This window comes from Pelagibacterium limicola, from assembly GCF_015694405.1.
GTDB lineage: Bacteria > Pseudomonadota > Alphaproteobacteria > Rhizobiales > Devosiaceae > Pelagibacterium > Pelagibacterium limicola.
Genome location: NZ_JADQDB010000001.1, coordinates 112292 through 169962, shown reverse-complemented (window position 1 = coordinate 169962; position 57671 = coordinate 112292). Strand labels below are relative to the sequence as shown.

General features: G+C 61.8%; 53 protein-coding genes and 1 other RNA gene (2 of these 54 running past the window's edge). 40 read left to right on the top strand and 14 right to left on the bottom strand.

The annotated features are described in order from the left end of the window. A protein-coding gene (locus I2G20_RS00825) for an alpha-mannosidase (RefSeq protein ID WP_246472718.1) crosses the window boundary here: on the bottom strand, nt 1–909 show its beginning. It extends 2079 nt beyond the left edge of the window; the window shows 909 of its 2988 coding nt (coding positions 1–909); its start codon is at nt 907–909; its stop codon lies beyond the left edge, outside the window. On the opposite strand from I2G20_RS00825, the gene I2G20_RS17175 reads away from it, so the two are divergent. The 17 genes from I2G20_RS17175 (at nt 892) to ftsA (ending at nt 19616) form a co-directional block, all read left to right on the top strand. After that, nucleotides 892–1107: a hypothetical protein gene (locus I2G20_RS17175; RefSeq protein WP_246472716.1), complete on the top strand. Its 216-nt coding sequence runs from the start codon at nt 892–894 to the stop codon at nt 1105–1107. The genes I2G20_RS00825 and I2G20_RS17175 overlap by 18 nt on opposite strands. Nucleotides 1108–1229: 122 nt before the next feature. Next, a complete protein-coding gene (gene pglB / locus I2G20_RS00820; protein ID WP_196257780.1) occupies nt 1230–2624 on the top strand; it encodes a polygalacturonase PglB in 1395 nt (464 codons plus the stop codon). 217 nt (nt 2625–2841) lie between these two features. Next, nucleotides 2842–3837: a 16S rRNA (cytosine(1402)-N(4))-methyltransferase RsmH gene (rsmH, locus tag I2G20_RS00815; protein WP_196257779.1), complete on the top strand. Its 996-nt coding sequence runs from the start codon at nt 2842–2844 to the stop codon at nt 3835–3837. Beyond that, nucleotides 3834–4223, top strand: a complete 390-nt coding sequence (gene ftsL, locus I2G20_RS00810) for a cell division protein FtsL (protein ID WP_196257778.1) — start codon at nt 3834–3836, stop codon at nt 4221–4223. The genes rsmH and ftsL overlap by 4 nt, the downstream gene beginning before the upstream one ends. Beyond that, nucleotides 4220–5929 (top strand): peptidoglycan D,D-transpeptidase FtsI family protein, encoded by a 1710-nt coding sequence (locus I2G20_RS00805; RefSeq protein ID WP_246472714.1) that lies wholly within the window; start codon nt 4220–4222, stop codon nt 5927–5929. The genes ftsL and I2G20_RS00805 overlap by 4 nt, the downstream gene beginning before the upstream one ends. Nucleotides 5930–5935: 6 nt before the next feature. Continuing rightward, nucleotides 5936–7390, top strand: coding sequence for a UDP-N-acetylmuramoyl-L-alanyl-D-glutamate--2,6-diaminopimelate ligase (locus I2G20_RS00800; protein ID WP_246472712.1), 1455 nt, complete (start codon nt 5936–5938; stop codon nt 7388–7390). 67 nt (nt 7391–7457) lie between these two features. Then, entirely contained in the window at nt 7458–8882 is a 1425-nt protein-coding gene (locus tag I2G20_RS00795) for a UDP-N-acetylmuramoyl-tripeptide--D-alanyl-D-alanine ligase (protein WP_246472709.1), read from the top strand. 16 nt (nt 8883–8898) lie between these two features. Further along, entirely contained in the window at nt 8899–9984 is a 1086-nt protein-coding gene (gene mraY / locus I2G20_RS00790; RefSeq protein ID WP_196257777.1) for a phospho-N-acetylmuramoyl-pentapeptide-transferase, read from the top strand. A 150-nt stretch (nt 9985–10134) separates the two neighbouring features. Next, entirely contained in the window at nt 10135–11244 is a 1110-nt protein-coding gene (locus tag I2G20_RS00785) for a transporter substrate-binding domain-containing protein (protein WP_196257776.1), read from the top strand. A gap of 11 nt (nt 11245–11255) precedes the next feature. Beyond that, nucleotides 11256–11660 (top strand): lysozyme inhibitor LprI family protein, encoded by a 405-nt coding sequence (locus I2G20_RS00780; RefSeq protein ID WP_196257775.1) that lies wholly within the window; start codon nt 11256–11258, stop codon nt 11658–11660. A 91-nt stretch (nt 11661–11751) separates the two neighbouring features. Next, on the top strand, nt 11752–12945 hold the full coding sequence (locus tag I2G20_RS00775) for an FtsW/RodA/SpoVE family cell cycle protein (protein WP_343070285.1): 1194 nt from the start codon (nt 11752–11754) through the stop codon (nt 12943–12945). After that, complete coding sequence (gene murG / locus I2G20_RS00770; RefSeq protein ID WP_196257774.1) at nt 12942–14036, top strand: undecaprenyldiphospho-muramoylpentapeptide beta-N-acetylglucosaminyltransferase; 1095 nt, start codon at nt 12942–12944, stop codon at nt 14034–14036. The genes I2G20_RS00775 and murG overlap by 4 nt, the downstream gene beginning before the upstream one ends. Next, nucleotides 14033–15463: a UDP-N-acetylmuramate--L-alanine ligase gene (murC, locus tag I2G20_RS00765; protein ID WP_207747491.1), complete on the top strand. Its 1431-nt coding sequence runs from the start codon at nt 14033–14035 to the stop codon at nt 15461–15463. Before murG ends, murC begins: the two co-directional genes overlap by 4 nt. Beyond that, nucleotides 15460–16437: a UDP-N-acetylmuramate dehydrogenase gene (gene murB, locus I2G20_RS00760; RefSeq protein WP_196257773.1), complete on the top strand. Its 978-nt coding sequence runs from the start codon at nt 15460–15462 to the stop codon at nt 16435–16437. Before murC ends, murB begins: the two co-directional genes overlap by 4 nt. Nucleotides 16438–16455: 18 nt before the next feature. Then, the gene (locus I2G20_RS00755) at nt 16456–17376 is read left to right on the top strand and encodes a D-alanine--D-alanine ligase (RefSeq protein WP_196257772.1); all 921 of its coding nucleotides are present in this window, start codon (nt 16456–16458) and stop codon (nt 17374–17376) included. 149 nt (nt 17377–17525) lie between these two features. Next, nucleotides 17526–18299 (top strand): cell division protein FtsQ/DivIB, encoded by a 774-nt coding sequence (locus I2G20_RS00750; protein ID WP_196257771.1) that lies wholly within the window; start codon nt 17526–17528, stop codon nt 18297–18299. Next, the gene (ftsA, locus tag I2G20_RS00745) at nt 18300–19616 is read left to right on the top strand and encodes a cell division protein FtsA (RefSeq protein WP_196257770.1); all 1317 of its coding nucleotides are present in this window, start codon (nt 18300–18302) and stop codon (nt 19614–19616) included. It abuts the gene before it with no gap. 69 nt (nt 19617–19685) lie between these two features. Here the strand turns inward: ftsA and I2G20_RS00740 are convergent, their stop codons facing one another. Further along, entirely contained in the window at nt 19686–21092 is a 1407-nt protein-coding gene (locus I2G20_RS00740) for a cytochrome P450 (RefSeq protein ID WP_196257769.1), read from the bottom strand. 73 nt (nt 21093–21165) lie between these two features. Then, entirely contained in the window at nt 21166–22059 is an 894-nt protein-coding gene (locus tag I2G20_RS00735) for a LysR substrate-binding domain-containing protein (protein WP_196257768.1), read from the bottom strand. 109 nt (nt 22060–22168) lie between these two features. On the opposite strand from I2G20_RS00735, the gene I2G20_RS00730 reads away from it, so the two are divergent. After that, nucleotides 22169–22936 carry an SDR family NAD(P)-dependent oxidoreductase gene (locus I2G20_RS00730; RefSeq protein WP_196257767.1) on the top strand — a complete coding sequence of 256 codons (768 nt, stop codon included), beginning with the start codon at nt 22169–22171 and terminating at the stop codon, nt 22934–22936. Continuing rightward, on the top strand, nt 22933–23811 hold the full coding sequence (locus I2G20_RS00725) for an NAD(P)-dependent oxidoreductase (protein WP_196257766.1): 879 nt from the start codon (nt 22933–22935) through the stop codon (nt 23809–23811). Before I2G20_RS00730 ends, I2G20_RS00725 begins: the two co-directional genes overlap by 4 nt. A gap of 13 nt (nt 23812–23824) precedes the next feature. Here the strand turns inward: I2G20_RS00725 and I2G20_RS00720 are convergent, their stop codons facing one another. Beyond that, on the bottom strand, nt 23825–24766 hold the full coding sequence (locus I2G20_RS00720; RefSeq protein WP_343070284.1) for a helix-turn-helix transcriptional regulator: 942 nt from the start codon (nt 24764–24766) through the stop codon (nt 23825–23827). A gap of 126 nt (nt 24767–24892) precedes the next feature. Between I2G20_RS00720 and I2G20_RS00715 the strand changes: the two genes are divergently transcribed. The 7 genes from I2G20_RS00715 (at nt 24893) to I2G20_RS00685 (ending at nt 34495) form a co-directional block, all read left to right on the top strand. After that, nucleotides 24893–25369: a RidA family protein gene (locus I2G20_RS00715; protein ID WP_196257764.1), complete on the top strand. Its 477-nt coding sequence runs from the start codon at nt 24893–24895 to the stop codon at nt 25367–25369. A gap of 260 nt (nt 25370–25629) precedes the next feature. Beyond that, nucleotides 25630–27291, top strand: coding sequence for a cell division protein FtsZ (gene ftsZ / locus I2G20_RS00710; RefSeq protein WP_196257763.1), 1662 nt, complete (start codon nt 25630–25632; stop codon nt 27289–27291). A gap of 108 nt (nt 27292–27399) precedes the next feature. Then, complete coding sequence (gene lpxC / locus I2G20_RS00705; protein WP_196257762.1) at nt 27400–28356, top strand: UDP-3-O-acyl-N-acetylglucosamine deacetylase; 957 nt, start codon at nt 27400–27402, stop codon at nt 28354–28356. A 122-nt stretch (nt 28357–28478) separates the two neighbouring features. Continuing rightward, complete coding sequence (locus tag I2G20_RS00700; RefSeq protein WP_196257761.1) at nt 28479–29297, top strand: outer membrane protein assembly factor BamD; 819 nt, start codon at nt 28479–28481, stop codon at nt 29295–29297. A 100-nt stretch (nt 29298–29397) separates the two neighbouring features. Beyond that, entirely contained in the window at nt 29398–31071 is a 1674-nt protein-coding gene (gene recN / locus I2G20_RS00695; RefSeq protein ID WP_196258178.1) for a DNA repair protein RecN, read from the top strand. An 11-nt stretch (nt 31072–31082) separates the two neighbouring features. Continuing rightward, nucleotides 31083–33227, top strand: a complete 2145-nt coding sequence (ligA, locus tag I2G20_RS00690) for an NAD-dependent DNA ligase LigA (protein WP_196257760.1) — start codon at nt 31083–31085, stop codon at nt 33225–33227. 20 nt (nt 33228–33247) lie between these two features. Continuing rightward, a complete protein-coding gene (locus I2G20_RS00685; RefSeq protein ID WP_196257759.1) occupies nt 33248–34495 on the top strand; it encodes a hypothetical protein in 1248 nt (415 codons plus the stop codon). Here I2G20_RS00685 and I2G20_RS00680 read toward each other — a convergent pair. Further along, complete coding sequence (locus tag I2G20_RS00680; RefSeq protein ID WP_196257758.1) at nt 34488–35402, bottom strand: hydrogen peroxide-inducible genes activator; 915 nt, start codon at nt 35400–35402, stop codon at nt 34488–34490. The genes I2G20_RS00685 and I2G20_RS00680 overlap by 8 nt on opposite strands. A 241-nt stretch (nt 35403–35643) precedes the next feature. Here I2G20_RS00680 and I2G20_RS00675 point away from each other — a divergent pair, with 241 nt between their 5' ends. The 4 genes from I2G20_RS00675 (at nt 35644) to metF (ending at nt 40502) form a co-directional block, all read left to right on the top strand. Next, the gene (locus I2G20_RS00675) at nt 35644–37122 is read left to right on the top strand and encodes a catalase (protein ID WP_196257757.1); all 1479 of its coding nucleotides are present in this window, start codon (nt 35644–35646) and stop codon (nt 37120–37122) included. A 224-nt stretch (nt 37123–37346) separates the two neighbouring features. Further along, nucleotides 37347–38468, top strand: a complete 1122-nt coding sequence (locus I2G20_RS00670; RefSeq protein WP_196257756.1) for a DUF2336 domain-containing protein — start codon at nt 37347–37349, stop codon at nt 38466–38468. A gap of 144 nt (nt 38469–38612) precedes the next feature. Then, a complete protein-coding gene (locus tag I2G20_RS00665; RefSeq protein ID WP_343070283.1) occupies nt 38613–39578 on the top strand; it encodes an ArsR/SmtB family transcription factor in 966 nt (321 codons plus the stop codon). A gap of 18 nt (nt 39579–39596) precedes the next feature. Next, on the top strand, nt 39597–40502 hold the full coding sequence (metF, locus tag I2G20_RS00660; protein WP_196257755.1) for a methylenetetrahydrofolate reductase [NAD(P)H]: 906 nt from the start codon (nt 39597–39599) through the stop codon (nt 40500–40502). A 109-nt stretch (nt 40503–40611) separates the two neighbouring features. Here the strand turns inward: metF and I2G20_RS00655 are convergent, their stop codons facing one another. Next, on the bottom strand, nt 40612–42447 hold the full coding sequence (locus tag I2G20_RS00655) for an aminopeptidase P family protein (protein WP_196257754.1): 1836 nt from the start codon (nt 42445–42447) through the stop codon (nt 40612–40614). 152 nt (nt 42448–42599) lie between these two features. Here I2G20_RS00655 and I2G20_RS00650 point away from each other — a divergent pair, with 152 nt between their 5' ends. Continuing rightward, nucleotides 42600–42743, top strand: a complete 144-nt coding sequence (locus I2G20_RS00650) for a hypothetical protein (protein ID WP_196257753.1) — start codon at nt 42600–42602, stop codon at nt 42741–42743. Nucleotides 42744–42832: 89 nt separating this feature from the next. Here the strand turns inward: I2G20_RS00650 and I2G20_RS00645 are convergent, their stop codons facing one another. Next, complete coding sequence (locus I2G20_RS00645) at nt 42833–43702, bottom strand: 50S ribosomal protein L11 methyltransferase (RefSeq protein ID WP_196257752.1); 870 nt, start codon at nt 43700–43702, stop codon at nt 42833–42835. Nucleotides 43703–43832: 130 nt separating this feature from the next. Between I2G20_RS00645 and I2G20_RS00640 the strand changes: the two genes are divergently transcribed. The 3 genes from I2G20_RS00640 to I2G20_RS00630 all read left to right on the top strand — a co-directional run bounded on the left by I2G20_RS00640 (nt 43833) and on the right by I2G20_RS00630 (nt 45518). Further along, the gene (locus I2G20_RS00640; protein WP_196257751.1) at nt 43833–44294 is read left to right on the top strand and encodes a DUF5680 domain-containing protein; all 462 of its coding nucleotides are present in this window, start codon (nt 43833–43835) and stop codon (nt 44292–44294) included. 13 nt (nt 44295–44307) lie between these two features. Next, a complete protein-coding gene (locus tag I2G20_RS00635) occupies nt 44308–44598 on the top strand; it encodes a putative quinol monooxygenase (RefSeq protein WP_196257750.1) in 291 nt (96 codons plus the stop codon). Nucleotides 44599–44660: 62 nt separating this feature from the next. Beyond that, nucleotides 44661–45518, top strand: coding sequence for an AraC family transcriptional regulator (locus I2G20_RS00630; protein ID WP_343070282.1), 858 nt, complete (start codon nt 44661–44663; stop codon nt 45516–45518). Nucleotides 45519–45638: 120 nt separating this feature from the next. On the opposite strand, the gene I2G20_RS00625 is transcribed toward I2G20_RS00630, so the two are convergent. Continuing rightward, a complete protein-coding gene (locus I2G20_RS00625) occupies nt 45639–46337 on the bottom strand; it encodes an HAD family hydrolase (RefSeq protein ID WP_196257749.1) in 699 nt (232 codons plus the stop codon). Nucleotides 46338–46503: 166 nt separating this feature from the next. Between I2G20_RS00625 and I2G20_RS00620 the strand changes: the two genes are divergently transcribed. Both I2G20_RS00620 and I2G20_RS00615 read left to right on the top strand, forming a co-directional pair. Then, nucleotides 46504–46887, top strand: coding sequence for a toxin-antitoxin system YwqK family antitoxin (locus tag I2G20_RS00620; protein WP_196257748.1), 384 nt, complete (start codon nt 46504–46506; stop codon nt 46885–46887). 75 nt (nt 46888–46962) lie between these two features. Next, nucleotides 46963–47184 (top strand): hypothetical protein, encoded by a 222-nt coding sequence (locus tag I2G20_RS00615; RefSeq protein ID WP_196257747.1) that lies wholly within the window; start codon nt 46963–46965, stop codon nt 47182–47184. Here I2G20_RS00615 and I2G20_RS00610 read toward each other — a convergent pair. The 3 genes from I2G20_RS00610 to I2G20_RS00600 all read right to left on the bottom strand — a co-directional run bounded on the left by I2G20_RS00610 (nt 47181) and on the right by I2G20_RS00600 (nt 50182). Continuing rightward, nucleotides 47181–47327, bottom strand: coding sequence for a hypothetical protein (locus I2G20_RS00610; RefSeq protein WP_196257746.1), 147 nt, complete (start codon nt 47325–47327; stop codon nt 47181–47183). The genes I2G20_RS00615 and I2G20_RS00610 overlap by 4 nt on opposite strands. Nucleotides 47328–47506: 179 nt before the next feature. Beyond that, nucleotides 47507–47710 (bottom strand): DUF3072 domain-containing protein, encoded by a 204-nt coding sequence (locus I2G20_RS00605; protein ID WP_196257745.1) that lies wholly within the window; start codon nt 47708–47710, stop codon nt 47507–47509. A gap of 147 nt (nt 47711–47857) precedes the next feature. Next, nucleotides 47858–50182, bottom strand: a complete 2325-nt coding sequence (locus I2G20_RS00600) for an ATP-dependent helicase (protein ID WP_196257744.1) — start codon at nt 50180–50182, stop codon at nt 47858–47860. A 285-nt stretch (nt 50183–50467) separates the two neighbouring features. Between I2G20_RS00600 and I2G20_RS17420 the strand changes: the two genes are divergently transcribed. After that, on the top strand, nt 50468–54082 hold the full coding sequence (locus I2G20_RS17420) for an AsmA family protein (protein WP_196257743.1): 3615 nt from the start codon (nt 50468–50470) through the stop codon (nt 54080–54082). A gap of 60 nt (nt 54083–54142) precedes the next feature. On the opposite strand, the gene I2G20_RS00590 is transcribed toward I2G20_RS17420, so the two are convergent. The 3 genes from I2G20_RS00590 to ssrA all read right to left on the bottom strand — a co-directional run bounded on the left by I2G20_RS00590 (nt 54143) and on the right by ssrA (nt 55368). Beyond that, nucleotides 54143–54361: a ribbon-helix-helix domain-containing protein gene (locus I2G20_RS00590; protein WP_196257742.1), complete on the bottom strand. Its 219-nt coding sequence runs from the start codon at nt 54359–54361 to the stop codon at nt 54143–54145. 67 nt (nt 54362–54428) lie between these two features. Beyond that, nucleotides 54429–54911, bottom strand: a complete 483-nt coding sequence (locus I2G20_RS00585) for an SspB family protein (protein ID WP_196257741.1) — start codon at nt 54909–54911, stop codon at nt 54429–54431. A 100-nt stretch (nt 54912–55011) separates the two neighbouring features. Further along, nucleotides 55012–55368, bottom strand: a transfer-messenger RNA (tmRNA) gene (gene ssrA / locus I2G20_RS00580). Between the two features lie 94 nt (nt 55369–55462). On the opposite strand from ssrA, the gene I2G20_RS00575 reads away from it, so the two are divergent. The 3 genes in view from I2G20_RS00575 to I2G20_RS00565 are tightly spaced (at most 22 nt apart) and all read left to right on the top strand, a layout consistent with a single transcriptional unit that may run on beyond the window. After that, nucleotides 55463–56257, top strand: coding sequence for a thymidylate synthase (locus I2G20_RS00575; RefSeq protein WP_196257740.1), 795 nt, complete (start codon nt 55463–55465; stop codon nt 56255–56257). Beyond that, a complete protein-coding gene (locus I2G20_RS00570) occupies nt 56254–57243 on the top strand; it encodes a DUF4424 domain-containing protein (protein ID WP_196257739.1) in 990 nt (329 codons plus the stop codon). The genes I2G20_RS00575 and I2G20_RS00570 overlap by 4 nt, the downstream gene beginning before the upstream one ends. A gap of 22 nt (nt 57244–57265) precedes the next feature. Continuing rightward, nucleotides 57266–57671, top strand: partial view of a GNAT family N-acetyltransferase gene (locus tag I2G20_RS00565; RefSeq protein WP_196257738.1) — the 5' portion only. Its footprint extends 74 nt past the window's final position; 406 of the gene's 480 nt are visible here — the first part of the coding sequence; the start codon lies at nt 57266–57268; the stop codon falls past the right edge of the window.

Here is a 57671-nt window from a genome sequence, read left to right as displayed (position 1 = left end):
CACACCGAAGGTTTCTTCGTGGTAGGCAACGCCATGCAGGATATGGCGGACAAAGGATTCTCCGCTTGTGATATTGGCGTCCGGTTCGAGCCAGAGCGCGCCCTCGATCTCGAAGCGCCCCTCGTCCACGCGACCCTTTATCCGCGCGAAAAGCTCGGGATAGTCTTCCGCCAGCCACTCGAGCAGGACACCCTGATTGTACATGAAAACGTAGTCCGGATACTCCTCCATCAATCGAAGCGCCGTCGCCATGGAGCGCGCCATTTTCTGGCGGGTCTCCTTGAGCCGCCACAGCCAGGCCACGTCGATATGAGTATGGCCGGTGGCGACAATCGTGGGTTTTTTCTCGAAGTCTGGGGTGTCGTAAATCACCGACGCGCATTGCCGCGCGATGTCGAGACTGGAGGTAAAGCGGGCCGGGTCCCCAGGCCGCAGATCGATGGCTGCAAGGGCCTTGTCGACCTGGTTCAGGATCAGGTGCCGTCGTGCATCGTCCTCGGGCAGATGCCGGGCGACGTCGACCGGTACGCGCAGATCATAATATGTCTCTTCCGCGTGACGATCATGGATATGGAGCGTGACCGCAAAGCCCATCTGCCGCCGATCCTCGATCGTGCCGGCCTCGATCAGGATTTCGAAGGTCTCGCCGGCAATCGCGTCGTCGGAGAGCATGATTTCGCGGTGGTTGAAATCAGTTGCTTGGACGATCTCGCCATTGATGCGGACGAGACATTGAGGGTCCGAACGCCCCATCGTGCGCCCGAACTGCGCCTCGACGCGCATTGAAAGGCGTTTTCCAGCCGCTTGCTGAGGCGTGACCGCCGTGCCGGCAAACCAGAAATAGCTTTCCGGTTCGCCCCAGACGAGATCGGATACAACCGGTGTCCATTCGTGGCGCGCTTCCGCCAAGACGGCGGCTCGGTCATCGTATCGCGCGCGCCGGAAAAGAAGAGGTACTTCGGCATCAAGGGGCGTGAAGATCCTTTCGGCCAGTTTGGACAGAAGGTGATCTATTTTGGCGATGCGACGCATGGGCTCCCTCAACAGCTGAACGGCGACGCCGGCATGCCGACCGACGCAATAATCCACACTGAATTCTTTTCATAGTTTTTGCTGCTCATCCAGTGAAAGATCACACACAAGCCAGCTTCACAGGCGGTAATTTTCCCTCTAGGTTGATTCACACTTTCCATAAGCAATGAAAATTATTGCACAATTCGGATTTATCCATGACCCAGGCCGGAAACGAGATCGCCCTTCAGGGCGGGGGCGCCGACGCGACAGCACGCATTCAGGACGCTATCGATACGCTCAGTGCGGCCGGTGGCGGCAGGGCGGTTCTCAGCGCCGGGGTTTACCGGTGCCGCGGGCTGAGGCTGAAGTCGGGCGTGACGCTCCATATCGATGAAGGCGCCGTCCTGCGTCCGGTTCCGGACTACGCAGCCTACCAGGAAACCCGCGTCAGGATCATGGCGGAAGACAGCGACCGGGCAATGATTTTGGCAGAAGGTGCCCATGACATCGGAATCAGCGGGAAAGGCCTCATTGCCGCGGGGGGTGCGGCATTTATTGCCGGCAACGACGACGCAATGGGGACCTGGATTCCCAGCGCCATGCGTCCCCGCGTCATCGTTCTCGATCGCTGCACCAAGGTGCGGCTCGAGGATTTCACGGTACGAGAGTCGCCGATGTGGACCATTCATGCGATCTGCTGCAGCGATGTGGTGGCGCGCGGCATACGCGTATTCAACGATCTGCGCATGCCCAACACCGACGGTTTCGTCGTCGATGCGTGCCGGAATGTCGCCATCGAAGGCGTCGAACTGCGGACCGCCGACGATGGTGTGGTCCTCAAGACGACAGCCCTGCCGGACGGGAAGCCAAGCGGAGACTGCCGCCATGTTCGGGTCGCTGATAGTGTCATCGAGAGTCGGTCCTGCGCACTCAAGATCGGCACCGAAACGCACGGCGATTTCAACGATATCGTATTCGAGGACTGCCGGATCGAGAATTCAAATCGCGGGCTAGGCATCTTCTCGCGGGACGGCGGCAAGATCTCGAATGTGCGCTTTTCCCGTATTGCGGTCGATTGCCGCGAAACCCCGGACGGATTCTGGGGTTCGGGAGAGGCGCTGACAATCAATGTCGTCGACCGCAAACCACACCAGACGGCAGGTGAAATAACCAATGTTCTTGTCGAAGACATTACCGGTACGACAGAGGGGGCAATCAATATGGTTGCCCCGCAAAAGGGCCGGATCAACCAGGTGCGGCTCAGTCGCATCGCCCTGACCCAACAGCCCGGCCGAATCGGCACCGCGCTCCGTTACGATTTGCGTCCCGGTCCGGCTGATCTGGTGCCACCACCCTTGGGTTCGGGCCGCGCGAACGCCTGGGTCAAGGATGCAAGCGGTGCGGTGGTAGGGCTGGTGCCTTATCCGGACGGCATGCCTGGCCTTTATGCGCAAAATGTCGAGGACCTGGATTTGGACCGCGTCGCGATCACGCGCCCTTCTCCGATTCCCGAAGGGTGGAACGGTGCGGAGGCGGTGGTGTCCCACGCGACCGCCGAAAGCATGGACCGCGGCACACCCCAATTTGCTCGTGCGCCGCGCGCCCGTTGACGTCCGATTGCCGAAGGCAATGGCAGCGGTATATCGTCGAATGTCCGCAAACCAAAATCCCGCTCGACTTTTGCGCTTCGCGTCATCGTGGGAAACATATTCTTAAAGCCTGCCGTGCAATCTGGCTCAAAGTGGAGCAACTCGTTCCTTTTTTGTGACTAATCCCCCGGTTCGGCTGAACCGGTCAGAGGAGCGCCGGGCGCGTCGAACGGACCTGATGGCCGATAGTGAAACGGGCATTTCTGGACCCACCCCTCCCCATGATCCAGTCCTCTTGGCCGAAGTGCTCGCTGCGCTCGGGCCGGTTAACGGGGCATGCGTGCTCGATGGCACATTCGGCGCTGGGGGGTATTCGCGGGCATTGCTGGGCGCGGGGGCACGGGTGATCGGTATCGACCGCGACCCCACCGTTGCCCCTTTCGTCTCGACGCTTTCGGCTGAATTTCCCAACCGGTTCCGGTTCGTTGCTGGGCGATTTTCCGAACTCGACACATTGGCCGCCGACGGCGCTATCGACGGCGTGGTGCTCGATATCGGCGTGAGTTCGATGCAACTCGATCAGGAGACGCGCGGGTTTTCGTTCATGCGGGCAGGACCCCTCGATATGCGGATGAGCATGGAGGGGACGAGCGCTGCAGATCTGGTCAATACCCTCGACGAGACGGCGTTGGCGAACCTGATTTTCGCCTATGGCGAGGAGCGCGCTTCGCGGCGGATCGCCAAGGCCATCGTTTCGGTGCGCGCCGACGCGCCGATTACCGATACGAAGGCACTGGCCGATCTCATCGAAAAGACCATCGGGCGCAAGCCGGGCGGACCGCACCCGGCGACGCGGACCTTCCAGGCCCTGCGGATTGCGGTCAACCGGGAATTCGACGAGTTGGTCGAAGGGCTTTTCGCTGCCGAGCGGCTGCTTGGCGAGGGCGGGCGGCTGGCGGTGGTGACGTTTCACTCGCTCGAGGACCGCATCGTCAAGCGGTTCTTCGATGCGGACAAGGCTGCAGGAACGCAAAGCAGGCATATGCCCATGGCCGAGCGGGCCGAAGCGCGGTGGCATCCGGTACGCAAGCCAGTACGAGCCGGCGCCGCAGAATTGGACCGCAATCCGCGGGCGCGTTCCGCGACGCTCAGAAGCGCGGTGCGGACGGGCGCAGCGGCCCGGCCGGTGAACACGGCCGGTCTCGGTGTCCCCGGATTCAGGGGCGGGCGATGAACGCGTTTCTTTACCGGCTCAACATCTGCCTCGCGATTTTTGCAGCCGTGGCGCTGGTGGGGGTTTATGGGCAGAAACATCTGGCCGAACTCACGGCCAGCGAAATCCGGGCGATCGAGCGAGATATCGCCCGGCAACAGGCCGACCTTTCAATCCTCAAGGCGGATTGGGCCTATCTCAATCAGCCCACGCATATCCAGCCGATTGTCGACCGGCACAGCGAGGCGCTGAACCTGCAGGTCGCCGCTGCCAAGCAGTTTGGCCGGTTCGAGGACTTGCCCATGCGGCCACAGATGCGGCTCGATACCGAAGCGCTCGACAAATTGTTCGAGGCCATCGAGGCAGGCGAGGATCCAATCGGAGCGTTGCTGGAGGGTATTCTTTGAGCGCGTACACCAGCACTGAATCGACAATTTCGATCGAAGGCTCGCGCAAGGCGCGGGGAAATCTTACCCAGCGGCGTATCCGTTGGGCGATGTTTTTTGTGGCGGTCATTTTCGCGATCATGGCCGGACGGCTGGTGACCTTGGGGAATACCGAGGTCGATACGAACATCGAAGGTCAGACACGCGACGCGATCCAGGCAGCACGCCCGCCGATCCTTGATCGCAACGGGATCGAGATGGCGGTCGATATCCGGGTGCCGTCGCTTTTTGCCGAACCGCGCCGCATCATCGACGTGGACGAGGCGGCCGATGCGATCCTCTCCGTGCTGCCGCACCTCAACCGCAACTGGCTGGTGCAGCGGCTGACCGGCGACAAGGGTTTCGTATGGGTGGCGCGCGAACTCACGCCTGCGCAGGAAGCGCGGATCATGCAGTTGGGCATCCCGGGCCTCGACTTCCTCACCGAGAGCAAGCGCTTTTATCCCGGTGGGACGGTCGCCGCGCATGTGATGGGGGCGGTCAATATCGATAATGTGGGCATCGCCGGGGTGGAAAAACATCTCGACGACGACGATCTGGCCCTGCTGCAGGAACTCGGACTGGCGCGCGGCAACGCACTGACGCCGGTAAGCCTATCGCTCGACCTTCGCGTACAGCACGTGCTGCACACGGAGCTTTCCGGCGCGCTCGAACGCTATCATGCGGTGGCGGCAGCGGGCGCGATCATGGATGTGCGGACCGGCGAGATCGTCGCCATGGTCTCGCTTCCCGATTTCGACCCCAACGCGCCGGCCACGATGCTGGAAGAGGGCCGGTTCAACCGGATGACGGCGGGCAAGTTCGAGCCAGGCTCGACTTTCAAGACGATCACCTTTGCGGCGGCGCTCGATGCAGGGGCCATTTCGCTGACGGACCGGATCGACGCGCGGTTCGACATGCGGTTCGGCCGTTTCTCGATTTCCGACTACCGCGGGCAATACCGGATATTGTCGGTGCCGGAAGTGTATCGATATTCCTCCAATATCGGCACGATCCGCATCATGCAGGCGATGGGCAAGGACAATTTCCGCGCCTTCATTACGCGCATGGGCTTTGAGGGCGCGCCGCAGATCGAACTGCCCGAGCGCACGACCTCGGCCATCCCCTCGAACCTCTCGGAAGTTGGCGCGGCGACGGCATCGTTCGGGCACGGGCTGAGCATCACGCCGTTGCAGATGCTGACCGCCACCTCCGCCCTCGTCAATGGCGGGCATCTGATACCGGCCACGCTGTTCGAGCGCAGCGAAGAAGAGGCCATGGCGCTCGCGCAGCAGGTGATTTCGCCCCGGACGAGCGCGCAAATCCGGTATCTCATGCGTCTCAATGCGCTCGAAGGCTCGGGCAGCCGCGGCAACCGCATTGCCCAAGGCTATCGTTGGGGTGGCAAGACAGGCACCGCGGAAAAGGTCATCAATGGCCGGTATTCGAGCGCGAAGGTCACGAACTTTTTCGCCTCCGCGTTTCCGCTCGACAACCCCCGCTATGCGATGTTCATTCTCATCGACGAACCCGAGGCGGAAAACCCACAGTCGGGCCGGACCGCTGGCTGGAATGCGGGCGAAACCTCCGGGCGTATTGTGGCACGCGTCGCGCCGATGCTTGGCGTGCGTCCCAATAGCGATCCAAATCTCGATACCGCGCTTGTGCCGCCGGAACTCCGATTCTGAGGACCCATGACCTTGCCGTATACACTTTCCACATTGATAGAAGGGATGGCCGGAGCCGGACAGGTGCCGGCTCTCGAGGTCGAAGGGATCAATGCCGACAGCAGGCTGATCGGGGAGGGAGATGCGTTTTTCGCCCTGCCGGGTACGCGTGGACACGGCATCATATATTCGCGCGACGCCGTGGGGCGCGGAGCGAAGGTCATGGTCACCGATCAGAAACCCGAGGCCGATCCCGGGATACCGGTCGTCGTGGTGGACGACGCTCGCGCGGCTTATGCCAAGGCGGCGGCGTCGCTTTCCGGTCCGCAGCCCAAATATTGCGTCGGGGTGACCGGCACGAACGGCAAGACTTCGGTCGTGTCCTTCCTGCGTCAGATATGGAATTACGCGGGGATCCGTGGCGCGAGCATCGGCACGCTGGGTCTGGTGGTCGGGGACCGGCACGTGCCGGGCGAGTTGACGACGCCCGACCCGCTGTCCCTGCACAGGATGCTGGGCGAACTCAAGGCCGAGGGCATCGAGCACGTGGCGATGGAAGCATCGAGCCACGGGATCGACCAGCGCAGGCTGGACGGCGTTCATTTCACCGCTGCGGCCTTCACCAATCTCACGCGCGACCATCTCGACTATCACGAAACGATGGAACATTACCGCGACGCCAAGCTGCGCCTGTTTCGCGACCTGATCGGCAGCCGGGCGACGGCGGTAATCGATGCAGAAAACGAGGAAGGGTTGCCCTTCATGTTCGCTGCCCTAGATCGGGGGGCGACCGTGTTCACGGTTGGGGCCGGGGGCGCCCATATCGATGTCGAGAGCGTCACCAGCGAGGGATTTGGCCAGCGGGTCAGGGGCAAGCTGGTGGGCGAGCCGATGGAGTTTCTGCTGCCGCTGGTCGGACGGTTCCAAGTGGACAATGCCGTCGTTGCAGCGGGGCTGGCAATGGCGACAGGGGTCGAGAACAAGGTGGCCATCGCCGCGCTCGAACATTTGCAGGGCGCCAAGGGGCGATTGGAGATGGTGGCGCAACGCGAGGCACGCGCGGTGTTCGTCGATTATTCGCATACGCCCGATGCGCTGCGGAACGCGCTCGACTCCTTGCGGCCTTTCGCCAAGGGCAAGTTGTGGGTGGTGTTCGGGTGCGGGGGCGACCGCGACAAGGGCAAGCGTCCCGAAATGGGCAGGATTGCCGCGGCCCTGGCCGATGAGGTGATCGTGACGGACGACAATCCCCGCACCGAGAATGCTGCCGCTATCCGCGCGCAGATTCTGGTGGCGGCACCCGGTGCGGAAGAAATCGCCGACCGCGCAAAAGCGATCGGCCATGCAATTGCCCGAATGGGGGACGAGGACGTGGTTCTCGTCGCCGGGAAGGGGCATGAGGATTATCAGATCGTCGGCAAGACGAAGCACCACTTTTCGGACCATGAGGTGGTTCTGAAGGCTTTCGCGGACAAATTTTGAGGTTTGAAGGCGGGGCGGCAACGCCAGGTCGGATAAGGGTAGATGCGGTGCTGACTACAAGCGTGGCATGTTCGAACATGACCAGTCCAGACCTATGAACCCGCTTTACACGATTGCCGAAATCGTCGGGGCGACGGGCGGAGAGGCGCGGGGCATTGTTGCTGAAGCCGTGACTTCCATTTCCATTGATTCTCGCGAGATCGCTTCGGGCGCCTTGTTCGTTGCCATCAAGGGCGAGAATTTCGACGGGCACGATTTCGTGGCCAAGGCGGTCGAGGCCGGGGCGGTGGCGGCTCTGGTCAGTGCCGACAAGACTCATAGGCTCGATGGGCTACCGCTGATTGTCGTGCCTGACGCGCTGGAGGGACTTCGTGGGCTGGCGCGGTTTTCGCGGACACGGACCAGGGCGCGGATCGTCGCGGTAACCGGGAGTGTCGGGAAGACTTCGGTCAAAGAGGCGATCCGGGCCATTTTCTCCGCGCACGGGCCGACGCATGCCTCGATCAAGAGCTTCAACAATCACTGGGGTGTGCCCCTGACACTGGCGCGGATGCCGGCGGAAACGGCTTATGGCGTGTTCGAGATCGGCATGAGCGCTGCAGGCGAAATCACGCCGCTCTCGCAACTGGTGCGGCCGCATACGGCGCTCATCACCACGGTCGCGCCGGCGCACCTGGAATTCTTCGACTCCGAGGCAGGGATTGCGGTCGCCAAGGCGGAGATACTTGCGGGCCTGGAACCGGGCGGGCGGATCATTCTTGGAGCCGATCATGCGCATATCGGGCGTCTGCTCGCTCACGCGAAGGCCAGGGGCGCCGATGCGCTGACCTATGGTTTCGATGCGGGTGCTCGCGTGCGGATAAGCGGCTACCGGACGGAAGACGGAGGAGGCAAGGCTTCGGTCTCCGGGGATGGGCTCGATATCGAGCTCTCGGTCTCGACGCCGGGGCGGCATACGCTGGTCAACGGCGTGGGGGCGCTTCTCGCGGCGAGGGAGGTCGGTGTTCCCGTGGATGTGGCGCTCGATGTGCTGGCGACGCACGGCGCGCCAGAGGGAAGAGGGCTCGCGCACAGGTTGGGGGGTGGACCGAAACCGCTTGTCCTGATCGATGAAAGCTACAACGCCAATCCCGCCTCGATGGGGGCGGCCCTTGACGTGTTCGCGCAGATGACGGTGCCATCGGGCCAACGCGTGCTCGTGCTCGGCGATATGCGCGAACTGGGCGCCGCGGCAGATGCACTGCACGCGGCTTTGGCGCCTGCGGTACTGGCCGCTTCTCCGGATGCGGTCTGGCTGGTGGGGGAGCACATGGCAGCGCTCGGTGCGGCGTTGCCGGAGGGCCTAGTTGTCGGGCGGGCAACAGAGGCCGCGGAAATCGCTCCTGCACTGGCCGGTGCCCTTGCTTATGGCGACCTAGTTATGGTCAAAGGGTCCAACGGATTAAGGCTGGGCGCGCTTGTTGCGCATCTGCGCAGCCAGTTCGGCCACTGAAAGAACCCTAGGCCAGATGCTCTATTTTCTTCAGCAATTCGCAGACACCGTCACCGCGTTCAATGTCTTTCGCTACCTCTCGTTCCGGACGGGTGGGGCGATCATCACCGCGCTGTTCTTTGTGTTCCTGTTCGGGCCCGGCATGGTGGCGGCGTTGCGCATCCGGCAGGGCAAGGGCCAGCCAATCCGCGAGGACGGTCCGGCGAGTCATCTGATCAACAAGAAGGGCAAGCCCACGATGGGCGGGCTGATGATCCTTTCGGGGGCGCTGGTTTCGATCCTTTTGTGGTCCGATCTTTCCAACGTCTATGTGTGGGCGGTCTTGCTGGTGACGACGGGCTTCGGGCTCGTGGGGTTCTATGACGACTATCTCAAGGTCAAGCACCAGAACCATAAAGGGTTCGGCGGCAAGGCCCGGCTGGCCATCGAGACGGTGATCGCGGTGGCCGCCTGCATGATGATCGCGAGCCAGACCGGCGATCCCTACGGAACTTCGCTGCTGTTCCCCTTCGTCAAGGACCTTGCACTCAACCTCGGGCTCTTCTTTTTCATCTTCGGTGCCTTTGTCATCGTCGGTGCGGGCAATTCGGTAAACCTTACCGATGGGCTCGACGGGCTCGCCATCGTGCCGGTGATGATCGCAGCGGCGGCGTTCGGACTGATCGCCTATCTCGTCGGGAATCAGGTCTATTCCGATTATCTCTTCATCAATTTCGTGCCCGGAACGGGCGAACTGGCCATCGTTTGCGGGGCGTTGATCGGGGCGGGGCTCGGGTTCCTGTGGTTCAATGCTCCCCCGGCGCAGATCATCATGGGCGACACGGGATCGCTTTCCCTCGGCGGCGCCCTTGGGACGATTGCCGTTGCGACCAAGCACGAGATCGTCATGGCGATCATTGGCGGGCTCTTCGTGCTCGAGGCCGTTTCGGTGATCGTGCAAGTGGTTTCCTACCGGCTGACCGGCAAGCGGGTCTTCAAGATGGCGCCGATCCATCACCATTTCGAACATCTGGGCTGGACCGAAAGCCAGATTGTGATCCGGTTCTGGATCATTGCGATGGTGCTTGCGCTGATCGGGCTAAGCTCATTGAAGTTGCGCTGAAGCATTCCTCCTAACGATTGAATCTATTTTTTATAATTATGTGTGATTTGCTTCGATTCCCGGCACTTGCGTTATTCTGCATAAGTTGAATTACACTCCGGTAGCGGCTATCGTTTTCATTCGTAGGATTAGAAAAACATAGGCCGCTCCATGTTTCTTCACGCGGCGATTCAGGCGCTCCTTGTCATTGTCCTGGCATTCTCCAGCGCGGCTCCGGCTGGTGCGCAGGATGGCGGGGCATCGGCCGCCGCCCCCGTTCAGGTGCCGCTGACCGTCGGTGTTTATGTCCATCCACCCTTCGTGGTGGAGGTGGACGGTCGTTTCCGGGGCATGGCGATCGAACTTTGGGAACTGCTGGCGGGGCAACTCGCAGTCGAGAGCGAGTATGTCGAGTTCGGCAATATCGGGGCGCTCGTCGATGCTGCAGCGTCCGGCGATATCGATGTTGCCGTTACCAATTTGACTGTTACACGGGCACGCGTCGAACGTATCGACTTCACCCATCCCTGGTTCGATGCGGGCCAGCGCATAATGGTGAATGAGGGTCGCGGTTCGGGGTTCCGCGATGTCATTGAAGGGCTTAACGCATCCGGCCATTTGCGCGCTTATGCCTGGATCGCCTTTGTCATAGTGGTGGCTACGTTCCTTGTGACCCTGTTCGATCGTCGATTCGACAAGGATTTCCCGCGTCGTTGGCGCGACGGGTTTGCCGAGAGCTTTTACACGGTCATGTCGGTCGCCACTTCCGGCAAATCGCCCGCGCGCAAAAATTTGTTTGGCTGGATCGGGCGCATTTGGCAGGGGCTTTGGCTGGTCTGCGGCATCGCCGTGCTCGCCTATGTCACCTCCTCGATAACCAGCGTCATGACCATCTTGTCCCTGTCCAACCAGATCAACAGCGTGGCAGATCTCCCGGGACGGACCGTCGGGGTGCAGCCAGGTAGCGTCTCTGAGGATTTTGCACGGGAAGCGGGCTTTAACATGCTCCCATTTGATCATGTCGAGGATGCCGTGGAGGCCCTGCTGGACGGACGGATCGATGCGATTATCGGCGATGCGCCCGTACTCGAGTACCACGCCCACACCAACCCCCACCAACCTGTGACCGTGGTCGGGCCGATTTTCGCACCGGACAAGTATGCATTCGGCCTACCCCTCAACAGTGAGTTTACGCGCGCGCTTTCGGTGGAATTGATCGGGGCACATGAAAGCGGTTTGATCGAAGAGATCAGAATTGGATATTTCGGAAATGATCCATGAGGAGAATGGCCATGAATCGCTTCTTTCTGAGCGCTATGCTTATCGCACTACTGCTACCGCCGGCATACGCTAATACATGCGAGGAGGCGGACGATCAGGCGAGCATGACCGAATGTGTCGAGCAGGCCTATCAGGCATCGGATGCCGAACTCAACGAACTCTACCGGCAGATAGAGCATCGGCTGGGCGATGATGAGGACACAAAAAACCTACTGCTTGGCGCAGAGCGTGCCTGGGTCTCTTTCCGCGACGCAGAATGCACCTTTGCCTCATCTGCAGCCGCCGGTGGTAGCGCCGAGCCGATGGCAAGGGCCATGTGCCTTGGTGCCCTGACCCAAACGCGCATAGACGAACTTGAGCAATATCTCGCTTGCGAGGAAGGCGATTTAAGCTGTCCGGTACCACCGGCCGATTGAGATCCTGGCCAATTGGGCGAACCCGGCGCATGGTTGCGAAATGGTAACCAGTTCGGTGGTAATTCTCGCATTCTGCAAGAGTTCTGCATGAGTGCTGGAGTATCCCGCCTTGGCTGCGATCAACGCCTGGTTTTCTCGTGAACGCAAGACACCGGTCGCCGAATGGTGGTGGACGGTTGATCGCGAGTTGATGTTTGCGCTCGTTGCGCTGATGGCGTTCGGGGTGCTTTTGAGTTTTGCGGCCAGTCCCTCCGTGGCCGAGCGGATCGGGCTTGGCTCGTGGTACTTCGTGCAGCGCCATGTGATGTTCTGTGTTCCTGCGCTCGCCGTCATGATCGGCGCGTCATTTCTCGATGCGCGCTGGACACGAGTTGTGGCACTTCTGGTTCTGTTCGGGAGCATCGTCCTTCTGGCGCTGACGCTGCGTTACGGCAGCGAGGCCAAGGGCGCGACGCGGTGGATTTCCATCATGGGGATTTCGCTCCAGCCTTCGGAATTCGTGAAGCCGGGGTTCGCCGTAATCGCAGCCTGGCTGGTCAGCGAGAAGATGAAGCGCAAGGATGTGCCCGGGCACATACTGACGCTGATGCTCGTCGGGATCATCATCGCGCTGCTATTGCTCCAGCCGGACGTGGGGCAGACGGCGCTGGTCGCTGCGGTCTACGGGGCGCTCCTCTTCCTCTCGGGGATTTCCTGGTGGGTGATCGGCGCCCTGGGCGGGGCGGCAGCGGTGATGGGGGGAATGGCCTACCTCTTTTTCCCGCACGTGGCCCGGCGTATCGATGCTTTCATCAATCCCGAGACCGGCGATACCTATCAGGCCGAGCGCGCGCTTGAATCACTGCTCGAGGGGGGATGGTTTGGCAAGGGGCCGGGCGAGGGCATCGCCAAGCGGTACCTTCCGGACGCTCATGCAGACTTCGTGTTCGCCGCGGGCGCGTCGGAATTCGGGATTCTTTTCTCTCTGGTGCTGGTCGGATTAATCGCCTTCATCGTGCTGCGGGCGCTGGTGTTGGCCCAGCAACAGCAGAACCTTTTCAACCGTCTCGCGGCCAGCGCGCTCGCCGTGCTGTTCGGTGTGCAGTCCGCAATCAACCTGACCGTCAACCTCAATCTGGTTCCGCCCAAGGGCATGACGTTGCCATTCGTCTCCTATGGCGGCACCTCGATGATCGCGGTCGGCCTCTCAATGGGGCTATTGCTGGCGCTGACGCGCCGGAAACCGGAGGAAACCTTTGCAACGGGCTTGCCTATTCGCAGCGCCCTGCGCAAAGAGGAGTCATGAGCACATTCGTATTGATGGCCGGCGGCACGGGGGGGCATTTATTCCCCGCGCTTGCGCTCGCCCAGGAGTTGAACCGGCGCGGCCACGACATCCACCTCATCACGGACAAGCGCGTGGCGCAACATGGCGGGAGCTTTCCGGCACGCGAGGTCCATCAGGTGCCTGCGGCAACGCCCTCGATCCGCAATCCGGTCAAGTTCGTCAGGGCCGGGTTCACGATCCTTTCCGGCATATCCAGGGCAATGGGGATTTTGCGCCGGATAGATCCCGATGCGGTTGTAGGGTTTGGTGGCTATCCGTGCTTCCCCCCGTTCCTTGCTGCCGCGATGCTGGGAATTCCGGGCATATTGCACGAGCAGAACGCAGTGATGGGCCGGGCCAATCGCGCGCTGGCGCGATTTGCCGACACGCTGGCGATGAGCTTTGCCGAGACGCAACATGCGGACCGATACCGACTCAAGAAGGTGCTGACCGGGAACCCGGTGCGGGACCGCGTGCGCACCGCTGCGGATACGCCCTATCTGCCGATCGAGCCGGGAGGCGTCATACGGTTGCTGATCTTCGGCGGCAGCCAGGGAGCACGCGCGTTTGCCGACCTCGTGCCCGATGCGATCGCGGCGATCGACGAACCCCTGCGGCGGCACCTCGCGGTAACCCAGCAATGCCGTGAAGAGGATCTCGAACGGGTGACCGACCGGTACCGGGCGGCGCGGGTTAATGTCGAACTCGCGGCGTTCTTCGAGGATCTGCCCGAACGGATTGCAGCGAGCCATCTCGTTATCGGGCGGGCGGGCGCTTCGACCGTCGCGGAACTGACCGTCCTTGGACGCCCGGCGATCCTCGTGCCTCTGCCCGGCTCGCTCGACCAGGACCAGCGCGCCAATGCCGCGTTTGTCGAAAAGGCTGGGGGCGCATGGCTGGTCGACCAGGCCACGCTTTCACCGCAATCTCTTGCGACCCAGCTACACGAATTGTTGACCGCACCGGGCAGGCTTGCCGAAACGGCGGCCAAGGCCAAGTCCATAGGGATACCCGACGCGGTTTCGCGGCTGGCCGACCTTGCAGAACAGACCGCCAGGGGGAACCCATGAACACCAAGATGCCAACCGCCATCGGACCCGTCCATTTTGTAGGGATCGGGGGCATCGGCATGAGCGGGATCGCCGAAGTGCTGCACACGCAAGGCTATACCGTGCGCGGTTCGGACATGGCGATCAACCCCAACGTGCAGCGACTCCAGGCGATGGGCATTCACGTGGATATCGGCCAGCGCGCTGAAAACCTCGCGGATGCAGCGGTGGTCGTCGTTTCCTCGGCTATCCGTAAGGACAACCCGGAACTCGCAGAGGCACGCGCCCGGGGATTGCCGGTGGTGCGGCGGGCCGAGATGCTGGCAGAGATCATGCGCTTCAAGAACGCGATCGCCATTGGCGGCACCCACGGCAAGACGACGACGACCTCGATGGTCGCGGCGCTCCTCGATGCGGGACGGTTCGACCCCACGGTCATCAACGGCGGCATCATCAATGCCTATGGCACCAATGCGCGGCTCGGGCAGGGCGACTGGATGGTGGTGGAGGCCGACGAAAGCGACGGTACCTTCGTCAAGCTGCCCGCCGATGTGGCCGTGGTGACCAACATCGATCCCGAGCATCTCGACCATTATAAGGATTTCGATGGGGTCAAGAAGGCGTTCCGCCAGTTCGTCGACAATGTGCCCTTCTATGGCTTTGCCGTAATGTGCCTCGATCATCCCACCGTGCAGGCGCTGGTGGGCGAAATCGAAGACCGGCGCGTCATCACCTACGGCCAGAACCAGCAGGCTGACGTACGGCTGTTCGACGCCGAGGGCAAAAACGGGGTGTCGCGGTTCTCGGTCGCCATCCGAGACCGCGTGTCTGGGGATGAGCGGATCGTCACTGGTCTCGAACTGCCCATGCCGGGGGTCCACAATATGCTCAATGCGACCGCGGCTATCGCGGTTGCGACGCAACTGGGAATTTCCGAGGACGACATCCGGGCCGGTCTCAAGGGATTCGGCGGGGTGAAGCGGCGGTTTACCTGCACAGGCGTGGTCAATGGGGTAACCGTCATCGACGATTACGGGCATCACCCTGTGGAGATCGCCTCGGTGTTGCGCGCGGCACGGCAATCGGCCGAGCGGGACGTGATCGCCGTGGTCCAGCCCCATCGCTATTCGCGGCTTCACGACCTGTTCGATGAATTCGCCGCCTGCTTTTACGATGCCGATACGGTTCTCGTCGCGCCGGTTTATGCCGCCGGAGAAACTCCCATCGAGGGCGTCACCAATGCCGATCTCGTCGACCGCATCCGGGCGCGCGGGCATCGCGATGCGCGGGTGCTCGACGGGCCTGAGGAACTTGCGCCCATCCTTGCCGAGCGCACGGCAGGGGGCGATTACGTGGTGTGCCTGGGGGCCGGCAACATTACCTCTTGGGCTGCCGCGCTACCCGGCCAATTGCAGGATGCCGCCGCCCCCGCAAAGGCCAGCGCATGAGCTTTGCCGACCTTCTACCCGAGTTCGGGAACTGGATCGGCAATATCCGGGGCAATCTGATTGCCAATCAGCCGCTTGCCAAGGTGAGCTGGTTCCGCGTGGGCGGGCCAGCGCAGCTTTTCTTCGAGCCTGCGGACGAGGCCGACCTGGCCTTTTTTCTGAAGCATTTGCCCGAGGGGATTAAGGTCACGGTGATCGGGCTGGGCTCGAACCTCCTGATCCGGGACGGTGGCATCGAAGGCGTGGTGATCAAACTGCCAGCGAAGGCGTTTGGCGGGGCAGAGATACTTGAAGGCAACCGCATCCGGGTCGGGGCCGGGCTTCCGGACGTAAAGGTCGCGACCACGGCGGCCAATGCGGGGATCGACGGGCTGGAATTCTTCCGGGGCATCCCGGGAGCCGTCGGCGGGGCGCTCTACATGAACGCGGGATGCTACGGCACGGAGACCAACCAGCGCGTGGTATCGCTGCGCGGGGTCAACCGCCAGGGCGAGATCGTCGAACTCTCCAATGCCGACATGGCCTATCGGTACCGTCAGTCGAACGGGCCGGAGGGCGTGATATTCACGTCAGCAGTGTTTGAAGGCCTCCCCGGAGACCGCGAGGCAATTCTCGCCAAGATGAGGGACATCACCGACCGGCGCGAGAGCACGCAGCCGACCAACACGCGGACCGGCGGGTCGACATTCAAGAACCCGGAGGGACACTCCGCCTGGAAGCTGGTCGATGAGGCGGGGTGCAGGGGCTTGCGGATCGGCGATGCTCAGGTTTCCGAGATGCACGCCAATTTCCTCGTCAATCTCGATGCAGCAAGCGCGCATGATATCGAAATGCTCGGGGAGACGGTGCGCAGGCGGGTACGCGAGACTTCAGGGATCGAATTGCAATGGGAAATTCGCCGCATGGGTCGGTTCGAGCCCGGGCGCGAGGTTCAAGAGTTTTTGGATGGCGGCGTCTTTGCGGGCGTCGCTTGAGATTGTGGGATAGAATTAATGACCAAGCACGTTGCACTCCTAAAAGGCGGATGGTCCCATGAGCGGGAGGTTTCGCTCAGTTCGGGAGCGCAGTGTGCGGAAGCGTTGCGTAATTCGGGGTATGAGGTCACCGAGATCGACGTGGGCCGCGATATCGCCCAGGTGCTGACCAGGCTCAAGCCCGATGCCGTGTTCAACGCGCTGCATGGGCGGTTTGGCGAGGACGGGACGATCCAGGGCCTGCTGGAGATTCTCGGGCTTCCCTATACACATTCGGGCGTGCTGGCTTCCGCGCTGGCGATGGACAAGCATCAGGCCAAGGTGATGTTCAAGGCGGCTGGCGTGCCGGTGACCGATCACGTGATCGCCGCGCGCGCCGACATTGCCCGTCAGCACGTCATGACGCCGCCTTATGTGGTGAAGCCGTATAATGACGGGTCGAGCGTCAATGTGTTCATCGTCAAGGAGGGGCAGGAGCACCCGCCGCAGGAAATCCTGCGCTCCGACTGGGACGGCGACGAGGACCTGATGGTCGAGCGATTCATTCCCGGCCGCGAGCTAACCTGCGCAGTCATGGGTGACGTGGCGTTGGCCGTAACCGAGATCGTTACCGATCTGGCCTTCTATAATTACGAGGCAAAGTACGCTGCGGGTGGGAGCAACCACGTTATTCCTGCGCAAATTTCACCGAAAATTTACGAAAAAATTCAGAAAATGGCGCTCAAAGCGCACGCCGCGCTTGGCTGCCGGGGAGTGACTCGAACGGACTTCCGTTACGACCCGCGCGGCGGAGACGATGGCGAACTTGTCTGTCTGGAAATCAACACCCAGCCGGGCATGACCAAAACCTCCCTCGTTCCAGAACTGGCGGCGCACGCAGGACATACGTTCGAAGAGCTGGTTAGCTGGATTGTGGAGGATGCGAGTTGCAACAGGTAAGGCGTAGCGATGCCGTGTCCGCGCCTCCCGCTCCCAACAGTTCCCGTCCGCGCCTGAAACCCGCAGAGCCGATCAAGCCGATCCTTCGAGAACGTTCGCTCGCGGTGCGCTCAGGCTTGCCCGTTCCTGTCCGCCGCCGAGGCGGGCTCATGGTGCGGCTTGCAAACCTGTGGGTCCTGCACCGGCGGATGGCCTTCCGGGCAATCATCTTGCTCTGCCTCGTCGGCGCGGGGATAGCCGGCTATATGCTCCGCGATGAATTGCACGAGGGAATAACGATCGTTTCCCATCTCGTCACGGGACAGGTAGCCGAGGCCGGGTTCGGCGTGGCACAAATCGAGATTACGGGGCAGGCCTTGACCCGCGAGGCCGACGTTATCCGCGCACTCGCCATCCGGGACTTTACCAATACGCTGGGGTTGGATGCCGAAGCGGCGCGGTTGCGGATCGAGGAAATCCCGTCGGTCGAAACGGCTACAATCCGCAAGGTCTACCCGGACTCGATTATTGTCACCATTACCGAGAAAGTGCCGGTCGCACGCTGGCGCATCGATGGGCTCACCATGCTGATCGATGCCAAGGGACAGCCGATCGCGCCGGCCGGGTTCGAGAATGGCGAACTGACGCTGGTGATCGGGGAAGGCGCGGGGGACGACGCGCTGGCAATGATTACGCTCATGAACCGGTTTCCCGACCTCAATACCGATCTCGCTGCGCTGAGCAGGATCGCCGACCGGCGTTGGGATCTCATCTACTATACCGGCCTGCGCGTGCAACTGCCCGAACATGGCGTCGTGGCCGCGCTCGAAAAACTCAATCGCTATAATCGCGATCATGAGCTACTCGCACGCGATGTAGACCTGATCGATATGCGAATCCCCCAATATGTGGCTGTACGCCCAACTCCTCGAGATGAAGGCTAAATGATCACCGATGCAATGACAGCGCGGCTGAAGCCAGTACAGCCGGGGCGTTCGAGCCTTGTGACCGTGCTCGACATCGGCTCGACCAAAATGTGCTGCGTGATCGCGCGGCTGGTGCCACGATCCGAGGGCAAAGCGCTCAAGGGCCGCACCCACAAGGCAGAAATCATCGGCTTCGGCTACGGTCCATCCGCAGGCGTCAAGAGCGGCGTGGTGACCGATCTCGAAAAGGCGGAACAGGCAATCCGCTCGGTGGTCGGAATGGCCGAGCGCGCCGCGGGAATTACCGTGCAGTCGGTCATCGTCAACGTGACGGCCGGGCGGCTGGGGTCTGAAACGTTCTCGGCCAGCGTGTCGCTCGATGGGCATGAGGTGGAGGCGTCCGATATTTCCCGGGTGCTGATCGCGGTCAACCAGCGTTCGGTGCGCGACGAGCGTTCGATCGTCCATGCGCTGCCCATCGGCTATGCGCTGGACGGGCAGAAGGGGGTGCGCGATCCGCGCGGCATGGTGGGCGAGACGCTCGGGGTCAACGTCGCGGTGATCAGCGCGGAAACGCTCGCGATGCGCAACATCGAACTGGCGCTCAACCGCTGCCATCTCGAGGTCGAGGCGCTGATGGCGACGCCTTATGCCTCGGGGCTTTCAACGCTGGTCGATGATGAAGCCGATCTTGGCGTGGCCTGCATCGACATGGGCGGGGCGACCACCTCGGTTTCGGTGTTTGCGGAGGGGCATCTGGTCTATGCCGACGCCCTTGCCATCGGAGGACATCACATCACGCTCGATATCGCGCGCCAACTCTCGGTGAGCATGGCGGACGCGGAGCGGCTGAAGACCCTTTACGGATCTTGTCTTTCGGGGCAGGGGGACGAGGCGGACGTCATCACCGTCATGCCGATCGGGGCGACTTCGCACGAGGCGCCGAACTCGATCTCACGCGAAATGCTTACCCGCATCATCCGCCCACGGGTAGAGGAAGTTCTCAACGCGATCCGCGACCGGATGCAGGCGACGGGAATGATGGACATATCCGGGCGGCGGCTGGTCTTGACGGGTGGAGCGTCCGATTTGACGGGCCTGCCGGAACTGGCGCGCCGGATGCTGGCGCGCAATGTGCGTAACGGGCGCCCCTTGGGCATTTCCGGGCTGCCCGAACGCGCGCGGGGGCCTGCCTTTTCGGCGGTCGCCGGAATGCTAGTCTATCCGCAGGTGTGCGGGAACGAATATGTTCGCCCCAAGGCGGTGCGCAAACTCACGGGGTCGGATGGGTATTTTGCCCGGTTGGGAAGCTGGCTCAAGTCGGGGTTCGTTTGAGGCTTTCCCGCACTCGTTCGGCAGGCCCGGCCTCCGCATGAATGCGACGAGCTTTCCTCGTCTGGCCAATTACGAGACGTCGGGCATCCCGTTTTTACCGGACGGTTCCACAGGATCTGTCCGTCCGGCGACCGAAAACCGCAGCGTGTAGTTGTCCAATGTCCCCGGCAGGCGATCTGGCCGCAAACGGCTGGCGTCATGGAGGGCGATGACCATCCTGTTCAAGAGCTCGCGGAGCGCGAAGGATGCGATCATCGGCACAAATTGTGCCGCCGGGCAGATGACGGGGCCATGGCTGAAGGGGACCAGCGCGAGATCGGGGCGCGAGACACGGTTTATCCAGAGCTCGGGGGCGAAAACATGCGCCTGCTCAAACGTTTCGTCGTCACGATGGAAAAACGGAGCATAGATCAGGATGTGGGTGCCGCGATCGATCTGTCCCTCTGCCCATTGCACAGGTTGTGTGGTTTCCCGGAGAATTGCCGGCGTTGTCGGCCACAGGCGCAGGGATTCCAGATAGCAGGCGCGAGTCAAATCGAGCGGAGGAGTGGAGCTTTGTCCCGCTTGGGCGAGTTCCGCACGTACGTCCCGCTCCACGTGCGGGTGGGCCGAGAGCAGCGCAAGGGCGCGAAAACTGGCCATCGCTCCAGGGTCGAAGGCAAAGAGGTATTGCGGCAGTTGATGGTGTGGTTTCTGCTCGGGATCGGTACACGCCCGGGCCATGCGTCCCGCCAGGCTTTCGGGGTCGCCGTGTTCGACATAACGGCTTAGGCGCTTCAGGAGCGCATCGCGCCCGCTGTGATCCTTGGGTCGCAGAAACGCGTAATTGGCGCGATAGCGGAGTTTTTCCAGAAGGTCCGTCAGTTCTGCATCGTCCCTCGCTTCGCGGCCAAGCACAATCCGGCGGACCATACGGTACCACCCGGAAAAGAAGGTGTCCCAATCGAGGGTGCCGCTGGCGAGGGCCTTATTTGAAATCGCTTCCATTTCCTCGGCGACAATGGCGGCAAAACCGGAGGCCATTGGATGCACCGGGCACTGGGGCTCAAGCGTATCGACATTCAGGCGTCGCCGCTTGTCGCGGTCTTCACCTTGCGAGGCGAGGGCAACGTCCGGCTCAAAATGACTAAGTGCCGCGCGCTTTTCGAGAGTTGCCGCCGCGAACGGCTCGGGCGAGCCATCGAGGATGGCGGTTGCATCCTCCGCCGAAAGCACCACCGCTTGCCGCCGGAACGGAATGGGGAGGATCAAGGGGCCCGGTCCGTATTTGCGGCGCAGCTTTTGCATGCGCCGGACCGCCTTGTCGTTGAGCCCGTGTCGTTCGGAATACCCCACCATTTTTCTGCGTCGGACAAGTGGCCCTTTCCCTAACGTCGGCAGGATAACGTCCCGCAGGATCGCGAGCGTATCGGGAATGCTGGCACGCGAAACGGCATGTCGGGAAACGATTTTTGCCGTAGGGTTTGTTTGGTCCATCGGGGCTCCTTGCCGGCGGATGGGTTGCTGCCGCTCATGGAGGGAAGCCCAGTCGCGCGCATCTGGTTCCCTGTCACCGTCGGGCGTTTACATGGGTGGCGATGAAATCGATGACGGTTCTAACCGAGGGAAGCTGGCCCCGTTTGTGGGGCACGAGGAGGGTGGTCGTCACGGTTCCTGCCGTCCACTCAGGGAGGACGCGCGCGAGGTGTCCGCCGTCAATGTGTTCCTGGCAGAACGTGGCAGGAAGGGCAACGATGCCGAGGCCTGACTGCGCGGCGGCGAGAAGCGCGGTGCTTTCGTTAGCGTAATAACGTGGGATCGGACGCACGGAGGTTGCGATACCTTCGTGACCCGTGAGGGACCAGCCGCCGCCGTCGATCTCGGAAATCAGACCGTCATGGGCCGCAAGGTCGTCAGGGAAGAGAGGCGTGCCGCACCGTTCGAGGTAACCGGGCGACGCGACGAGCCAGACCGGATCCGCTGAAAGCCTGTGCTGGACGAGGTCGGAGTCGGGAAGCGGTGAAAAATGGGAGCGGATTGCGATGTCGAAGCCTTCCTTCACGATATCGATCATGCGGTCCGATGTGTGGAGCGCGAGGCGCAGGCGGGGATAGGTGTGGGCCAGTTCGGGCATGATAGGCGCCAGCGTCATCTGAACCACGGGAACCGAGGCGGTGATCCGCACTGTTCCGCTCGGCTCGGCCAACCTGCCCATGATGGTATTTTCGACGGCCTCCGCTTCGATAAGCATGGCGGTGGCATGACGATGAACCTCGGCTCCAAGCTCGGTGACAGCGAAATGACGCGACGTGCGCTGGATCAAGCGGACGTTCATCGCGCGCTCAAGCTCGCCGATCCTTTTGCTCAAGGTCGATTTGGGAATGCTCAGCGCCCGCGAGGCCGGGGCGAAACCGCCATGATCCACGACGCGGACGAACAGGGACAGGTCGTTGAGGTTCAGCATGAGTTATCGTCCATATATGTGGTTGCTCAGTCCCTATCCAAGCCTCTAGGCAACCATCGTTCACATAAACATCTTATCCCACATTGAACCAAACAAGAGAGATTTCGCAATGGATGGGTATGCAGGCAGGAAATGTGTGATCGTGGGCGGCACGCATGGCATGGGGCTAGCGGTGGCGAGGCGGCTGGTCGACGGAGGTGCCGAAGTCATCGTGACCGGTCGTAACCCCGAGAACGTGGCAAAGGCAGCCCAGACGCTGGGACGCCGGGCTCATGCGGTGGCGGCCGATATTACCCGCATGGCGGATATCGAGGCGCTGGCGGAAGCAGTGAACAAAACCTTCGGAGCGGCCGATTTCGTTTTCGCCAATGCCGGGATCGGTATTTTCGAGCTCTTCGAGGCGGTGAATGAAGCGACGTATGACAGGTATTTTGCCACCAACGCCAAAGGCATCTTCTTTGCCGCGCAGCGGCTTGCGCCGCTGGTGCGCAATGGGGGGAGTTTCGTCTTTACAACCGTGACGCCCGGGAATGCGAGCCCCGGACTTGCCGTCTATGCCGGGACGAAGGCGGCGGTGAAGGCCTTCGCCAGGACGATGGCGGTAGAATTGCTCCCGCGCGACATACGCGTCAACATGGTGGCGCCCGGATTCATCGACACGCCAACGCTGGGGATTGCCGATGCGACGCCTGAAGAGCGGGCGGAAATCCACGCAATAGGCGATGCGGCGACGCCGATGAAGCGCCATGGCACGCCGGACGAGGTTGCTAGCGCGGTGCTGTTCCTGGCCTTCGATGCGACATTCACCACCGGGGTCGAATTGCCGGTCGATGGCGGCATCTCGCAGATGGACGCGCCAATGGGAACTGAAGCATGAGCAGAGTTGCAGTCATAGGGTTGGGAGACATGGGATCTGCGTTGGCGCGGGTATTGATCGCCGCGAGGCGGCGACCCCTGCTCTGGAACCGCAGCCCGGAAAGAGCCGCGGCCTTTTCCGGGCTCGATGCCGACATAGCAGGTTCGGCGGCGGAGGCCCTTTCAAGAGCGGCGCTTGTCGTCGTCTGCCTTCTCGACTACCGCGCGGTCCGTGCAGTTCTGGAGCCGGTTTCGGGGTATCTCGACGGCCGCACCGTCATCAACCTCACCAACGGCAAGCCCGAGGAAGCGCGAGAGATGGCCGATTGGGTAGCGGCACGCGGCGGCCGTTATGTCGACGGAGGAATCATGGCCGTACCCGCCATGATCGGCAGCCAGGACGCATTCATCCTCTATTCGGGGTCGACGGCCGGCTTCGACCGGGCCGCTCCTGTGCTTGAGGCGTTCGGGAAATCGCGCTTTCTTGGCCGGGACCCTGGACTGGCCTCCGTCTGTGATCTCGGCTTGCTCAGCGCGATGTATGGCCTGTTCGGCGGGTTTCTGCACGGCGTTGCAATGGCGAGGAGTGGCGGAATCGCCATCGAGGCGTTTACCGAGATGTCCGTTGCCTGGCTGGCGGCGATGGTCGAGGTGCTCCCCGAGATCGGCGCACAGATCGAAAGCGGGGACTATAGCGCGCAAAGCGGCTCCGCTCTCGCCATGCAACTGGTCGGCATTGAAAACATCATGGCTGCCAGCAAGGCACAGGGGATAGATGCGTCGTCACTCGCGCATATGCATACGCTCATGGCGCGCCGCGTGGCCGAGGGGCGTGGCGGCGAAGATATAGCCGGGCTGGTGGAAAGTTTCAGCGCGCCTGTCCGCCAGGCCGGATAGGCGACGGTCCCGGTCAAGCGTAGACCTTGGCCAAAGCGCCGGTGATTTCCGCCATCTGGGCCCGGAAATCCGGCGGCCCCAGTACCTCGGCATCCGCGCCAAAGCGCAGGATGTCGAGGGCTGCATTTTCATATGAGCCCACTGAAAGCGTGACCTGTCGCCAGCCCTCGGCATCGACCGTTGGGGAGATCTCTGCTCCGGCGCGGGCATAGGGCGGCAGGAAGGCGTCCATCATCGCGATGCCACGCGGCGAGAGCCGGATTTCGGCGCGATTGGGATGAAGTCCAGCTTCATAGCGCCGGGTACTTCCGGCCCAATAGGCTTCGAGATCGAAGTCGGCTGGATATTCGAAGCGTTTATCGAGCACGTCCAACTGTCCGATGCGGGATATCCGGTAGGTGCGGGCTCCGCCTCCGTCCCGGGCGACCAGATACCAGACACCGCCCTTGAGGACGATTCCGAGAGGCTCGACCTTTCGCTCCCTCTCGGCTGCCTTGCTCCGGTAGCGCATCCGCAGGGGACGCTCGTTCCACACTGCATCGGCTATCAGCGGGAGGAGGCTCAGGCTTTCGCCCTCGGTGAACCAAGCCGACGCGTCGAGGTGGAAGCGGGCGCGCATCGCGCCGGGGCGCATTTCCGCGGGAAGGGCGGCCAGGAGCTTCTTGCGCGCACTGGCCGCGACGGCGCCAAGCCCGAGATCGGCCGCCTGCCGGGTGAGTCCGGCAAGAAACATGGCTTCGGCCTCTGTGGACGACAGACCGTTTAGGCGAACCCGGTAACCGTCGAGCAGCCGATAGCCGCCGCTGCTCCCGCGCTCGCTGTAGATGGGGATGCCTGCCGCGCTGAGTGCATCGACATCACGATAGATCGTGCGAAGGGAAACCTCGCACTCGTCGGCGAGCGCCTGGGCGGTGACGTGTCCCTTCGCCTGAAGGGTGGTGAGGATGGATAGCAACCGACTTGCGCGCATCCAAAAAGCATAATCGAACCTGACACAAATTGACAGGTATGGCCGCTTACTCTGCGCCTGCACGCCGAAATGGCTGCACGCGGACGCTCATCATCGGACCGAGAGAGAAATATGCCACGCGCCATCCCATACGTGATTATAGGAGCACTCATTGCAATGACCACTGCGACTTCAGCCAGCGAAAAGCTGACCATCGTCAATCCGCCGAACCTCTACGATCCGACGCCCAACGGTTACAGCGCGGCGGTGATCGTGCCGCCCAATGCACGGATAGCCTATGTTTCGGGACAAGGCGGGCAGGACAGCACGGGAGGCCTGTCGCCGGATTTCGCGGCACAGGTCGAACAGGCCTACGCCAATCTGGGTGCGGCGCTCGAAGGGATCGGGGCAACACCCGACCAGGTCGCCAAGTTGACGGTTTTCGTCGTCGATCACGACATGTCAAAACTTGAGGTGTTAACGCCGGCTGTCGTCCGGATGTTCGGCGACACGCTGCCGGCCCAAACCCTGGTTCCGGTTCCCAAGCTGGCGATAGACCCGATGCTCTTTGAGGTCGAGGCCGTGGTCGTTCTTGACAAGGATACGTAAACCGTCGGGCGCGCGGGCAAAAGTTCGCGCGCTCTTATCCCATTTTGGGGAGCCAGAGCGGCACAGGAGCCGCCACGACCGTTTCACCGCGGGGGGAATACGCGGAGGCTCCGAATCGGCTATGCTTAACGAAAGGTGACCGGCCGCATCGGGCTTTTCGCAATTTGCAGCCAGAAGTTAACCGAATCGGCAGCATTGTTAGGGTCCGGTTAACGATTTGAGCGGTACATCTTGGTCATACAGCCACTATGAGGCCAGAGATGACTATCAACCTCCAGATTCCGGGAATTCAAGAACTTAAGCCGAGAATCACCGTCTTTGGCGTCGGTGGTGCAGGCGGGAACGCCGTGAACAACATGATTAACAGCGGGCTCGAGGGGGTCGAGTTCGTTGTGGCCAACACGGATGCCCAGGCGCTTGCGCTCTCTCGCGCGCAGCGGGTGATCCAGCTCGGTGTGGGCGTTACCGAAGGATTGGGCGCGGGTTCGCATCCGGAAGTCGGGCGCGCGGCGGCAGAAGAAAGCTTCGACGAGCTCAACGACCACCTTTCAGGTTCGCACATGGTGTTCATCACCGCGGGCATGGGCGGCGGCACGGGTACGGGTGCGGCGCCTGTCGTGGCGCGTGCGGCGCGCGAGCAGGGAATCCTCACCGTCGGCGTCGTCACCAAGCCCTTCCAGTTCGAGGGTAATCGCCGCATGAAGCTGGCGGACGAGGGGATCGACGAGCTGCATCGGCATGTCGATACGCTGATCGTCATTCCGAATCAGAATCTTTTCAGGGTCGCCAATGAGAAGACCACGTTTGCCGACGCGTTCGCGATGGCTGACGAGGTTCTGTTCTCAGGCGTTGCCTGCATCACCGACCTGATGGTCAAGGAAGGTCTCATCAACCTCGATTTTGCCGACGTGCGCGCCGTGATGCGCGGCATGGGCAAGGCAATGATGGGGACGGGCGAGGCCGAGGGCGAGGACCGTGCGCGTCATGCCGCAGAGGCCGCTATCGCCAATCCGCTGCTCGACGACGTTTCGATGCAGGGTGCCCGAGGGCTCCTGATCTCGATTACCGGCGGCAAGGACATGACGCTTTATGAGGTGGACGAGGCTGCTTCCCGCATCCGCGAAGAAGTGGACTCTGACGCCAATATCATTCTCGGGGCAACTTTCGACGACAGCCTGCAGGGCAAGATTCGCGTTTCGGTGGTTGCCACCGGCACCGATGCGCTGATGGTCCAGGCGCTCGATCCCGTGAAACCCAATGCGAATCGTACGCCCCTTCAGGCGCGTCGCCCTGCGGACCTGCCCGCTCAGCCGCGCCCCGAGGTTGCTGCAAAACCGGCCGTTGCCGCCCATATGAGCGACGACCAGTTCGAAGCTGCCGTAGCGCAGGCAATCAAGAGCGAGCAGGATACCCAGGCCTTCGCCGCCGACCGGGACGAAGATGCGGGGGTGACCATCGAGCCTTACGTGCCGGCGACTCCGGCTCCGCAGCATGTCGAAGAAGCGCCGCGTGCGCAGGATATGCCCGCGCCCAAGCCGTACGTGCCTTCGGGTGCGGAGCGGCCCGTGCTGCAGCGCCGCGTGCCGCGCGCTGAAGATATGCCGCAGATCGCCCGTCAGCAGATGGAGCAGCCGCGCAATGAAGAGCCGCGCAATGCGCGAGCGCTGTTCCGCCGGCTGGCCTCCAACGTGGGTCTCAACCTGGGTGCTGAGGCCGAACCCGCCGTTGAGCAGCGGGTGCAGCCCGATTTCGATGACGCCGCTGCGCGTTCGGCGATCGAAGCGGCCGCGCCGCGTCCCGCGCCCTCGCGTGCCCCGGAAGGGGCGGCTGGGCAGCTCGATGCGCACGGGCGTTCCCCGTCGGTACGGCCGCAGCCCAAGGAGCAGCTTGAAATCCCGGCGTTCCTCAAACGCCACGGTTAAGCCTAAAATTCTGTTCATCGTAGATAACGGTCCGGCGAGGCTTTTCCGCCGGACCGTTTTTCGTTAGTAAGGCGGGGCGTCAACTGGCCGATCCCGCCGGGAGCATTTATGAAGAATTACGCCGTGCGCCAAAGCACGCTATCCCGTCCGGTCGAGTTTTCCGGTATCGGCGTCCACAATGGCAGGCCTTCACGCCTTGTGATCGAGCCCGGTGCTATCGATACCGGCTACCGCCTAGCCCGCCGCTTCGAAGACGGGAGCGTTAGCGAACCCCAGAGGATCGATTTTTCCCGCGTCAGCCGAACCTCGCTGTGCACGGTGATCGATCTGGGCAACTCCATCCATGTGGCAACGGTCGAGCATGTGCTCGCCGCGCTCAACGGGCTCGGCATCGATAACGCGCTAATCATCGTCGAGGGTGAGGAATGCCCGATACTGGATGGAAGTGCGCGCCCGTTCGTGGACGCGTTGCTGTCCGTAGGGGTCTCGGTGCAGCCTCCTCGCAAGAAATTCCTGCGTATCCTCCGCACGGTCACCGTGCGCGACAATGACGCCTTTGCCATGCTCGAGCCCTATAACGGGCGGTGCTTCGACGTGGAAATCGATTTCAACAGCAAGGTGATCGGCCGCCAGCGGATGATCCTGGACTGGTCGCCGCGCAAGTTCGAAGAGGACGTGGCAGGTGCGCGCACGTTCGGATTCGTCGCGCAGGCCAAGGTCCTGAGGCAGGCTGGTTATGCACTTGGCTCGAGCCTCGAGAACTCGATCGCCATCGATGTGGACAAGATTGCCAATCCGGACGGGCTGCGCTTTCACGATGAATTCGTGCGCCACAAGCTGCTCGATGCTATCGGGGACCTGGCGCTGGCAGGGTACCCGATTTATGGGCGCTTCAAATCCTATAAAGGTGGTCACGCGCTCAACGCTTTGGTGCTCACGTCACTGTTTGCCAGCGAGCAGAATTACGAATATGTCGAGGCGGACGTATTGCCGCTGGAAATGGATGCCTTGTCGGACGTACCCGAGAGGCTCGAAATTCAGCCCTACTTGCGTTCGATCGGCTGAAGGGCGATAACCCGTCACAGTTTTGAACAATTTGCCCGGTAGCGGGTGGGCGGATAGTACGGACGCCCTATTGGGCCAAAGCGGCGAGGATCGGACAGTTGGCAGTAAGCAATTCCAGAGTGATGTCCCCAGGAACGGCTATCCGGCTGGCCGCGGCCGTTATGCTTCTCGCCGTCGTTGCGGCCTGCTCGCCTTTTGGCCTTTTTGCCAAGGGGGTCGAGGAAGAGCCTATTGTGCCCGCCGAAGATCTTTACTCGACTGCGCTCAACCATATGGAGAACAATCGCTATAACTCTGCGATTGAAAACCTCGAAAAACTCGAGCGCCAGCATCCCTATTCCACCTATGACGAGCGCGCCAAGGTGATGCTCACTTTCGCCAATTTCCGGATCGGGAAATTCCCGCAGGCCGCTCTGGCCGCAGACCGGTTCCTTGCCGTTTACCCCAGTTCGGCTGAGGCGCCCTATATCCTCTTCCTCAAGGGCAGCGCCTATTACAACCAGCTCACCGATACGACGCGCGACCAGGAAACGGCGCGCGATGCCATCGAGACGTTCCAGCTTCTGATATCGAGCCATCCCAGGAGCCGTTACGCCGACGAAGCGCGTCCGATGATGGCGGTGGCGCGCGACCAGCTTGCGGGCAAGGAGATGTCGGTCGGGCGCTATTATCTCGGCAATGGCCAGTATACCGCCGCGATCAACCGCTTCCGCGAAGTGGTTGAGAATCACCAGACATCGACCCATGTCGAAGAGGCGCTTTATCGCCTGATCGAAGGCTATCTCAAGCTTGGCCTGGTCGCCGAGGCCCAGACGGCCGGTGCGGTGCTCGGGACCAACTACCCGACCAGCGAATGGTACGATCGCGGCTTCCGCCTGCTCCAGCAGCAGGGTGTTTCCCCGCAGATGCTTGCCGGCAACTGGCTCTCGAACCGGGCTTGATTCACAAGCCGCCGTGTTAAGGCCCTAGCGCCTTGACCGGGAAAAATGTTCCTGTATTGTTCCTGCGATGGAATCGGAGGGCATGGGAGCCGGGTGGGCGATGCTGAGCGCGCTATCGGTCCGTAACATCGTTCTTATCGATCAGCTCGATCTTGCGTTCGAGCGGGGCATGACCGTACTGACTGGCGAGACCGGGGCGGGCAAGTCCATCCTGCTCGATGCGCTGACCCTTGCGCTGGGCGGCAGGGGAGACGCGGCGCTCGTGCGCGAAGGCGCGGAAAGCGGGCAGGTGGTTGCTGTTCTACACTTGCCGGAGGACCATCCCGCGCGGATTCTTTTGCGTCAAAACGAAGTGTCTGACGATGCCGAAATCATATTGCGGCGCGTGCAGCACGCGGATGGACGAACGCGGGCCTTCATTAACGATCAGCCTGTTTCGGCAGGGCTTTTGAAATCGGTCGGCGCGCTTCTGGTCGAGGTGCATGGGCAGCATGATGACCGTGCGCTGGTCGATACGGCAACGCACCGGGCGTTGCTGGATTCGTTCGGGGGGTATGACGCCGAACTCAAGGCCGTCGGTGAGGCTTCCTCTATGCTGACGGCGGCGGAGAAGGCGGTGGATGCGCAGCGCTTGCGGGTCGAGAAGGCGGCACGGGACGAAGATTATGCCCGGCATATCGTCGAGGAACTCACGGCGCTCAAACCCGAGCCGGGCGAAGAGACGACGCTTTCAGAACGCCGGCAATGGTTGATGGGGCTCGAAAAGGCGGCGGGCGAAGTGGCCGATGCCGAGGAGATCCTGAACGGGAACAATGCGCCGGGGCCATCCCTGGCGCTGCTGTTGCGGCGGATCACGCGCAAGCCCGAGGGTGAGGCGGCGCTGTTCGCACCAATGGCTGAGGCGCTCGATGCGGCGCTGGTCGCGCTCGATACCGCCAATGAGGCGCTCGATGCCATCCGCCGGGAAATGGCGTTCGATCCGCGCGAACTCGAGCAGGTCGAAGAGCGGCTGTTTGCCTTGCGGGCGGCGGCGCGCAAGCATCAGGTCGAATGCGACGAGTTGCCCGACGTGCTGGCGCGGTACGCGGCGGAAATCGAAGCGCTGGAATCGGGGGGCGAACTGCTCGCCAAGCTTGAGGCGGAACGGGCCGCGACCCATGCAGCCTATATCGAGGCCGCGCGGGCTTTGAGCGCCGTGCGCGCCCGAGCGGCCAAGGCGCTGGGCAAGGCGGTAGAGGCCGAGTTGCCCGATCTCAAGCTGGGAGCGGCGCGTTTTATCGTTGATCAGCAGGTCGATGAGTTGCGGGTTGCCTCGAGCGGGTTCGACCAGATCGCGTTCCATGTACAGACCAATCCCGGCACGACGGCGGGACCGATGATGAAGGTGGCTTCGGGGGGCGAGCTTTCGCGCTTCCTCTTGGCCCTCAAGGTGGTACTAGCCGACAAGGGCTCGGTGCCCGTGCTGGTGTTCGACGAAATCGATACCGGCGTGGGCGGGGCGGTGGCGGACGCCATCGGCAAGCGACTGGCGCGTTTGGCGCGGGTCGTCCAGGTGCTGACGGTGACCCATGCTCCACAGGTGGCAGCGCGGGCGGCCACACACCTGCTCATCGAAAAGCAGGCGGTCGAGGAGGGGGCATTCATGCGTACGCATGTTCGCCCGCTTGACGATTTCGCACGGAGCGAGGAAGTTGCCCGCATGCTGGCTGGTGCGCGGATTACCGAGGAGGCGCGCGCGGCGGCCAAGCGCCTGATGAGTGAAGTCGCCGGGTAGAGGCTGTTGCAATGAGTGCCGAAGATGAGGTTTCCGCTTTGCCGCTGGAAGATGCCAAGGCGGAGCTGGATCGGCTGCATGCGTTGATCGAGCGCGCCGACAAGGCGTATTTCCAGAAGGACGCGCCGGAAATCTCAGATGCCGACTATGACGCTGCCAAACGGCGCTATATTGCCATCGAGACGGAATTTCCCGAGCTTCGGCGCCCCGATTCGCTTGCCGAACGCGTGGGCGCGCCACCCGCCGAGGGCTTTGCCAAGGTGCGGCACGCAGTGCCGATGCTCTCGCTCTCCAATGCGTTCGATGATCAGGACGTCGCGGACTTCGTCGCGCGTGCACGGAAATTCTTTGAACGCGACAAGGGTCTCGAACTCGCCTTTACAGCCGAACCCAAGATCGACGGGCTATCGGCCTCGCTGCGCTATGAGAGGGGCGTCTATGTGCGCGGGGCGACGCGGGGGGATGGCACGGAGGGCGAGGACATCACCGAGAACCTGCGGACCATAGGCGACATCCCGAACCGGCTTGCCGGTAGTGGCTGGCCGGATGTGCTGGAGGTTCGGGGCGAGGTTTACATGACCCACGCCGATTTTGCCGCGCTCAAGGCGCGCTCAGCGGCGGAGGGCGGGCAGGATTACGTCAATCCGCGCAACACCGCCGCCGGCTCGTTGCGCCAGAAGGATGCTTCGGTCACCGCCAGCCGGAACCTGAAATTCTTTGCATATGGCTGGGGGGAGATCAGTGCACCGATTGCGCCGACGCAATATGACTCCGTGCGGCAGTTCGGCGACTGGGGGTTCGTCGTCAACGATCTGATGATGCGCACATCCAGCGTCGAGGCGATGCTCGAGCATTATCGGACCATCGAGGCCCAGCGTGCGACACTGGGCTACGACATCGACGGCGTGGTCTACAAGCTCGACAGGCTCGATTTGCAGCAGCGCTGGGGCTTTGTCGCGCGCGCACCGCGCTGGGCAATTGCGCACAAATTTCCCGCCGAACAGGCGACGACGATCCTCAACGATATCGATATCCAGGTCGGACGGACCGGCACGCTGACCCCGGTCGCGCGGTTGCAGCCGGTGACGGTGGGCGGCGTGGTGGTCGAGAATGCAACGCTCCACAACGAGGATTATATCGCAGGGCGGGACAGCACCGGTGCATCTATTCGCGATGGAAACGACATCCGCATTGGCGACACGGTGATCGTGCAGAGGGCAGGGGATGTAATCCCGCAAATCGTTGCGGTCTTGCTCGACAAGCGCCCGGCCGACGCTGTGCCCTATGAGTTCCGAACGACATGTCCGGTTTGCGGGTCGGAAGCGGTGCGCGAGGTCAACCCCAAGACCGGCAAGCTCGATGCGCGGCGGCGCTGCACGGGGGAGTTGATCTGCCCGGCGCAATCGGTCGAGCAGCTCAAGCATTTCGTCTCGCGCAACGCTCTCGATATCGAGGGGCTGGGCGAAAAGCAGATCGCGGCGTTCCACGCTGACGGAAGGGTTACTCAGCCTGCCGATATCTTCACGCTCGCCAGACGCGACGCCGAAAGCCTCAAAAAGCTCAAGGACCAGGAGGGCTGGGGCGAAACGTCGGTCAAGAAGCTGTTTGCGGCGATCGATGCGCGGCGCGCACCCGAGCTTGACCGCTTCATCTTCGCGCTCGGCATCCGCCATGTGGGAGAGACGACAGCGGCAATGTTTGCCAAGGCGTTCGGGACGTTCGCGGCGTTCCGTGACACAGCCTACAAGGCGGGCAATGGCGACGAGGAAGCCTACGGCGCGCTGGTGGGGATTGACGGGATCGGAGACACGGTGGTGCAGTCGGTCGCTTCGTTCTTTGCCAATGAGCGCAACGAAAAAGCCATCGACGCCCTGCTCGCCGAGGTGACTCCCAGATCATACGTGGTGACGGTTGCGGCGGACAGCCAGGTGGCGGGGAAGACGGTCGTCTTTACCGGCACTCTGGAGCGGATGACACGGACGGAGGCCAAGGCAATGGCTGAACGGCTGGGGGCCAAGGTGGCGGGATCGGTTTCGGCCAAGACGGACCTCGTGGTCGCCGGGCCCGGTGCGGGCAGCAAGCTCAAGCAGGCTGAAAGCCTTGGTATTGCCGTTATCTCGGAAGACGAATGGTTCGATCTGACGGGCCAATCCTAAAGCCCGAGCCTGGGGGACGTATGATGAGGGCAATCTTTGCCACGGGATTTGCAGTGCTCGCACTAGCAGGGCCTTCGCAGGCGCAGTCTGGCGCAGATCAATTGCGCGATTTTCTTTATGAAGGACGGATTGCCGAGGGGATCGAGACCTTTGGCACACGGACGGAGGATCCTGAGGCCGCGTTCGGTCTCGGATTTCTGACGTTCGTTTCCGGCGTCGAGGGGCTGGCCGGAGCGTTTCACCGGCATGGGTTCGATCCCGAACGCGGGATCGCCACCTCGCCGCTCCTGGGAATGCCCTCGACAGCGCAACGCCGGAGCGAGCCGGATCAGATATCCTACGGCGCATTTCGCGACTATCTCGAGGCGTTCGTCGCCAGGATGGACGAGGCGCATGATCTGTTGCTCGCCGCTTCGGAAGATACGGGATTTGCCGTGGAGATCGACATCATGCGCATCCGCATCGACATCGATGGCGACGGAGAGGCGGGCGAGACGGAGTCCATTGGCGCTTTTCTAGCGCAAGCTTCGGGCATGCCGCCCGAATTTGGACTGGAGGGCGCGCTTGATGAAATTCCCGACGCGAGATTTGCCTTTGACGCAGCGGATGCAATCTGGCTGGCTGGTTATTCGCAGGTGCTGGCGTTCCACGCCGATTTCCTTCTGGCGCACGATTTCGGAGATTTTTTCACGGCCGTCATGCACCGCTTCTTTCCGGGCGCCGGGCTGCCGATGGAGGATCACCGGCCCTCGGGAAGCCTATTCATGGATCGCGACAGCGACGTGTTGATCGCCGATGCTATCGCAGCGATCCACACGCTCAACTGGCCGGTGACCGACCGGGAACGACTGCTGCACGCGCAGGACCGCGCGTTGGCCGTCATCGCCTTGTCACGCCGGAATTGGGAGGCAATTCTGGCGGAAACCGATGACAATCTCGAATTCATCCCCTCGCCCTACCAGACGCCGGTGCATGAGGAGATGGTCGTAACCAAGGCCATGGTATCGGCCTGGCACGAAGCGCTCGATTCCGCCGAGCGGATATTGACGGGCGATCTGTTGCTCCCGCACTGGCGGTTCGCCAATCTCGGATTCGATCTCAACCGCTATTTCGAAACAGCCGAGCGCACCGATCTTGTTCTTATTCTGACCGGGTACGACGCGCGGCCATTCATGCGTGAGGGCAAAATCGCCAGCGCAGAGGATTTTGCGCTGGCCAACGACGTCTTCGGCGATGCGATCTGGGGCTATATGTTCTGGTTCAACTAGGGAGTTCCGAAGCCAGCAATCGGGTTCCGGTTTCCCAGACGATTTCGGCGATGGAACGGAAGAGGGCCTGGTAGGGCGATCCGGTTCGCCACACAAGCCGGAGGACGCGCGAAGCGCCCGGCGGCGCGAGTTGCAGGAATCGGATGCGTTGGTCGTCCATCTCACGCCGCAGGCTAATGGCGGGGAGCAGGGTGACGCCATATCCTGCCGCCACCAGTTCGAGAATCGTCGTCAGCGAAGTCGCTGCAAAGCGGCGGCCACGCGTTTGGGTGCTGAGGGCGCAGGCATCAAGCATCTGGTCGCGCAGGCAATGGCCTTCTTCGAGCAGCAGAAAGCGGCTGTCGGGCAAGCTGGCGAGATCGATCGGATCCAGGAGGTCCGAATCGCTGGGGGCGGCGAGAACGAAGGGGTCGGAGAACAGCGTTGCGGTTTCAAAGCTTGATGATGGCGGCGGCGTTCCGAGCAGGGCGAGGTCGAGTTCACCTTCGGAAAGTCCATCGAGCAGCCGGTCGGTTTTGCCCTCGCTCACTGAAAAGCGCGTTTCCGGAACGCCTGCCGTGAGGGCGGGCAGAATACCGGGCAGGAGATAGGGCGCGACAGTGGGGATAAGCCCGAAGCGCAGCGGACGCGCAGGATGGCCTGCTGCCATGTCGACAAAACTCTCCAGATCCTGGGCTGCACTCAACACCCGGCTGGCATGGGCGAGAAAATCACGGCCGAACGGTGTTACGCGTATGGACTTGCCCTGCCGGTCGAAGATGGGAGCGCCGCAGCGGTCCTCGAGTAGTTTGATCTGCTGGGACAGGGCCGGTTGAGTCACATGGCACCGGGTCGCCGCACGACCAAAATGAGCCTCTTCGGCGATGATTTGCGCGTATTGGAGCTGCCTGAAGGAGATCGTGAGCATCGGGACGGCCAGTCTAATTTGATAAGTTGATCTTATCCAATATGTCAGTTTTATCAATTTGAATGATCGACTGATGGTCGCTATAAGCGACTCGGTTTTGGGAACGTGTCGGGATTGATCCGGCGGCCCGCTTTCCTGTCGCTTTGCCGAATTACGGCTCTCGCCTGGCGGAGAGCGCATGGGGCGCGAGTGGATCCAGAATCGCACGAGCCTACGAGAATCGGGACAAACTGGAGGCCTCATGTCCGACGACAAGACGATGACCACGAGCGCGGGCGCGCCCATCGCAGATAACCAGAATTCGATGACCGCCGGGCCGCGTGGTCCGGTGTTGATGCAGGATTATCAGCTGATCGAGAAACTGGCGCATCAGAACCGCGAGCGCATTCCTGAGCGCGTGGTGCATGCCAAGGGCTGGGGTGCTTACGGCACGTTGAGGATCACCGGTGACATCTCGAAATATACGCGCGCCAAGGCGTTGCAGCCCGGCGCGGAGACGCCCCTGATCCTGCGTTTTTCCACCGTCGCGGGTGAACTGGGTGCGGCGGACGCCGAGCGCGACGTGCGCGGCTTTGCCATCAAGTTCTATACCGAAGAGGGCAACTGGGACCTGGTGGGCAACAACACGCCGGTGTTTTTCGTGCGTGATCCGCTTAAGTTCCCCGATTTCATCCACACCCAGAAACGGCACCCCCGGACCAATCTGCGCTCGGCCACGGCGATGTGGGATTTCTGGTCGCTTTCGCCGGAAAGTCTGCATCAGGTGACAATCCTGATGAGCGACCGCGGCCTGCCGGTGGCGCCCATGTTCATGAACGGATATGGTAGCCACACCTATTCGTTCTGGAATGACAGCGGCGAGCGGTACTGGGTGAAGTTCCATTTCAAGACCCGGCAGGGCCACAAGGTCTATACCAATGAAGAGGCCGAGCAGGTTATCGGCAGGACCCGCGAGAGCTATCAGGAAGAGCTTTTCGGTGCCATCGAGCGGGGCGAATATCCGCAATGGACGGTGCAGGTGCAAATCATGCCCGAAACCGATGCAGAAAAAACGCCCTACAATCCGTTCGACCTTACCAAGGTCTGGCCGCACGGTGACTATCCCCCCATCGAAATCGGCGTCCTGGAACTTAACCGCAATCCGGACAACTACTTTGCCGAGATCGAGCAGGTTGCGATGTCGCCGTCCAATATCGTTCCGGGCATCGGGCATTCGCCCGACAAGATGCTGCAAGCGCGGGTATTCTCCTATGCGGACGCCCATCGCTACCGGCTGGGCACGCATTACGAGGCGTTGCCGGTCAACGCCCCCAAGTGCCCCGTGCACCACTACCACAAGGACGGCCAGATGAATTTCTTTGGCCACAAGTCCACAAGCGCCGACGCCTATTACGAGCCCAACAGCTTTGGCGGGCCGAAGGAAGATCCGTCGGTCAAGGAGCCGCCCCTCAAGATTTCGGGCGTTGCCGACCGGTACAACCACCGCGAAGGTAACGACGATTTCAGCCAGCCGCGGGCGCTGTTCAACCTCTTCGACGAAGGGCAGAAGCGGCGGTTGTTCGCCAATATCGCTGCGGCGATGGGCGGCGTGCCCGACGAGATCGTCGAGCGCCAGTGCAAGTTGTTCGACCAGGTCCATCCAGAGTATGGCGCTGGTGTTCGAGCAGCAGTGGCTGCCGGTAAGCAGGAACGTCCGGCGGCGATTTCCGCGGCGGAATAAGCTTTCTGCCTATTCTCGCGTTCCTAATGCGATCAGCCCGGTGCGGAGCGTCCGCGCCGGGCTTTTTTGCGTTTGTCGACTTGGCTTTGGAGGCTCTTTTTTCCACCGGCTTTCGATTAGTTCGCTTTTTAATCAAACTGCGCGTGTTGCGTTCAATGGAAAGCTATACCCATCTGCGAGTTTGGGGCCACTGATGCGGCAGTGAAGCCGGGGAGACGGGACAAATGCAGGAAGCCGGAGAAGGCGTACGCGCATTCGCGAATTTCAGGGTGCTCAACGGCGAAGCCGATGCTGCCGAGCGCGATCACCTGATCCGCAATCTGGCGCAGTTGTTTTCGTATGTTTCGGACCGCTGCGATGACGAACAGGTTGCGCAGTACGACGAGGTGCTCTGCCAACTTGCCGACATCGTCGAGGTCGAAGCGCGAGCGCATGTAGCAAAGCTGATCGCTCCCCTGGCGCGAGCGCCGGGGTCAGCGGTCCTCAAACTCGCCAATGACGTGATCGAGGTTGCGGCTCCGCTCCTCCAATTTTCAAGCGTCCTGTCCGACGACGATCTTATCGAAATCGCCGAACACCAAAGCGAAGCCCACAGAGTGGCCATCGCAAGCCGCAAAGGGCTCGCTGGCCGGGTCGGTGAGGCGATTGCCGAACACGGGCAAGAGCCCTCGGTTACCCGGCTCTTGCGCAATCAAGAAGCCGAACTCACCCACAAGGTGGTCGAGCGCATTGCTCTGCTTGCCGCAGAAAACGGAGTGCTGGCCAACGATCTGCGCGGCCGCGCCGATATCGATTGGGCTGAGGTTCGCTCCGAAATCAGCCAGGTTGGCGCACAGGCCCTTGAAAGCCTCGGCCTCCTGGTGCGCAGCAATGACAACGAGGGCACGGCCAATCGGGTCCAGGCCGTCGTTTACAACCGGATCAAGAACCGCGCCGGTTTTTCCGCGGACGAGTGGAAACTGGGCTGGAATCAGGTCAAGGCACTGGCCGATCGCCGTCGCTTCGATCTCAAGGCTCTCTATCGTTTCACGCGTTTCGGCTACGGGCACCATACCGCCGCAGGTCTCACCATGCTGCTTGAAGTGCGACCGGAGATCTTTGTCAAATGGCTGGCGATGCAGGACTATGTTGCAGTTACCGTGGCGTCCAAAGCCATTGGGCTCGATCCTGAGCTTTTCGAGGCCGTCATAGCCGTGCTGCCTTGGCGAGACATGCCCAGCCGGCTCGACATTGAGAACGTGAGGCGCCGGTTCGAGGCGCTGAGTGAAGACGAGGCGTCCGGTATTTTCGAGCTCTGGCGTTCGCATTCCTTCCGCCGTCGCGTGGGAGAAGACGCGGTCGCCTGATTTTCCAAGGCGCTTATGAAGTCAGTTATTGCAGCCCGCAGAGGTGAAATTCGCTTCTGCGGGCGATTTTTTGCCGCGTGCACCTTGACATAATGACATAAAGATATCTTTATATGAGAATTGTCAGCGAGACGGAGCGGCACGGTGCTGAAAGCAAGGCAAACGCAGAACGCCCAGAAAATCGTGGGGCTGCTCAAGGCAGCCGGCGAAGTCACACGGTTGCGCCTGCTTGCCCTGCTGTCCGAGGGTGAACTGAGCGTCAAGGACTTTACCGAGATCCTGGGGCAAAGCCAGCCGCGCGTCTCCCGGCACCTGAAGCTTCTGGCCGATGCGCAACTGGTTACGCGCCATGCGGAAGGGGCGTGGGCCTATTTCCGTTTGAGCGATGCCGGCCCGGGCCGGGCGCTCAACGATTGGCTGTTCCAGACCATCGACCCGGCCTCGCCGGAATTGCGCCGGGACCGGGATAAACTCGCCGCCGTGCGCGAGGCGCACCGCGATCAGGCCAACGCCTACTTTGCCAAGATCGCGGGGGATTGGGACAAGGTCCGCAGTCTCCATGCGCCGGATTCCGCGGTCGAAGCGGCAATTATCGAGATGGCCGGGGATGGGCAGGGACGCCTGATGCTCGATCTGGGGACCGGCACGGGGCGGATGCTCGAATTGCTCGGCGGGCGTTTCGAACACGCCATCGGCATCGATTCCAGCCGCGAGATGCTGGGCATCGCGCGTACCAAGATCGAAGAGGCGGGGCTCGGTAACGTTCAGGTGCGGCTACGGGACATCACTGATATCGGCGACCACGCCGAGAGTGCAGATCTCGTCGTCATTCATCAGGTGCTGCATTATTTCGACGATCCGGCGACTGCTTTGATCCCGGCGGCGGAATGTCTCGCCCCCGGGGGCGTGCTGCTGGTCATCGATTTTGCACCGCACAATCACGAATTCCTGCGCACCGAGCAGGCGCATCGGCGCCTCGGGCTTTCGGATGAGCAGATGGCGGTTTGGGCACGGTCCGCAGGCCTGGAAGTCATGCAGGTGCGCCGCTTTCCTTCAGAGAAGGAACAGGGTTTGACGGTTTGTCTCTGGCGCCTAGAGCGCCGGGTCTGAGTACTTGGGAGGAACAAGATGACGGTTACAAACAACGCTTCACCCGTCGTCACCCGGCTGCGCCCAGCGCGGCGGGATGTGTCGGTGAGCTTCGAATTCTTTCCCCCCAAGTCCGACGACATGGAAGCGCGGTTCTGGGAAAGCCTCGACCGGCTGGCGCATCTGCGGCCGCGTTTCGTCTCTGTAACTTACGGCGCGGGCGGGACGACGCGCGAGCGTACGCTACGCATGGTAACCCAGGTCAAAGCAAAATCGGGAATCGATGCTGCGGCGCATCTGACCTGCGTCGGCGCGAGCCGGGACGAGGTGGATGCCGTGGTGCGCAGTTACGCGCTGGTCGGAGTCAACCGCATCGTGGCGCTACGCGGCGATCCCCCCACCGGCATTGGAGAAAAGTTCGAGCCGCACCCCGACGGCTACCGGAACGCTGCCGAACTGGTCGCGGGCATCCGCAAGCTCGGGGATTTTGATATTTCCGTTGCGGCCTATCCCGAAAAGCATCCGCAAAGCCCGGATTGGGATGCCGATATCGACAATTTGAAGCGCAAGATCGACGCGGGTGCCAACCGCGCGATTACCCAGATGTTCTTCGAAAATGCGGATTACTGGCGCTTTATCGAGCGGGCGCGCAAGGCCGGGATCACGGCGCCGATCGTGCCGGGCATCCAGCCGATCCACAATTTCAAGCAGATCGCGGGGTTTGCCGCTCGCTGTGGCACGTCGATCCCCGATTGGCTCGCCGCACGGTTCGAAGGATTGGAAAACGATCCGGTGACCCACGAGCGGGTAGCTGCCGAACTTGCTGTCCGGCAGGTCAACGAGCTTCTCGATTCTGGTGTGCGGGAGTTCCACTTCTATACGCTCAACCGGGCCGACTTGCTGCTGTCGCTGACGCAGCTGCTGGGGTTGAAAGCGGCGGCCTAACGCAGGTTCCCGGAGCCTGTTGGCCCTCCACCATACCTAACCCTCCCCGAAAAGGGAGGGTTTTTCTTTTTGCCGGTGGGGAAGATAGGGCGGCAGCTCAACGATCCATTCAGACCAGCGCACTCGTCGCCTCGTCCAGCCACGCACGATCCTCTGCATCGAGCAACGGGCCGATCTCCTTGCGGACACTCGCATGATAGGCGTCGAGCCAGGCGCGTTCGTTCTCATCGAGCAACGTGGTATCGATCAGGCGCTTGTCGATGGGCGCGAGCGTCAGGGTTTCGAACTCCAGGAACTTGCCATCTCCGACATCGCTTTCACGCACGACGATGAGATTTTCGATACGGATACCGTATTCTCCTTCGCGATAGAATCCGGGCTCATTGGAGAGAACCATGCCCTCCTCGAATGGGACGGTGTAGCGCGGGGAAATGCCCGCTGGGCCTTCGTGTACCGAGAGGAAAGCGCCGACGCCGTGGCCGGTGCCGTGATTGTAGGTGAGGCCGACTTGCCACAGAAATTGACGCGCCAGGATATCGATCTGCGCGCCGGTGGTACCGCGGGGAAAGCGGACCCGGGAGATGGCGATCATGCCTTTCAGGACGCGGGTGAAGCGATCCTTTTGTTCTGAGGCAACGGGCCCGGTGGCCATGGTGCGGGTGATATCGGTGGTGCCCGAGAGATATTGCCCGCCACTGTCGAGCAGCATCAATTCGCCGGGGATCAGCCGGCGGTTGGTTTTTTCCGATACGCGGTAGTGGACGATGGCGCCGTTGGGGCCCGAGCCGGAGATCGTCTCGAAGCTGACATCGACGGCAGTGGGCTCATCGCGGCGGAAGGCTTCGAGCTGCTTTACGATGTCGATCTCGGTCAGGTTACCGTTGGGTGCTTCGCGGTCGAACCACGCAAGAAACCGTGCCATTGCCACGCCGTCGAGGCGCTGCGCCTCGCGCATGCCGGCCAGTTCAGCGTCGTTCTTGCGGGCCTTGGGCAGCAGAACCGGATCGCGCTTTTCGATGAGCCTGGCGCCGCCCTCGGCCAGGATCATCCTGACGCGCGAAGGGGCGGTGGCGGGATCGAACCAGACGGCCTTGCCCTGTTTTGCTAGTTCCTCGAGCGCAGTGCCGAATTCGTCCTTGTCGCGCAGCGCAGCAACCCCGGCCAGCGCGGTGTGGTTTTCGTCCGTGAGTTTGTTGGCCGGCAGGAAGAGGGTAGGCGTGCCCTCGGCAGGTACGATGGCAAATCCCAAAACGAAGGGATTGTGCGGAACATCGCGGCCGCGGATGTTGAACAGCCAGCATAGCGACTCAGGAAGCGTGAAAACCGCGGCGTCCGCCGCCTCCTCAGTCATTGCCCGCCGCAACTCTTCGAGCTTGTCCGATGCTGGCTTACCGGTGCGGTTATGGCCCAGCACTTCGATCGGGCCTTCGGGCGGTGCGGGACGGTCGCGCCACAATGAGTCGATCGGGTTTTCGACCGGTACGAGCCGGATTTCCGCTTTTTCCAACGCAGATTTGAGCGTGTCGAGCATGCCGGGCGTCAGGAGCCAGGGGTCGAACCCCATCACGCTGCCGCCTGGAAAATTGGCGGCAATCCATTCGCCCGGGCTCGTAGAGGTCGTGTCTACGACCTCGAAAATTTCAAGGTCGGTCTGCGCTGGAGCCTGCAGGGTGTAGCGGCTGTCTACCAACAGCGCCCCTCTGTCGCGCCCCAGGACGGCCAGTCCGGCCGAGCCGGTGAAGCCGGTGACATAGGCGAGCCGCGCATCGCAATCGGGAACATACTCACCCTGATGGACATCGGCGCGGGGGATGAGGAAGCCATCCAGTTGGTTTGACGCAAGATGCGCCCTCAGCGCGGCAACCCGCGGCGCGACCGCCCGAGGGTCCGATCTTTCTTCAAAACTTTGAAAAACGGCGTCAGGAATGGTTGGCTGTGGGGGCATGACGGCTACGGTTCCAATTATTTAACCGGCCATGCGCAAACGACATGGCTGGTCTGCCTTTGCCCCCCTAACTAGCAGATGCGAAAAGGGTTATCTATCGCACGAACGATATGAGTGAAATTTTTTTACTCACCGAAACAGGAGTGTGGACAATGGCTGAAGACAAGAGCTTCTTCCGCAAGGCGCTGGACGCAATGGTCGAGGCCCGCAGCCGTGAGGCCGCGCGCCAGATCGACCGCTATCAGCGGATGTATGGGTGTGACTTCGGGACCTCGAAGAAAGCCGCGTCCGAATAGGGTCGCTTGGGGCTGAAAGGCCCCGTACGGAATTACCGTGAAAGCCCCGATGGCCCGCCAGCCATCGGGGCTTTCGCATGGGCCCTGAGCTAGACTTTCTCCAGCACGAGTGTGGACCAGTCCTTGCGCACGATACGGTCGCGCAGGACCATGCCCTGCCTGGCATAAGCCGAAATGACCCGCTGGGCCTGGGTGTTGAGCAGGCCCGAGAGAATGATCGCGCAACCCTTTTCAGCCATGCGCCCGATGCCGGGGGCGAGCGAAACCAATGGGGCAGCGAGGATGTTGGCGACGATCAGATCGTAGGGAGCGTTGCCCTGGATGGTCTGGTGGTCGAGTCCGGCGGCATCGACCTCTATGACGAGGTGGGCCACGCCGTTGAGCCTTGTATTGTTGCGCGTGGTTTCGACGGCAATGGGATCGATGTCCGAGGCGATGACCGGCACGCGGCGGCGCTTGGCAATGGCGATAGCGAGAATGCCCGTCCCCGTGCCGATATCGATCGGGCGGACCGGCTTCTTGCGCCGGAGGATGCGCTGGATGGCTTCGAGGCAGCCGGTTGTGGTCTCGTGATGGCCGGTGCCGAAGGCTTGCGCGGCGTCGATCCTGATCGGGATGAGGCCTGCGGGGGGCGCGACCGTCTCGTGACTGCCATAGACATAATAGCCGCCGGCAATAACAGGCTTCAGCCCTTCGAGCGATTTGCCCACCCAATCGGCGTCCTCATCGAGGGGACTGACCGAAAACCCTACGTCGCCACCCAGCACGGACCGTGCCAGCGCCTGAAAAGCCTCTACATCGGGGGGACTGTCGCAGGTGGCTTCGAAAATCCACTCGCCGGTTTCCTCGTTCTCGTGCGCAGAGGCCGTAAGTGCAAGGTCCTCGCTTTCCATAACAGAATCGACGAGCGCATAGGCCTGATCCTTGGTCAGCGGTGTCGACAACTGGTCCTGTGGCATGGCTTCCATTCCTTCACGCGGGCGTGGCGGGTTGTGGATTGCTGTGCGTTTCAAGTCAACATGCCGCACCGGGAGGTTGACAAAAGAGCGAACATGTTCTCGATTTGTTCATATTACTTTGGGGGTATTTATGGACATTGGTGACCTGGAAGACTTCATTGTCGCGGCTAAGGCGGCGAGCTATATCGGTGGCGGCCAACCGGCGGAGCCCAGCCGTCCGGGCGCGCACGACCTCACTTACGCGCTCGGGGCCTGGCGTTATCGGGACAGCTATTTCGGGGGGACCGATTTCCCCGGCCAGGAGGTGGTGTGGCTCGCCGAGGAACCGGTCTGGGCGATGAATTATTTCGGCTATATCCTGCGTCCGGACCTGTTCGACGGTGCGCGGGCGGGGGAAACCGTCAAGGCGGCGTTGGCCGCGATGTATGCGGAAGGGCGGTTTCTCGGCGGGTTTTCGTGGCAGGGTCCACACGGGCTATACCGTGACGAGTCCAGTGGCGATGTGACCCGCTTTCATGGGCGAGAGGTCATCATCGCGGGCGGGGTGGATGTTTACGCACTCGATTATTGCGGTGGGCTGATCAAGCCCTGACAGGAGAGGGACGATGTACGGACTGATTGGACGGATGATTGCGGCAGAGGGCAAGCGGGACGAGTTGATCGGCATCCTGCTCGAGCATCAGGACGGCATGCCGGGGTGCGTTTCCTACGTGGTCGCCAAGGACCCCCTGGATGTGAACGCAATCTGGATCACCGAGGTTTGGGACAGCCAGGACAGCCACAAGGGCTCGCTTTCGCTCCCCAGCGTGCGGCAGGCGATCGAAAAGGCGATGCCGCTAATCGCGGCGTTCGACCAGCACCACGAGATCGAGCCCGTGGGTGGAATCGGTGTTTGACAAATAAGCACGCTCGATCAAGCGGAGCCGGATTGGTGCCAGCATAGTTCCGGTGTTGGTTAGTGAGGGAAAGTGCGGTGCGGTTCGTCGGCAAGGTTTTGTGGTTCATCGAGAGCAATTTCCGCAAGGACATTACGCTCGATGATATTGCGGATGCCTGCGGGGTATCGCGGTTCCATATGTGCCGGGGGTTCGCTACCGCTACCGGATATTCGATTGTCCAATATATGCGCGGACGACGGTTGACCGAGGCGGCACGACAACTGGCGGCGGGAGCACCGTCGATTCTCGATGTCGCGCTCGATGCCGGATATGGCTCTCACGAAGCCTTCACGCGCGCCTTCCGCGATTGTTTCGGGTTGACGCCCGAAACGGTGCGCGATGGGGCCGTGCCCGATCAAACGCTTTTGGTGGAGCCAATCAGAATGAACATCGCAGCAGAAAAGAGTTTCTCACTTCCTGAACCGCGCAAGGAAACGCGTGGCCCAATGACACTGGTAGGACTGGCACGGCGCTATCCCTATAATCAGGTCGAGGGCATACCGGCGCAGTGGACGGCATTTCAGGCGTACGAGGGAACGCTCGGGGAGAAGCCGGGCTTCTGGTTCGGGGTTTGTGACGGTTTTGACGAAGCCGCGGGCACGTTCCGCTACAGCTGTGCGGTGGAAGTGGACGATCCGCGCGATGTGCCGGCGGGATTGGACGTCTTGAAACTCGAGCCTGCCACTTATCTGGCCTTTACCCATGCAGGGCATATCTCGGGGATCAGGAACACGATGGATGCGATCTGGCGCCAATACCTGCCGGGGTGTCCGTTCGAAGCGGATGGCGACGCGCCCATGTTCGAGCTGTACGACGAGAAATTCGATCCGCGTACCGGCCTGGGCGGGTTGGAAATCTGGATCCCCGTGAAGGGATAGGCCGGGCTCTGCCCGGCGGCCCGCTTCGCATCCGCGCGTTGAGACTTCGCACCACGGGACCGGCAGTCGCCGGAACGGCGATGGGAGCGCGCGGATGGGCCGAGGAAAAAAAGCTCTCCCCTATGCCAAACCCTCTATCAACGGCTTCAATTCCGCCAGGGTTTCGATCTTTGAGAAGCGTTCCCTGCCTTCGGGTTCCTCGGCGCGTTCGTAGTCCCAGGTGAGGGCGTGAGGGACGTAGGTTCCCCACCCGCCGGCTTCTATGGCGGGAAGTACGTCCGATTTCAGCGAATTGCCGACCATCATGGCGCGGGCCGGGCCGTCGCCGTGGCGCTCGAAGGCGCGGGCGTAGGTGGCGGAGGATTTGTCCGAGACGATCTCGACTGCACTGAAAAAGTCGCCAAGCCCGGACTGGGCCAGCTTGCGCTCCTGATCGAAAAGGTCTCCCTTGGTGATGAGGACGAGCGTGTGGCTACCCGCCAGGGCTTCGAGCGTATCATGAACGTGGGGCAGGGTTTCGATGGGGTGCGAGAGCATTTCGCGGCCGGCATTGACGATGCGCCCGATGATCTCGCCGGGCACCTTGCCATCGGTCACCTCGATAGCGGTCTCGATCATCGAGAGGGTGAACCCTTTGATGCCGAAACCGTAATGGGCCAGGTTCTTTTTTTCAGCTGAAAGCAGACGCTCTGTAAGATGCCCCGGCTCGGCATAGTCGGCAAGCAGCTCGGTAAAATGCCGCTCGGTCAGGCGGAAGAAGTGTTCGTTCTCCCAGAGGGTGTCATCGGCGTCGAACCCGATCGTTGTCAGGCGGGGCATGGAAAGGTTTTCTCCTGATTTATAACTGCACGAACTGAACGAAAGCCGTTCAGTTCGTGCAGTTAAAATTTCACCGCTTGGGGTTCGCGGGTTGACGGTCTCCGGGTTGCGAGGCCACCGCGAGCCAGTCTAGCATAGGTTTGTAGCGCGGGAGCAGGAGGTGTGAATGAAAACCGACGGCGTGAAATCTGTGCCGGACGGGCCGTATGAGGAACGGTTCAAGGACGGGTCGCCGGCGGTGGAGGGATTTGTTTCGGGCGGGAAGAAGCATGGGCACTGGCGCTACTATCTCAAGGATGGCGGGCTCAAGGCTGAAGGCGATTATGATCATGACCGGTTTACCGGCCACTGGGTTTGGTTCCGCTCCAACGGCGTCAAGATGCAGGAAGGCGTGTTTGTGGACAACCAGCAGGACGGGACGTGGACCCGCTGGCACGCGAATGGCCAGGTATGGGATCAGGGAGACTATGCCTTGGGGAAGAAGGTGGGCACCTGGCGGGTGTTCAACGCCGATGGAAGCCTGAAAAGCGAGAAGGAGCATAAGGGCTGATGGTGGATCGCTCGCGATATGAGGCCGCGGCGCTGGCGCTGCCCGCGGCGGCATTTCCGTTATGAGGGATTCGCGGTGGCGGGCAAGCAGTTCGCGCATCTCAATAAGGGGACGCTGTTCCTGATGATGGGCGCGGAGGAGGCGGAGGCATTTGCGGGCGCGTATCCGGGATTGGTGTCCATCCTGTGCCGGCATGATAAGCCTATCGGCGCGCGCGCTGTGTTGGAGGACCTGCCGGATGCTCTGGCATCACAACTGCTCGAAGCGACGTGGCGTTCGGCAGGCGGAAAAGGTTAACCCGCAAATACCGTCATGAAGGTATAGGCTGCGTATTGCGACGCGTAGAAGATCGCCATCACGAGAACGATGACCGCGGCAAATTTCAGGCCGGCATTGGCAAGGGCCTTGTTACGGTCTTCGGGGTCGGTGGGGGGCGTCATGAACCTTCCTGCACTCGCGGGGCGCAGGACCTCTATAGCGCAGGCCTCCGACCGGGCCAATCCATCACATTGCGCAGGGCCTAGGCTGAGAGCGTGCGTTTGGAATGGAAAAGCGACCATGGCAAGGCTGCCCCTCGGGACCGCTCGAAGGGCATGCGAGGCGGTGAAGGGGTGGGAAACTAGCCGTCCAGCTTGCGCTTTAACAGCTTGATGCGGTTTTCGGCTTCAAAGCGGGAGATATTCTCGTCATAAGCGTCCGGTTCTTCGGCCCGTTGGGCGAGGCATAGCAACTCGGCCATCTGCTGGGTCGTCATCGGCTCGTCGTCGCGCGGCGGGAGCGCTTCGGGGCTGGCGATAGAAATGTCCGGATGAATGTCTGACATGTTTTCCGTGCTCCTCCTCCAGGTTGGAAGGAAGAAACGGGAACGGGCGCCAGCAGGTTCCAGTCGGACCTGGTTGTGTCCGGTAGGGAACAATCTGATGTCCACACGGCGACAAAACATGCGCCGGCCAGGCGCTGACGGGCCGCTTCACCCCCGTTTGACGAAGCTGTCCAGAACCTTCTTGGGCCCCGCGGTCTCGAAATCGATCGAGAGCTTGTTGCCCTCTGTGGCCGTCACAGTGCCGTAACCAAATTTCAGATGAAATACCCTTTGGCCGATGGAATACGCGGCGCCAGGGCCGGAAGAACGGGCAACAAGCTCACCTTCGATTGTAACGGGTCCGGGGCCTTTGCGGGATTGTTGCTGACGTTGGGCACGCTGCCAGCCCGGGGTCTGGTAGACGCTCTCGAAGGGGTCGCGGGCATCGAAGCGCGTGGCGGCGCGTCCGCCATAGGTGTAACCGCCATAGGACGATCCGGTGTCCTTGACCTCGACGGCCTCGGGAGGAAGCTCGTCGATGAAGCGCGAGGGGATAGCCGACTGCCAAAGGCCGTGGATGCGGCGGTTCTGGGCAAGGGTAATGTGGCAACGTTTTCGTGCGCGGGTGATGCCGACATAAGCGAGGCGGCGTTCTTCCTCCAAACCCGCAAGGCCAGATTCGTCGACGGAGCGCTGATGGGGGAACAGACCTTCCTCCCAACCGGGGAGAAATACGGTGTTGAATTCCAGGCCCTTGGCGGAGTGGAGCGTCATTATGGAGACGGCGTCGCTGGCCTCGCCGGTGTCGCGGTCCATGACGAGCGCGATGTGCTCGAGGAAGCCGCCCAGGTTCTCGAATTCCTCCATCGAGCGGACGAGTTCCTTCAAGTTCTCCAGCCGCCCCGGTGCGTCGGCGCTCTTGTCGTTCTGCCACATGGCTGTGTAGCCGGATTCATCGAGAATCTGCTCGGCCAACTCGAAATGGGGGATGGCGCGCAGCCGGTCGGCCCAGCCATCGATCTGGCGCAGAAGATCGCGGAAGGTGGCGCGCTGCTTGGGTTTCAGTTCCTCGGTTTCGACAAGATCGCGGATGGCCGCGAGCATGGGGATGCCGGCTGCGCGGGCCGTATCGTGGACAATCTGGATCGTCGCATCGCCCAGGCCGCGCTTGGGGGTGTTGACGATACGCTCTAAGGCAAGATCGTCGCCGGGGTTGGCGACGATACGCAGATAAGCCAGCGCGTCGCGAATTTCCTTGCGCTCATAGAAGCGCGGGCCGCCGATGACGCGGTAGTTGAGGCCAAGGGTGATGAAGCGTTCCTCGAACTCGCGCATCTGGAAGGAGGCGCGCACGAGGATAGCCATGTCGTTGAGATTGTCGCCGTGGCGCTGGTACTGCTCGATCTCCTCGCCGATGTGGCGGGCTTCTTCCTCAGAGTCCCACACAGATGTGACGGTAAGGGGATCGCCGCGTTCGCCCACGTCGGTCTGCAGCGTCTTGCCGAGACGGGATTCGTTGTGAGCGATCAGGTGGGAGGCGGCGGAAAGGATATTGGAGGTCGAGCGGTAGTTCCGCTCGAGCTTTATGACTTTAGCGCCGGGAAAGTCCTTTTCGAAACGCAGGATGTTGTCGACTTCCGCTCCGCGCCAGCCATAGATGGACTGGTCGTCGTCGCCGACAACGCAAATGTTTGATTGCGTGGAGCCGTCGCGGCTTTGCGCCAGGAGGCGAAGCCAGAGGTACTGGGCGGTATTGGAATCCTGGTATTCGTCGACGAGCATATACCGGAACCGGTCGTGATATTCGGTCAGAATGCCGGGGTTTTCCTTGAACAGCCGGATGTTTTCCAACAAAAGATCGCCGAAGTCGGCGGCGTTGAGCGTTTTGAGACGGGCCTGATAGTCGGCGTAGAGCTTGCCGCCCTTGCCATTGGCAAACCAGCCCGCATCGGCGGCCGAGAGATCGCCGGGGAGCTGGCCACGGTTCTTCCAGTTATCGAGCATCGAGGCGAACTGACGGGCGGGCCACCGCTTTTCATCGATGTTCTCGGCCTCGATCAATTGCTTGATGAGCCTGATCTGGTCGTCGGTATCGAGGATCGTGAAATCGGGCCTCAAGCCGACGAGCTCGGCGTGGCGGCGCAGAATGCGGGCGCCGATGGAATGGAAGGTGCCGAGCCACGGCATTCCCTCGACCGAGGCGCCAACGAGGGAGGCGATCCGCTCCTTCATCTCGCGGGCGGCCTTGTTGGTGAAGGTTACGGCCAGGATCTGTCCGCCGCGTGCGAGGCGGGAGGCAAGGACGTGGGCGATGCGGGTGGTGAGCACGCGCGTCTTGCCGGTTCCCGCGCCGGCGAGGACGAGCAGAGGCCCCTCAGTGGTCATCACCGCCTCGCGCTGCTCCGCATTGAGGCCGACAAGATAGGCCGGTTCGCGGTTCGCGAACTGGCTGGTGATCGGGCCGGCGGGGCGATAGGGCGGGACAGAAGACATTAAGGCTTTGGGTTTTCCAACAGGTCACGAATCTCTTTTTGTTCTCAATGGAAGTATATAGGACGCGTCAAGGGAAAAGTATATGCGGGGTGGCTTTGATGGGCATCGCTGAACACCCATTCGTCCGCTGCTTCGCTCAGTCTACCTTCTCCGAGATTGTGGGAAGCGCGCGAGCCCAGTCATAAAATTCCTGTTTTCACAATGTGTAATGCCGGGTGACGGGCGCACCGGTTATGCCTAATGTTCGTCCAACTGTTTCCCGGGTGAGGAAGGGCCAGGTTCGCGGTGGCCAATCGGATTTATATTGCGGTCGGGCTGGTGGCGATCCTCATTCTGGGAGCGGCATTCGTCGTGCCGTGGCTGATCGACTGGAACAGCTACAAGCCGCGCATGGAGCAGATCACCGCCGAGGCGCTGGGAATCGAGGTTGCGATCGAGGGCGACATGGCCTTTACGCTACTGCCCCAGCCCCGGATGCTTATCGAAGGGGTCCGCCTCGGTTCGGCCGAACGGCCGCTGGGTGAAGCTCAGCGGGTCGAGGCCGATTTTTCCTTGATGGATTTCCTGCGCGACAGGTTCACCGTGACACAACTGCGACTGGTGGCGCCGCATATCAATCTGACAATCGACGAGAACGGGCAGATCGATACCCCGGTCACGCTGGCCGAGACAGCAATCGCGACCAACGTCTCGATCCAGCAGGCCCGGTTCGAGGATGCGAGGGTGACGGTTACCGACCTGCGTGGCGGGGACAGCCGCGAGGTGACCGGATTTTCCGGGGACATGCGGATGACGGGCCTGCGCGGGCCTTTCGCGCTTACGGGCGATGGGCAGTTCGAGGGTGAAGTTTATGCCGTGCGGTTCGCGACCTCCGCGATGAACGCGGACGGGAACATGCAGGTATCGGCATTCCTGCGGCCCGGGGCGGGCGGATATTCGGTCTCGGTCGAAGGCCTTCTGCGGACCGGCTCCGAACCGAGCTTCGAGGGACAAGGCGTCTATCGCCAGGCCGCGCGGAGCGAGGACGGGTTGACGGGCGCCCTGGTGCTCTCGAGTCCTATGACAGCGACGACGTCGGACGTCGTGCTTGAGGATTTCACGCTGCTGCCAGATGAGAACCAGGTAGCGACGCGGTTGACGGGGTCGGCTGCGTTGCGGCTTGGCGAGCAACCGCGCTTCAATGCCGCGATTTCGGGCGGCGTGGTGACCCTGTTGCCGCGCGCCGCTACCGAGGACGCCTCGCGGCAGCCATTCGAGATCGTGCGGCTGTTGCGCGAGATGCCGCAACCAATAATTCCGCCGCTGCCCGGGCGGATCGGAGTGGAGATCAACGAGTTGGTCCTGCGCGGTACGGGACTTCGTGAAGTCCGGCTCGACGCGGTGACCAATGGTGAGCTCTGGCGGATCGAGGAGTTTTCCGGACGGCTGGCAGGCGATACCGTGTTGCAACTCACCGGAACGCTGGGGCGGCAGGCGGGGTGGCCCGCCTTTGCGGGAACGATCGACGTGAGTGCGCGGCGTCTCGACGCGCTTTCCCTGCTCTGGCGGCGACCGGCAGAAGGCAATCCGCTCTTCAACATGCCGGGGCAATTGCAGGGCGAATTGCGGTTGACCAATGACGGGCTGCGACTCAACGAAGGTCTGTTCGGGATCGACGGGACGCATCACAGCATTTCGGGGCTGATGCGGTTTGGCGAGCAGCCGAGGCTGGACGTCGAAGTTGACCTTTCCGCGCTCTCTGCGGCCCAGAGCGAGGCGCTGCTGGCGCTGCTGCCACCCCTCGATCCGGCGGGACCGTTTGGGCTGAGCTTCCCCGAGGGGCAGTTCCGGCTCGGCGCGGCGGCGGGGCGGATTGCCGGGCAGAGTTTTTCCGATGTCGGCATTGCGCTCGATTGGGATGGGTCGGGCGTAACCGTTGCCGATCTGCGAATCGGGGATTTCGGCGGCGTCGGATTCGAAGGCTGGATGCAGGCCCGCGGCACATTCGGCGAGCCGGTGATCTGGGGTGGTGGCAATGTTTCGGTGGCCCGCAATGCGGCTGCGCTCGGACTAGTTCCAGCGCTGAATGGCGCCGCCCCGTTGCGCCGGCTGATTTCGGGCAGCCTGCCGGCAAACCTGAGGGTTGCGCTGGAGGAGCCTTCGCGCGACGGCAGCCAAGCGCTGACAGCGGAAGGGCGAGCCGGGTCGGCCGATATCTGGGTAACCGCGGACATTGCAGAGGGTATCGGCGCCCTGGGGCAGGGATGGTTGGCTGCGACGCTGGAGGCGGCGACCGATAGCGGGGCGGACCTGATGGCCCAGCTTGGGCTTGCCCCGATCATCGCGGGGGAAGACGGCGCCTTGCTGACGCTCACGGTCAACGGCAACCCCCTTGCAAGCCTTGAGACCGAACTGACACTGGAGGGGGGTGGAGAGAGGATCGATTTCACCGGCACGATGATCACCTCCGATCCGGCTGCGATTCGCGGGCAGGGGCAAACCTCGTTCCTTTTTGCCGACATGGCGGCGCTTGCAGAACTGGCAGGGGCGGCAGGAGTCTGGTTTCCAGGGGTCGAGGGGCAAGCGGAAATCGGCTTTATCGGGGGCGACAGCCTCACGCTGAGCAATATCGTTGCCTTTACCGGCGAACATACCCTCGAGGGAAACCTGGCTTACGCCGCGCAAACCAATTCAGCGCTAGTGACCGGCGCGTTGCGATTCGATGGGTTCGATCTCGAAACGCTGATGGCAATGCTAGGCGGACCGGCCTCGACCCTTCGAAGCGCTCCGGGAGAGTGGGCCGATGGGCCGCTCGATGTGGGTCAGATCATGCGTACGACGCGCGGGCGGATCGGTATCGATGCGCCGGTGGTGACGGTCGGGGACCAGGTGCTGCTCGAAGCGCTGGCATTCGACTACACCTGGGATGCCGAAGATGTTCGCCTGCGTAGCCTATTTGGCGAGATCGGAGGGGGCACTCTGGAGCTAGAAACGACGTTGTGCTGTGCTTCGGTGCTGACCGACAAGAGCCTCACAGGGCGGTTCTCGCTGAACGGCGTGGATATCGACGCGCTGGTCGAGGGTGCGCCGGAAGCGGTCTTATCCGGCCGGGTGACGGCGGGCGGGCGGTTCCAGGCCAATGGCGACAGCTATCGGGCGCTGATTGGAACGCTGACCGGGAGCGGGAGTGTTTCGATTTCAGGGTTGACGATCGAGCGGGCATCGCCGGACGTCTTCGTGCGCGCAGCGGCAATCGAGAACATCATGGCGCTGGAGCCCGAAGCCCTCGAAGAGATCGTCATCGAGGCTCTCGATTCGGGTTCGTTCGTTGCTCGCGAGGCCGCAGGGCTTTTCGCGGTGACCGGCGGTACGGTGCGCGTTTCCAATGTTGCCATAGAGGGCGAGGGCGCGCGGCTTGTTGGCGGGGGCACGCTTGCACTCGCCAATCTGATGGTCGACGGCAATTGGACGCTGGCGCTGACGCGGCCGGTGGGTGGAAATGAACTGATCACGGAGACGACGGGGCGGGTCGGGATCGGGGTGCGGGGGCCGCTGCGCGCGCCGGAACGCGTGCTGGACCTGACCCAGATGGTCGATGCGATCCAAATGCGCGCGTATGAAATCGAACTCGATGAGTTGGAACGACTGCGCGCCGAGCAGGAAGCCCGACAGAGGGCTTTGGCCGAGGAGCAGGCGCGGCTGATGGAGGAAGAAGCGCGGCGGCAGGCCGAAGAGTTGTTGCGCCAGCAGCAGGAAGAGGCGGCGCTGTTGGCGGAAGAGGAGCGGCAACGGCAACTCGATGCGTTGCAGCGGCAACTGGAGCGCGAGGATGAACTTCCCCCGCCACCCGCACAGCAGGGGCCATCGATCCAGCAATTGCCGCCGGGAGCGCTGCAATTGCAGCTACTTGGTCCCCGATAATCTTTGCGGGAGTTCATGCCTATTCCGGCTGCAGTGGTTTCGGACTCTTGCAGGCTCAGGCTACGCGTCAGCTACAGCCCTGGCGATGAACCATTCCAGCACGGTTACGCGCACCGCAGAGGAAAGGTTGGCGCCTTGCCGGTGCTCGTCGATCTCGGCGATGATGTGGGCAACGCTGGTGCCGCGTTCGGCGGCGAGGGTCTCGAGAGCAGCCCAGAATTCGGGCTCAAGCGCCATCGAAGTCGAGTGGCCGGCGATGATCAGGGAGCGCTTCTGCACGGTCCGGCTCTTTGATTTCTCGTGCTCCCCGAATTCCAAAAGCGGGAGCCGCGTTCACGCCAAGGCGCTACTTCTTGCGGAAGGCGTCGAGGCTGACGACCTTTTCGCCCGACGGCTCGGGGGCCGGATCGGGGTCGTTATCATCGTCGGGGTCGGCGGTTTCGATAATCGTTTCGACATGGGTCGCAGGCGCTTCGGCGACTTCGAACTGAATGCCGAACTGTACGGAGGGATCAAAAAACCCCTTCATGGCCGAAAAGGGGATGAAGAGGGTTTCGTTCTGTCCGTCGAAGGAGAGGCCGACCTCAAAGCCGGTGTCGCTGACCTTCAGATCCCAATACTGGTTCTGAAGGACGATCGTCATATCTTTTTCGTACTGGGCGATGAGGCGTTGGCTGATGCGCACGCCCGGCGCCTGCGTGACAAATGAAATGAAGAAGTGGTGATCGCCCGGCAGGCCGGTACGCGCGACCTCGCCCAGGACCTTCTTTACGACACCGCGCAGGGCTTCCTGTGTAAGAATGTCGTAGCGGATCTGGTCTTCGGCCATAAGCACGCGGTTCCCTGATTGGGCCACCCGAAATGGGCAGCAGAATCTCAACGCCCCATATCAGCCCGACTTGGCCGAAAAATTCAAGCAAAAGGAAGAAGATGCAGGCTTCTGTTGCCAGGTGCCTGCGGACCCCGCCTACGCCCGGCTAGGAGCGCAGGGCTTTAAATTCCCAGTGCTGGCACCGCTTAAGCGGCGAGAGCAACCGGAGCCTTATGGTTGTCATTGGCAACTATAAGTTTCGGTCCGATATCGGTGGTACCATGCCGAGCGAAAGCAGCACCCTTTACGCCCTCGTCGATCCTGTTTCGCCCCCATAAGCATCCTCGGCAGAGGATAATGGTGGAGGCGCCGGGTACTGCCCCCGGGTCCGATGGGTTTATTACGATGGCCATTTATCGCCATAGCCGTTGCCGGCAGGAGTAATATAGGGACATGACCCGCGAAGTGAAAGGGTCTTTGGCGGAAAAGAGCCGCGTTATCGATAAGCTGTGAACGAGGGGCCAACCATGGTGAAGTGAGCGGCGGAGAATCGGTGTAGATTCCCGAGCATGAAGCAATATCTCGATCTTTTGCGCCACGTGATGGAGACCGGAGCCGACAAGTCCGACAGGACGGGCACCGGCACGCGGAGCGTTTTCGGTTACCAGATGCGGTTCGACCTCAACGAAGGCTTTCCGCTGGTGACGACGAAGAAGCTGCACATCAAGTCCATCATTTATGAACTCCTTTGGTTCCTGCGCGGCGACACCAACGTGCGCTGGCTGCAGGAGCGCGGTGTGCGCATCTGGGACGAATGGGCCGACGAGAACGGCGATCTGGGCCCGGTGTATGGCAGCCAGTGGCGGAACTGGCCGGCGCCGGACGGGCGGCACATAGACCAGATTTCCAATCTCATCGAGCAGATCCGGACGCGGCCGGATTCCCGCCGGCATATCGTTTCGGCCTGGAACCCGGCGGAAGTAGACAACATGGCGTTGCCGCCCTGCCATTGCCTTTTCCAGTTCTACGTCGCCGATGGCAGGCTTTCCTGCCAGCTTTACCAGAGGTCCGCGGACATCTTTCTTGGGGTGCCGTTCAACATCGCCTCCTATGCGCTCCTTACGCACATGGTGGCAGAGGTTACGGGGCTGGGCGTGGGGGAGTTTGTCCATACGTTTGGGGATGCGCATATCTACGCCAATCACTTCGACCAGGTGAATCTGCAACTGACCCGTAACCCGAGGCCATTGCCGCGGCTGGTTATCGAGACAAAACGCAATTCGATCTTCGATTTTCAGTTCGATGATTTTGCGATCGAGGGATATGATCCACATCCACACATCAAAGGGGACGTGTCGGTATGAGGGGATTTATAGCATTTTCGCTGATTGGCGCGCTGGCGGTGCCGGTTTTTGCCAACGACTCGGCGGCCGAAGTGGGCGCCGGCGGGCTTGTCTTCGTGCGCAACGAGAACATCCGGATGGCGTCCGAGGACCTCTATTTGTCGATGGACGAGGTAAGGGTTGTCTACCGGTTTGAAAACCTGACCGACGAGGACCAGCACGTCCTTGTCGCGTTTCCGATGCCGGACATCACGGGCGATTTCCACTCGATGGTAAGCTATCCCACCGATGATCCGGAAAACATCTTCGGGTTTACCACCACGTTCGACGGCGAACCCGTCGAGGCGCAATTGTACCAATATGCCTTCGCGCTCGGGGTGGACCGGAGCAAAGACCTGCAGAAGCGGGGCATTCCGTTGGCCCCACACTCCACTGAGACGCAAGCGGCGATCGATGCATTGTCCGAAGCTGACAGAAAAGGTCTGATCGACCTGGGCCTTCTGAGCCTTCTCGACTTTGGTTGGGAAGAGACGGTTGTCTACAGCCCGGTCTGGACGCTGAAATCGGCCTATACCTGGGAGGCCGTTTTTCCGGCGGGTGAGACGGTCGTGGTCGAGCACCAGTACAAACCCGGCATCGGCGGCGCCAGTTGGGTGGGCGTCCTCTATGACGATACCGTGATGCAGGCCCGCTACACTGAGAAGTATTGCGTAGAAGACCCTATCAAGAGTGCCGTGCGTCGCAGTTTGCAGAACCCGGACGAGATATGGGGCGCGCCCTACCACGAGGTGTGGCTAAGTTATGTGCTCTCGACGGGTGAGAACTGGGCGGGGCCGATCGGGGAGTTCCGGCTGATCGTGGACAAGGGTGCGCCGGAAAATCTCGTATCCTTCTGCGGGAACAATGTCGTCAAGACCGGCCCGACAACATTCGAGATGACTCAAACCGACTTTTATCCGTGGAGCGATATCCACGTCTTGTTCCTGGTCCGGCACGATTCCGACTGAGGAACCAATAACCAGAGGACTTATGGCAGTTACAATCCGGCGCGCCGTGAAACAGGATACGGCGCTGGTACTCGAATTCATCATCAAGCTGGCGGAGTTCGAAAAGCTCAACGATCAAGTGGAAGCGGGCGAAGCACAGATCGAGGCGGCCCTGTTTGGCGAAGAGCCAAAGGTGTTTTGCGAGATTGCGGAACTGGACGGCAATCCGGTGGGGTTCGCGCTCTGGTTCTATACCTTTTCCACCTTCCAGGGGCGGCATGGCATCTGGCTCGAAGATCTCTATGTCGAGCCGGGCGTGCGGGGCAACGGGATCGGCAAGGCGTTGTTGGTGCATCTGGCAAAGCGCTGCGTTGAAGAGGGACTCGGGCGGCTGAGCTGGTGGGTGCTCAACTGGAACGAGCACGCCATCAATTTCTACAAGGCGCACG

Excerpts from the sequence above, each read along its gene's own strand:
- pglB (WP_196257780.1), top strand. The coding sequence starts at position 1,230 with ATGACCCAGGCCGGAAACGAGATCGCCCTTCAGGGCGGGGGCGCCGAC.
- rsmH (WP_196257779.1), top strand. The coding sequence starts at position 2,842 with ATGGCCGATAGTGAAACGGGCATTTCTGGACCCACCCCTCCCCATGAT.
- ftsL (WP_196257778.1), top strand. The coding sequence starts at position 3,834 with ATGAACGCGTTTCTTTACCGGCTCAACATCTGCCTCGCGATTTTTGCA.
- I2G20_RS00800 (WP_246472712.1), top strand. The coding sequence starts at position 5,936 with ATGACCTTGCCGTATACACTTTCCACATTGATAGAAGGGATGGCCGGA.
- I2G20_RS00795 (WP_246472709.1), top strand. The coding sequence starts at position 7,458 with ATGTTCGAACATGACCAGTCCAGACCTATGAACCCGCTTTACACGATT.
- mraY (WP_196257777.1), top strand. The coding sequence starts at position 8,899 with ATGCTCTATTTTCTTCAGCAATTCGCAGACACCGTCACCGCGTTCAAT.
- I2G20_RS00785 (WP_196257776.1), top strand. The coding sequence starts at position 10,135 with ATGTTTCTTCACGCGGCGATTCAGGCGCTCCTTGTCATTGTCCTGGCA.
- I2G20_RS00780 (WP_196257775.1), top strand. The coding sequence starts at position 11,256 with ATGAATCGCTTCTTTCTGAGCGCTATGCTTATCGCACTACTGCTACCG.
- murG (WP_196257774.1), top strand. The coding sequence starts at position 12,942 with ATGAGCACATTCGTATTGATGGCCGGCGGCACGGGGGGGCATTTATTC.
- murC (WP_207747491.1), top strand. The coding sequence starts at position 14,033 with ATGAACACCAAGATGCCAACCGCCATCGGACCCGTCCATTTTGTAGGG.
- murB (WP_196257773.1), top strand. The coding sequence starts at position 15,460 with ATGAGCTTTGCCGACCTTCTACCCGAGTTCGGGAACTGGATCGGCAAT.
- I2G20_RS00755 (WP_196257772.1), top strand. The coding sequence starts at position 16,456 with ATGACCAAGCACGTTGCACTCCTAAAAGGCGGATGGTCCCATGAGCGG.
- I2G20_RS00750 (WP_196257771.1), top strand. The coding sequence starts at position 17,526 with ATGGTGCGGCTTGCAAACCTGTGGGTCCTGCACCGGCGGATGGCCTTC.
- ftsA (WP_196257770.1), top strand. The coding sequence starts at position 18,300 with ATGATCACCGATGCAATGACAGCGCGGCTGAAGCCAGTACAGCCGGGG.
- I2G20_RS00740 (WP_196257769.1), bottom strand. The coding sequence starts at position 21,092 with ATGGACCAAACAAACCCTACGGCAAAAATCGTTTCCCGACATGCCGTT.
- I2G20_RS00735 (WP_196257768.1), bottom strand. The coding sequence starts at position 22,059 with ATGCTGAACCTCAACGACCTGTCCCTGTTCGTCCGCGTCGTGGATCAT.
- I2G20_RS00730 (WP_196257767.1), top strand. The coding sequence starts at position 22,169 with ATGGATGGGTATGCAGGCAGGAAATGTGTGATCGTGGGCGGCACGCAT.
- I2G20_RS00725 (WP_196257766.1), top strand. The coding sequence starts at position 22,933 with ATGAGCAGAGTTGCAGTCATAGGGTTGGGAGACATGGGATCTGCGTTG.
- I2G20_RS00715 (WP_196257764.1), top strand. The coding sequence starts at position 24,893 with ATGCCACGCGCCATCCCATACGTGATTATAGGAGCACTCATTGCAATG.
- ftsZ (WP_196257763.1), top strand. The coding sequence starts at position 25,630 with ATGACTATCAACCTCCAGATTCCGGGAATTCAAGAACTTAAGCCGAGA.
- lpxC (WP_196257762.1), top strand. The coding sequence starts at position 27,400 with ATGAAGAATTACGCCGTGCGCCAAAGCACGCTATCCCGTCCGGTCGAG.
- I2G20_RS00700 (WP_196257761.1), top strand. The coding sequence starts at position 28,479 with ATGTCCCCAGGAACGGCTATCCGGCTGGCCGCGGCCGTTATGCTTCTC.
- recN (WP_196258178.1), top strand. The coding sequence starts at position 29,398 with ATGCTGAGCGCGCTATCGGTCCGTAACATCGTTCTTATCGATCAGCTC.
- ligA (WP_196257760.1), top strand. The coding sequence starts at position 31,083 with ATGAGTGCCGAAGATGAGGTTTCCGCTTTGCCGCTGGAAGATGCCAAG.
- I2G20_RS00685 (WP_196257759.1), top strand. The coding sequence starts at position 33,248 with ATGATGAGGGCAATCTTTGCCACGGGATTTGCAGTGCTCGCACTAGCA.
- I2G20_RS00680 (WP_196257758.1), bottom strand. The coding sequence starts at position 35,402 with ATGCTCACGATCTCCTTCAGGCAGCTCCAATACGCGCAAATCATCGCC.
- I2G20_RS00675 (WP_196257757.1), top strand. The coding sequence starts at position 35,644 with ATGTCCGACGACAAGACGATGACCACGAGCGCGGGCGCGCCCATCGCA.
- I2G20_RS00670 (WP_196257756.1), top strand. The coding sequence starts at position 37,347 with ATGCAGGAAGCCGGAGAAGGCGTACGCGCATTCGCGAATTTCAGGGTG.
- metF (WP_196257755.1), top strand. The coding sequence starts at position 39,597 with ATGACGGTTACAAACAACGCTTCACCCGTCGTCACCCGGCTGCGCCCA.
- I2G20_RS00655 (WP_196257754.1), bottom strand. The coding sequence starts at position 42,447 with ATGCCCCCACAGCCAACCATTCCTGACGCCGTTTTTCAAAGTTTTGAA.
- I2G20_RS00650 (WP_196257753.1), top strand. The coding sequence starts at position 42,600 with ATGGCTGAAGACAAGAGCTTCTTCCGCAAGGCGCTGGACGCAATGGTC.
- I2G20_RS00645 (WP_196257752.1), bottom strand. The coding sequence starts at position 43,702 with ATGCCACAGGACCAGTTGTCGACACCGCTGACCAAGGATCAGGCCTAT.
- I2G20_RS00640 (WP_196257751.1), top strand. The coding sequence starts at position 43,833 with ATGGACATTGGTGACCTGGAAGACTTCATTGTCGCGGCTAAGGCGGCG.
- I2G20_RS00635 (WP_196257750.1), top strand. The coding sequence starts at position 44,308 with ATGTACGGACTGATTGGACGGATGATTGCGGCAGAGGGCAAGCGGGAC.
- I2G20_RS00625 (WP_196257749.1), bottom strand. The coding sequence starts at position 46,337 with ATGCCCCGCCTGACAACGATCGGGTTCGACGCCGATGACACCCTCTGG.
- I2G20_RS00620 (WP_196257748.1), top strand. The coding sequence starts at position 46,504 with ATGAAAACCGACGGCGTGAAATCTGTGCCGGACGGGCCGTATGAGGAA.
- I2G20_RS00610 (WP_196257746.1), bottom strand. The coding sequence starts at position 47,327 with ATGACGCCCCCCACCGACCCCGAAGACCGTAACAAGGCCCTTGCCAAT.
- I2G20_RS00605 (WP_196257745.1), bottom strand. The coding sequence starts at position 47,710 with ATGTCAGACATTCATCCGGACATTTCTATCGCCAGCCCCGAAGCGCTC.
- I2G20_RS00600 (WP_196257744.1), bottom strand. The coding sequence starts at position 50,182 with ATGTCTTCTGTCCCGCCCTATCGCCCCGCCGGCCCGATCACCAGCCAG.
- I2G20_RS00585 (WP_196257741.1), bottom strand. The coding sequence starts at position 54,911 with ATGGCCGAAGACCAGATCCGCTACGACATTCTTACACAGGAAGCCCTG.
- I2G20_RS00575 (WP_196257740.1), top strand. The coding sequence starts at position 55,463 with ATGAAGCAATATCTCGATCTTTTGCGCCACGTGATGGAGACCGGAGCC.
- I2G20_RS00570 (WP_196257739.1), top strand. The coding sequence starts at position 56,254 with ATGAGGGGATTTATAGCATTTTCGCTGATTGGCGCGCTGGCGGTGCCG.